The organism is Paenibacillus oceani, assembly GCF_014705615.1.
Classification (GTDB): Bacteria; Bacillota; Bacilli; order Paenibacillales; family NBRC-103111; genus Paenibacillus_AB; species Paenibacillus_AB oceani.
On the sequence record NZ_JACXJA010000001.1, the window covers coordinates 230,687 to 288,357 of the forward strand.

52 protein-coding genes and 1 riboswitch (1 of these 53 cut by a window edge) are annotated in these 57,671 nt (G+C 56.0%); of the genes, 12 read left to right on the plus strand and 40 right to left on the minus strand.

What is annotated here, in order from left to right; translation table 11 throughout:
• Window positions 1–199 precede the first annotated feature (199 nt).
• From IDH45_RS01035 to IDH45_RS01060, 6 genes are all read right to left on the minus strand, one after another.
• Window positions 200–2,518: an ATP-dependent DNA helicase gene (locus IDH45_RS01035; RefSeq protein ID WP_223836276.1), complete on the minus strand. Its 2,319-nt coding sequence runs from the start codon at window positions 2,516–2,518 to the stop codon at window positions 200–202.
• A 294-nt stretch (window positions 2,519–2,812) separates the two neighbouring features.
• On the minus strand, window positions 2,813–3,739 hold the full coding sequence (locus IDH45_RS01040) for a polysaccharide deacetylase family protein (protein ID WP_190923807.1): 927 nt from the start codon (window positions 3,737–3,739) through the stop codon (window positions 2,813–2,815).
• A 24-nt stretch (window positions 3,740–3,763) separates the two neighbouring features.
• Window positions 3,764–5,059: an MFS transporter gene (locus IDH45_RS01045; protein WP_190923808.1), complete on the minus strand. Its 1,296-nt coding sequence runs from the start codon at window positions 5,057–5,059 to the stop codon at window positions 3,764–3,766.
• 855 nt (window positions 5,060–5,914) lie between these two features.
• Window positions 5,915–6,790: an N-carbamoylputrescine amidase gene (gene aguB / locus IDH45_RS01050; protein WP_190923810.1), complete on the minus strand. Its 876-nt coding sequence runs from the start codon at window positions 6,788–6,790 to the stop codon at window positions 5,915–5,917.
• Between the two features lie 30 nt (window positions 6,791–6,820).
• A complete protein-coding gene (locus IDH45_RS01055; RefSeq protein WP_190923812.1) occupies window positions 6,821–7,855 on the minus strand; it encodes an agmatine deiminase family protein in 1,035 nt (344 codons plus the stop codon).
• A 335-nt stretch (window positions 7,856–8,190) separates the two neighbouring features.
• Window positions 8,191–8,730 (minus strand): NADPH-dependent FMN reductase, encoded by a 540-nt coding sequence (locus IDH45_RS01060; RefSeq protein WP_190923814.1) that lies wholly within the window; start codon window positions 8,728–8,730, stop codon window positions 8,191–8,193.
• Between the two features lie 238 nt (window positions 8,731–8,968).
• On the opposite strand from IDH45_RS01060, the gene IDH45_RS01065 reads away from it, so the two are divergent.
• Together IDH45_RS01065 and IDH45_RS01070 are read left to right on the plus strand one after the other, a co-directional pair.
• Window positions 8,969–9,586 carry a TetR/AcrR family transcriptional regulator gene (locus IDH45_RS01065; RefSeq protein ID WP_223836277.1) on the plus strand — a complete coding sequence of 206 codons (618 nt, stop codon included), beginning with the start codon at window positions 8,969–8,971 and terminating at the stop codon, window positions 9,584–9,586.
• A 138-nt stretch (window positions 9,587–9,724) separates the two neighbouring features.
• Window positions 9,725–10,984 (plus strand): Acg family FMN-binding oxidoreductase, encoded by a 1,260-nt coding sequence (locus tag IDH45_RS01070; RefSeq protein ID WP_190923817.1) that lies wholly within the window; start codon window positions 9,725–9,727, stop codon window positions 10,982–10,984.
• A gap of 823 nt (window positions 10,985–11,807) precedes the next feature.
• Here the strand turns inward: IDH45_RS01070 and IDH45_RS01075 are convergent.
• The 3 genes from IDH45_RS01075 to IDH45_RS01085 are packed head-to-tail and all read right to left on the minus strand — an operon-like array spanning window position 11,808 to window position 14,464.
• Window positions 11,808–12,788 (minus strand): zinc-binding dehydrogenase, encoded by a 981-nt coding sequence (locus IDH45_RS01075; RefSeq protein WP_190923819.1) that lies wholly within the window; start codon window positions 12,786–12,788, stop codon window positions 11,808–11,810.
• Between the two features lie 39 nt (window positions 12,789–12,827).
• On the minus strand, window positions 12,828–13,802 hold the full coding sequence (locus tag IDH45_RS01080) for a zinc-dependent alcohol dehydrogenase (RefSeq protein ID WP_190923820.1): 975 nt from the start codon (window positions 13,800–13,802) through the stop codon (window positions 12,828–12,830).
• Entirely contained in the window at window positions 13,799–14,464 is a 666-nt protein-coding gene (locus IDH45_RS01085) for an ABC transporter substrate-binding protein (RefSeq protein ID WP_190923822.1), read from the minus strand. The genes IDH45_RS01080 and IDH45_RS01085 overlap by 4 nt, the downstream gene beginning before the upstream one ends.
• Between IDH45_RS01085 and IDH45_RS01090 the strand changes: the two genes are divergently transcribed.
• Window positions 14,455–14,904, plus strand: a complete 450-nt coding sequence (locus IDH45_RS01090) for a helix-turn-helix transcriptional regulator (protein WP_190923823.1) — start codon at window positions 14,455–14,457, stop codon at window positions 14,902–14,904. The genes IDH45_RS01085 and IDH45_RS01090 overlap by 10 nt on opposite strands.
• 441 nt (window positions 14,905–15,345) lie before the next feature.
• On the opposite strand, the gene IDH45_RS01095 is transcribed toward IDH45_RS01090, so the two are convergent.
• The 4 genes from IDH45_RS01095 to IDH45_RS01110 form a co-directional block, all read right to left on the minus strand.
• On the minus strand, window positions 15,346–17,100 hold the full coding sequence (locus IDH45_RS01095; protein ID WP_190923826.1) for a hypothetical protein: 1,755 nt from the start codon (window positions 17,098–17,100) through the stop codon (window positions 15,346–15,348).
• A 301-nt stretch (window positions 17,101–17,401) separates the two neighbouring features.
• Window positions 17,402–17,884, minus strand: a complete 483-nt coding sequence (locus tag IDH45_RS01100; RefSeq protein ID WP_190923827.1) for a helix-turn-helix transcriptional regulator — start codon at window positions 17,882–17,884, stop codon at window positions 17,402–17,404.
• Window positions 17,885–17,996: 112 nt separating this feature from the next.
• Window positions 17,997–19,034, minus strand: a complete 1,038-nt coding sequence (locus IDH45_RS01105; RefSeq protein ID WP_190923829.1) for a fatty acid desaturase — start codon at window positions 19,032–19,034, stop codon at window positions 17,997–17,999.
• A 198-nt stretch (window positions 19,035–19,232) separates the two neighbouring features.
• On the minus strand, window positions 19,233–19,727 hold the full coding sequence (locus IDH45_RS01110; RefSeq protein ID WP_190923831.1) for a GyrI-like domain-containing protein: 495 nt from the start codon (window positions 19,725–19,727) through the stop codon (window positions 19,233–19,235).
• Window positions 19,728–20,127: 400 nt separating this feature from the next.
• Here IDH45_RS01110 and IDH45_RS01115 point away from each other — a divergent pair, with 400 nt between their 5' ends.
• Together IDH45_RS01115 and IDH45_RS01120 are read left to right on the plus strand one after the other, a co-directional pair.
• Complete coding sequence (locus tag IDH45_RS01115; RefSeq protein WP_190923833.1) at window positions 20,128–21,258, plus strand: ATP-binding protein; 1,131 nt, start codon at window positions 20,128–20,130, stop codon at window positions 21,256–21,258.
• A 335-nt stretch (window positions 21,259–21,593) separates the two neighbouring features.
• On the plus strand, window positions 21,594–23,063 hold the full coding sequence (locus tag IDH45_RS01120; protein ID WP_190923834.1) for a methyl-accepting chemotaxis protein: 1,470 nt from the start codon (window positions 21,594–21,596) through the stop codon (window positions 23,061–23,063).
• A 13-nt stretch (window positions 23,064–23,076) separates the two neighbouring features.
• Here IDH45_RS01120 and IDH45_RS01125 read toward each other — a convergent pair whose 3' ends face one another.
• From IDH45_RS01125 to IDH45_RS01135, 3 genes are read right to left on the minus strand one after another with little or no spacing between them, the layout of a single operon-like run.
• Complete coding sequence (locus tag IDH45_RS01125; protein WP_190923836.1) at window positions 23,077–23,709, minus strand: TVP38/TMEM64 family protein; 633 nt, start codon at window positions 23,707–23,709, stop codon at window positions 23,077–23,079.
• A gap of 9 nt (window positions 23,710–23,718) precedes the next feature.
• Complete coding sequence (locus IDH45_RS01130) at window positions 23,719–24,030, minus strand: MGMT family protein (protein ID WP_190923837.1); 312 nt, start codon at window positions 24,028–24,030, stop codon at window positions 23,719–23,721.
• Between the two features lie 45 nt (window positions 24,031–24,075).
• The gene (locus tag IDH45_RS01135) at window positions 24,076–24,354 is read right to left on the minus strand and encodes a hypothetical protein (protein WP_190923839.1); all 279 of its coding nucleotides are present in this window, start codon (window positions 24,352–24,354) and stop codon (window positions 24,076–24,078) included.
• 159 nt (window positions 24,355–24,513) lie between these two features.
• On the opposite strand from IDH45_RS01135, the gene IDH45_RS01140 reads away from it, so the two are divergent.
• Both IDH45_RS01140 and IDH45_RS01145 read left to right on the plus strand, forming a co-directional pair.
• Entirely contained in the window at window positions 24,514–25,464 is a 951-nt protein-coding gene (locus IDH45_RS01140; RefSeq protein ID WP_223836278.1) for a TRM11 family SAM-dependent methyltransferase, read from the plus strand.
• 95 nt (window positions 25,465–25,559) lie between these two features.
• Window positions 25,560–26,603: a DUF7309 domain-containing protein gene (locus IDH45_RS01145; RefSeq protein ID WP_190923840.1), complete on the plus strand. Its 1,044-nt coding sequence runs from the start codon at window positions 25,560–25,562 to the stop codon at window positions 26,601–26,603.
• A gap of 71 nt (window positions 26,604–26,674) precedes the next feature.
• Here IDH45_RS01145 and IDH45_RS01150 read toward each other — a convergent pair whose 3' ends face one another.
• The 13 genes from IDH45_RS01150 to IDH45_RS01210 form a co-directional block, all read right to left on the minus strand.
• Window positions 26,675–27,964, minus strand: coding sequence for a nucleobase:cation symporter-2 family protein (locus tag IDH45_RS01150; RefSeq protein ID WP_190923842.1), 1,290 nt, complete (start codon window positions 27,962–27,964; stop codon window positions 26,675–26,677).
• On the minus strand, window positions 27,965–28,573 hold the full coding sequence (locus IDH45_RS01155) for a xanthine phosphoribosyltransferase (RefSeq protein WP_190923844.1): 609 nt from the start codon (window positions 28,571–28,573) through the stop codon (window positions 27,965–27,967).
• 232 nt (window positions 28,574–28,805) lie between these two features.
• A riboswitch (purine riboswitch) is annotated at window positions 28,806–28,910 on the minus strand.
• A gap of 157 nt (window positions 28,911–29,067) precedes the next feature.
• On the minus strand, window positions 29,068–29,730 hold the full coding sequence (locus IDH45_RS01160; RefSeq protein ID WP_190923845.1) for a nitroreductase family protein: 663 nt from the start codon (window positions 29,728–29,730) through the stop codon (window positions 29,068–29,070).
• A gap of 275 nt (window positions 29,731–30,005) precedes the next feature.
• Window positions 30,006–30,458 (minus strand): Rrf2 family transcriptional regulator, encoded by a 453-nt coding sequence (locus IDH45_RS01165; protein ID WP_190923847.1) that lies wholly within the window; start codon window positions 30,456–30,458, stop codon window positions 30,006–30,008.
• Between the two features lie 185 nt (window positions 30,459–30,643).
• Window positions 30,644–31,210 (minus strand): beta-class carbonic anhydrase, encoded by a 567-nt coding sequence (locus IDH45_RS01170; protein ID WP_190923848.1) that lies wholly within the window; start codon window positions 31,208–31,210, stop codon window positions 30,644–30,646.
• A 243-nt stretch (window positions 31,211–31,453) separates the two neighbouring features.
• The gene (locus tag IDH45_RS01175; RefSeq protein ID WP_190923850.1) at window positions 31,454–32,632 is read right to left on the minus strand and encodes an MFS transporter; all 1,179 of its coding nucleotides are present in this window, start codon (window positions 32,630–32,632) and stop codon (window positions 31,454–31,456) included.
• Window positions 32,633–32,779: 147 nt separating this feature from the next.
• Window positions 32,780–33,457, minus strand: a complete 678-nt coding sequence (locus tag IDH45_RS01180; RefSeq protein WP_190923852.1) for a YdeI/OmpD-associated family protein — start codon at window positions 33,455–33,457, stop codon at window positions 32,780–32,782.
• 139 nt (window positions 33,458–33,596) lie between these two features.
• The gene (locus tag IDH45_RS01185; protein ID WP_190923853.1) at window positions 33,597–35,831 is read right to left on the minus strand and encodes a helix-turn-helix transcriptional regulator; all 2,235 of its coding nucleotides are present in this window, start codon (window positions 35,829–35,831) and stop codon (window positions 33,597–33,599) included.
• 105 nt (window positions 35,832–35,936) lie between these two features.
• The gene (locus IDH45_RS01190) at window positions 35,937–37,568 is read right to left on the minus strand and encodes an extracellular solute-binding protein (RefSeq protein ID WP_190923855.1); all 1,632 of its coding nucleotides are present in this window, start codon (window positions 37,566–37,568) and stop codon (window positions 35,937–35,939) included.
• 36 nt (window positions 37,569–37,604) lie between these two features.
• Complete coding sequence (locus IDH45_RS01195) at window positions 37,605–38,525, minus strand: carbohydrate ABC transporter permease (protein WP_190923856.1); 921 nt, start codon at window positions 38,523–38,525, stop codon at window positions 37,605–37,607.
• A gap of 16 nt (window positions 38,526–38,541) precedes the next feature.
• Complete coding sequence (locus IDH45_RS01200; protein WP_190923858.1) at window positions 38,542–39,477, minus strand: ABC transporter permease; 936 nt, start codon at window positions 39,475–39,477, stop codon at window positions 38,542–38,544.
• Window positions 39,478–39,685: 208 nt separating this feature from the next.
• Window positions 39,686–40,273, minus strand: coding sequence for an NADAR family protein (locus tag IDH45_RS01205; RefSeq protein ID WP_190923859.1), 588 nt, complete (start codon window positions 40,271–40,273; stop codon window positions 39,686–39,688).
• On the minus strand, window positions 40,270–41,163 hold the full coding sequence (locus IDH45_RS01210; protein ID WP_190923861.1) for an NUDIX hydrolase: 894 nt from the start codon (window positions 41,161–41,163) through the stop codon (window positions 40,270–40,272). Before IDH45_RS01210 ends, IDH45_RS01205 begins: the two co-directional genes overlap by 4 nt.
• A 205-nt stretch (window positions 41,164–41,368) precedes the next feature.
• Here IDH45_RS01210 and IDH45_RS01215 point away from each other — a divergent pair, with 205 nt between their 5' ends.
• A complete protein-coding gene (locus IDH45_RS01215) occupies window positions 41,369–41,749 on the plus strand; it encodes a GyrI-like domain-containing protein (protein ID WP_190923863.1) in 381 nt (126 codons plus the stop codon).
• Window positions 41,750–42,432: 683 nt separating this feature from the next.
• On the opposite strand, the gene IDH45_RS01220 is transcribed toward IDH45_RS01215, so the two are convergent.
• Window positions 42,433–42,789, minus strand: coding sequence for a nucleotide excision repair endonuclease (locus tag IDH45_RS01220; protein WP_190923864.1), 357 nt, complete (start codon window positions 42,787–42,789; stop codon window positions 42,433–42,435).
• Between the two features lie 236 nt (window positions 42,790–43,025).
• On the opposite strand from IDH45_RS01220, the gene IDH45_RS01225 reads away from it, so the two are divergent.
• Complete coding sequence (locus IDH45_RS01225) at window positions 43,026–44,378, plus strand: extracellular solute-binding protein (RefSeq protein WP_190923866.1); 1,353 nt, start codon at window positions 43,026–43,028, stop codon at window positions 44,376–44,378.
• A gap of 143 nt (window positions 44,379–44,521) precedes the next feature.
• Here the strand turns inward: IDH45_RS01225 and IDH45_RS01230 are convergent, their stop codons facing one another.
• The 9 genes from IDH45_RS01230 to IDH45_RS01270 all read right to left on the minus strand — a co-directional run bounded on the left by IDH45_RS01230 (window position 44,522) and on the right by IDH45_RS01270 (window position 53,256).
• Window positions 44,522–45,412 carry an amidohydrolase family protein gene (locus IDH45_RS01230; RefSeq protein WP_190923868.1) on the minus strand — a complete coding sequence of 297 codons (891 nt, stop codon included), beginning with the start codon at window positions 45,410–45,412 and terminating at the stop codon, window positions 44,522–44,524.
• An 81-nt stretch (window positions 45,413–45,493) separates the two neighbouring features.
• Window positions 45,494–46,744 carry an aspartate aminotransferase family protein gene (locus tag IDH45_RS01235; protein ID WP_190923870.1) on the minus strand — a complete coding sequence of 417 codons (1,251 nt, stop codon included), beginning with the start codon at window positions 46,742–46,744 and terminating at the stop codon, window positions 45,494–45,496.
• Window positions 46,696–47,379, minus strand: coding sequence for a hypothetical protein (locus IDH45_RS01240; RefSeq protein ID WP_190923871.1), 684 nt, complete (start codon window positions 47,377–47,379; stop codon window positions 46,696–46,698). Before IDH45_RS01240 ends, IDH45_RS01235 begins: the two co-directional genes overlap by 49 nt.
• Window positions 47,380–47,391: 12 nt before the next feature.
• Window positions 47,392–47,574 carry a hypothetical protein gene (locus IDH45_RS01245; protein WP_190923873.1) on the minus strand — a complete coding sequence of 61 codons (183 nt, stop codon included), beginning with the start codon at window positions 47,572–47,574 and terminating at the stop codon, window positions 47,392–47,394.
• Complete coding sequence (locus tag IDH45_RS01250; RefSeq protein ID WP_190923875.1) at window positions 47,571–48,464, minus strand: carbon-nitrogen hydrolase family protein; 894 nt, start codon at window positions 48,462–48,464, stop codon at window positions 47,571–47,573. Before IDH45_RS01250 ends, IDH45_RS01245 begins: the two co-directional genes overlap by 4 nt.
• Before the next feature lie 16 nt (window positions 48,465–48,480).
• A complete protein-coding gene (locus IDH45_RS01255; RefSeq protein WP_190923877.1) occupies window positions 48,481–49,821 on the minus strand; it encodes an ABC transporter substrate-binding protein in 1,341 nt (446 codons plus the stop codon).
• A 20-nt stretch (window positions 49,822–49,841) separates the two neighbouring features.
• Window positions 49,842–50,618 (minus strand): amidohydrolase family protein, encoded by a 777-nt coding sequence (locus tag IDH45_RS01260; protein ID WP_223836299.1) that lies wholly within the window; start codon window positions 50,616–50,618, stop codon window positions 49,842–49,844.
• Window positions 50,619–51,135: 517 nt separating this feature from the next.
• Window positions 51,136–51,477, minus strand: coding sequence for a zinc ribbon domain-containing protein YjdM (locus IDH45_RS01265; RefSeq protein ID WP_190923881.1), 342 nt, complete (start codon window positions 51,475–51,477; stop codon window positions 51,136–51,138).
• A 342-nt stretch (window positions 51,478–51,819) separates the two neighbouring features.
• Window positions 51,820–53,256, minus strand: a complete 1,437-nt coding sequence (locus tag IDH45_RS01270; RefSeq protein WP_190923883.1) for a M14 family zinc carboxypeptidase — start codon at window positions 53,254–53,256, stop codon at window positions 51,820–51,822.
• Window positions 53,257–53,455: 199 nt separating this feature from the next.
• Between IDH45_RS01270 and IDH45_RS01275 the strand changes: the two genes are divergently transcribed.
• On the plus strand, window positions 53,456–54,346 hold the full coding sequence (locus tag IDH45_RS01275; RefSeq protein WP_190923885.1) for a hypothetical protein: 891 nt from the start codon (window positions 53,456–53,458) through the stop codon (window positions 54,344–54,346).
• A 125-nt stretch (window positions 54,347–54,471) separates the two neighbouring features.
• Here IDH45_RS01275 and IDH45_RS01280 read toward each other — a convergent pair whose 3' ends face one another.
• Entirely contained in the window at window positions 54,472–56,040 is a 1,569-nt protein-coding gene (locus tag IDH45_RS01280) for a methyl-accepting chemotaxis protein (protein ID WP_190923887.1), read from the minus strand.
• Between the two features lie 448 nt (window positions 56,041–56,488).
• On the opposite strand from IDH45_RS01280, the gene IDH45_RS01285 reads away from it, so the two are divergent.
• Together IDH45_RS01285 and IDH45_RS01290 are read left to right on the plus strand one after the other, a co-directional pair.
• Window positions 56,489–56,869, plus strand: coding sequence for a GntR family transcriptional regulator (locus IDH45_RS01285; protein WP_190923999.1), 381 nt, complete (start codon window positions 56,489–56,491; stop codon window positions 56,867–56,869).
• A 1-nt stretch (window position 56,870) separates the two neighbouring features.
• Window positions 56,871–57,671: the 5' portion of an ABC transporter ATP-binding protein gene (locus tag IDH45_RS01290; RefSeq protein WP_190923889.1), read on the plus strand. Its footprint extends 51 nt past the window's final position; only the first 801 of its 852 coding nucleotides appear in the window; its start codon is at window positions 56,871–56,873; its stop codon lies beyond the right edge, outside the window.

Sequence of the window (57,671 nt, forward strand, 5' to 3'; positions counted from 1 at the left end):
TACAGACGGAACTCTATGTGATTCTTATTATACCCTCTTCTGTAAAATTGGGAAAAAACAATTTTCGACAATTGTGAATATTTTGTGTCCGAACCTGTTTTTCCTGCCGTTCTTCCCCCTTAGCGGGGTTATTTTCCAGGCATCTTTGGGCGGCATCGTTATGCCAGCGCTTTCCTTCTTGAGGGCGACCCTGACTTACCTATCGGCCGTCTCTCCCGTCCTCGCCGACCAGTTGAACCGGCTTCCACTCGTCCGGCAGCATCACGCGATACCCCGGCTGAAGGAACCGGTCGTCGACGAGCACGAGCGTTCCGCGGTCCGTCTCGGTGCGGATCAGCCGTCCTCCGGCTTGCAGCACTTTATTCATGCCCGGGAATTTGTACGCGTAGTCGAATCCGCTCTTCCCCGTCTCGTCGAAGTACCGTTTGATCAAATCGCGCTCCAGTCCGAGCTGAGGCAGTCCTACGCCGACGATCACAACCCCGGTCAGACGGTCGCCCGTCAGGTCGATCCCTTCGGAGAAAATGCCGCCCATGACAGCGAAGCCGGTAGTCGGCAGCTCGGCGTCCTCCCGGAACGCCCCCAGAAATGCGTCCCGCTCCTCCTCGGACATGCCGCCGCTCTGTACGAGTACCGGACCGGCCGGCTCGCGCTCGGCAAACCGGGCCACAACCTCATTCATATATTCATAGGACGGGAAAAATACAAGGTAATTGCCCGCCCGCTCCCTCGTAACCCGGTGCAACAGATCGGCGATCGGCGCGTAGGAGTGTTCCCGGTCGCGGTAGCGGGTAGACAGAGGCAGCAGCAGCACGTCCAGCTGTTCCTTATGGAACGGCGACGGGATCGCCATCGTGTAATCGTCAGCATCCCCGCCGAGCATGTCCCGGTAATACGCCAGCGGCGCAAGCGTCGCCGAGAACGAGACGTGCGAGCGGTACCCCTTTCCCATCTGCCGGAGCAGCCCCGACGGGTCGAGACAGAAAAGCTTCACCGTCACGTCGCTTCTCTCAAACAGCACATAAGTTACATATTTCTCGTCATAATAACCGTATGTTCGGATAAAAGACTGGACGGCGTAATACGTATCCGTCAGCAGCGGCCGGAGCTCCGCCGATGAGGGGCCCGCAAGCTCCGCCTCGGCAATCCCGGCAAACGACTCCAGCAGCGGGAGCAGCAGGAGCGGCGCCTCCTGAAAGACCACATGCTTCTGCTCGGCATGCTCCTTGCGAAGCCGGATGAACGCGTTGTTCACCGCTTTGGCCGCATCGTGGAGCGCCGGGCTGAGTCCTTTGGCCAGCCGCTTCAGCTCGAGAAAAGGCGCCTTCGTCAAAGCGGCGGAGTACATCTCTCTCCCCCGGTCCACCAGGTTATGAGCCTCGTCGACCAGCACCACAGTTCGTCTCCGCTGCTCCTCGAACAACCGCTTCAGCGCAATCCGGGGATCGTATACATAATTATAATCGCAGATGACCGCATCCGCGGCGTAGGCGGCATCCAGCGAATATTCGAACGGGCACACCCGGTGCTTGCGCGCATACGTCTCTACAACCTCCCGGGTGATTGCGCTCTGCTCCGACAGCAGATCCAGGATAGCCCCCTGTATCCGGTCGTAGTAACCGTCCGCGTATTCACAATGATCTTTATGGCAGATCGTCTCTTCCTTGAAACAGATCTTCTCCTTGGCCGTCAGCGTCACGCAGCGCATATGAAGCCCCCTGGAGCGCATGAACGCAAAGGCTTCCTCCGCAGCGGTCCGCGTCGTCGTCTTCGCCGTCACATAGAAAAAGCGCTGCAGCAGCCCTTCCCCGATCGCCTTGACGGAAGGAAACAGCGTGGAGATCGTTTTGCCCGTACCGGTCGGGGCTCTCGCGAACAACCTTTTCTTGTCCGCTATCGACTTGTATACCGCCGCAGCGAAGTTGCGCTGTCCTTGCCGGTAAGATGCGAACGGAAACGCCAGCTCCTTGATGGAGCGGTCTCTGCGGCGGGCGTGGTCCGTCTGCATGACGGCATAGGGGGCGTACGACTCCACGAGGCCCCGGACGAACGATTCCAGCTCTTCGAATCCAGCCGACCGTTCGAACCGTTTCTGCTCCTCCGTCTTCCGGTGGATGTAGGTCAGACGCACGCGCATGTGCCCGAGCTGCTCGGCTTTGGCATACAGATACGCATAACATAACGCCTGTGCCCAATGCACGGGGTGCGTATCCTCCCCGACCAGCTCCAGGTCGCGGGAGGTGGACTTGATCTCGTCGATCGTATACGTCCCGTCTTCCCCGCCAAGGAGCCCGTCGCAGCGCCCGTCCAGTTGAAATACCAGCCCGCCGTACGGGATCTCGCCCTGCACATACACTTCTTTACGGTCCGTTTCCTTGTAAGTCTGCTGAATGACCCGGTGCGCCTTCGTACCTTCCGTCAGCGGAGCTCCGGACTGGAAGCCCGCCTCGATGCTGCCCCCGAGATAGGCGTATTCCACAAGCGCCCGCACGGAAATGTAGACGATCTGCTCGGACATGTCCTCACCTGCCGCTCGATTGTTTAGGCGCCCCTGCAATCCGCAATAAAACATACGTTCGCCTTGGTTATGTCCATTATACCCCGTATGAGCTGCGAAATCGAGCCGGCTTTCACTTCTCCGATGTAGGCGCAAAAAGAAAAAGCCGCTTACGCAAGCAGCAAGGGCGGGTGCAGGCCGATTGGCCTCGTGCGGAGGAGAGGAGGTGCTGCCGACTGCGTCATGCAGCGTGTACAGCTGGCACCGGATGCAGCACGGGCGGCGGTACCCGTATCAGTCCGGGGAGTCGCCGCCTCATTTCTTGCGGCTCAACAATGACTTCAGCAGCGTCCCCGCGGAGCGGATTCGGGAATGCCGTCTGTGCTCCCGGACGTATCTATAGTTGGTCAATGTTACTTGGGCATCACGCAGGGCATGGGCAAAATCGGGATCGAACATCAGCTTGTACTCCCACACCCGCTTCGTCCACGATGGGATGATCGCTTGCAGCCGGTCGTCGTCCACTGCCGGGTGAATGTACGTCTCGCTCACGCCCTCCGGCAGATCGTACAGCTTGTCGATCAGCATCCGCTTGAACGATTCGTACGTCTCCCCTTCCTCGATAGGATACGAGTGCGACAGCAAATAGTCCGGCACGGCAACGCCGAGGACGTCGGCCAGCGCGACGGCGGGAGCGAGCATCCGCTCGGCGCGGGGAATCGAAGCGAGCAATTTGTCCTTGCTGTGGATGCGGCGGAACAAGCGAAACGGCAAGCCCCGTCTGGAGCATTGCAGCATCACCTGCGGAATATGGCTCCGCCCCGTGGCCATCCCGTACAGGCTGCCCATATGGTTGTCTACGTGAGTGATCGCAATGCCAGCCTGCTTCACGGCTTCGAACTGCGCCCGCATCTCGGCGACGACGTCCCGCGTAACCGCCTTCCGCTCGAACTCGACTACCGTCCGGTGCATGAAGCCGCTCTCGTCGTGAAGCGAAGGAAGACCGGTCAGGCTTTTCCAGCGCAGCCCATCGATCTCGCTCGTTAAGGTCAGATGGAGGCCGACTTGCGCGCGCCCCTTCCCTCTGTCTCTGCACCAGGCCGCTGCCGCTTCAAACGCCGGGGCGGGAGGCATGATCGTCGCCGAAGATACTTTGCCCTCCTCCAGCAGATGAATGATCGCCTGATTCGCGGCCGTGCTTTGGCCGAAGTCGTCGCAATTGATAATCAGATGTTTGCTCATTAGGTGCGGTACCCTCCCGTATAGCTACTGTTTCCCTAGTCCGCTACCGCTGCCCGGCAGTCTGGGTAGAAAAAAAGAGATGACCATCGAGACGGCCAGCAGACAAAGCGGAACAACGCTGATTAGATACCGGAAGGTCGACTCCGGATCGGGTCCCGGATTTTCGCCGCTCACGTAGCCGAAGATCATGCCCACGATCCAGAACGCCAGCGCCGAGATCAGTCCGCTGGAGCGGGTTATAAAACCGCCGACCGCCGTATACACGCCCTCCCTGCGGCTGCCCGTTTGCTCGTAATCCTGGTCGATAATTTGTCCCGTAACCACCGGAGGCGTGACGAGAAACCCGGCCAGACCGAAACCGACGACGATGCCCGCCGCGATGCCGGTGCCGAGTCCGGTCGCAAACCATAGCGGAATGACGGAGAGTCCGTAGGCGATCAGAGACAGACGCCATCCCCTCAGCCCCCCGAGCTTGCGGACGATCCAGTACCAGACCGCCACTAGCGGAATGACGGGCACGAATACGCTGGCCAGCAGCAGCGATACTTGCGGCTCCGGTACGTGCAGCACGTATTTGGCGTAAAACGGGATGGACGAGCCGAGCAGCCCGTTTACCGTCTGAGCGAAGGAATTGGCGATGTTGAATATCCAGAACTGCTTGTTCCGTAAAGTCGAGCGGAACGCTTCCATAATCGGCAAGGGCGGCTCGACGCTGGCTTGCTTGTTCTCCTGGGTCGTCACGACGAATCCGATCATAAATACGGCGAATACGGCGGCGAACACGACCGACATGTACCCGAATCCGATAGCCGCGAACAGAATGGGCGTCAACACCGACGCGATCAGGATAGCAGCGATCTGGTACCCTTGCTGGACCGCGGAAGCTTTCGCCCTAGCCCGGTCGCCCCGGAACAGCTCGGGGAAGAGCGCTCCGTAGTTCACCCAGATGATGGTCGACACGCCCTCAAACAAAACTAGCGCCACAACAAACCAGCCAAACAAACTAAAACCCGACAATCCGTCCGGCACCGCAAACACCATAATGAACGTAGCCATAAACAGCGGAATCGAGGAGACGATCCACGGCTTGCGCCGTCCCCACCGGGTTCTCGTTCGATCCGACAAATACCCGAACAGCGGCTGGTTGGCCGCGTCCCAGATCAGATAGATGACCCGGGCCAAAGTGGCGAGACCGACGCCAAGTCCGAGCTTTTCCACGTAAAAGTAGCTGTAGAACGAGCTGAAAGCCTGGGTCGGAATCATCATCGCGAACATGCCGAGCGCGTACGTCGTCGGGGAGTTCATCAGCTTTTTGAGCATTCGATCCGCTCCTTGGATACCGGATAGGGGGATGGCTTTGGGTTTGAATTGTTTTGATGGGCACTGGTAACCCCCGTCAAGCTTTTTGCTCCGTTGATCTGTTGATCTGTTGATCTGCTGCTCTGTTGATCTGTTTTTCTCTATCTGCGTTCTGTCCGCTCTGTTTTACTTGGTCTGGCTCTACCGTCCTCCCGAATTAATTTTTCATTATATTCTATGTAAACGCTATCAATTCTCAAGTTTAGCATAAATCCGTCGAATAGGGGTTCCGGGGTTCCGAGTTCCGGGCTTCCACGGGGTCAGGCGCCACCCTTATCCAGCTTCCGGCTCCCTAGCCAGCTACAGTAGAGCCCCCCTGCCAAAGAAGCAGGCTATTCCAAACCAATAAGAGCTGTTTGAACCTTCTATTTCTACCCTCGCCCTGATTTTCGACGAAATAGGAGCTTTTAGCAGCTCTTAAACCTCCGCTTTCAGCGGAAAACCGTGTATTTTGCGAAAATAAGAGTCCCGAATAGCTCCTATTTCTTCCATAGTCCCGAATTTCGCCGAAATAAGAGCCCCTAGCGCAGCTCTTAACCCCTTCTTTTTCCGCCGCCAAATGCTCCCCACTCGATTGCAATTTAGAGCCCCGAAAGTCTTTTTTGACAAAGTAAGATCTAATCCTGTGTCAGGGGAGGGGTCTGCCCGCTATTGGATGATCCCTTCCCCTATAGTTTACTACATTAGTGACAAAAAAGGATCAATTCCCCGTAATGCTTCACTCATGTTTCCGACAATAATAAAAAGTACCGCCGGTGCCGGATGACAGCGCCTTGGCGGTACTTCTACCGCACAATCTAGAGGAGCGCGGCTTCCTTAAATCGTAATATCTCCGTCATACGAAGCGATCATTTTGTACAGATCCGGCCTCCGGTCGCGGAAAATCCCCCATTCGATCCGCTGCGTCTCGAGCTGGTCCAGATCGAATTCGGCGACGAGCACCGTCTCCTCCGTCCGGCCCGCTTCCGCCACTTTGTTGCCTTGCGGGCCCGCGATAAACGAAGAGCCGTAAAACGTGATCGAAGAATCTTCGTCGCTTTCGACGCCAACCCGGTTCGATGCGATGACCGGCATCAGATTGGAAGCGGCATGGCCGCGCATGCACATTTGCCAGTGATCCTTCGAATCGATCGAGCCGTCCTGCGGCTCGGAACCGATCGCCGTCGGATAGAACAGCAGCTCGGCGCCCATAAGCGCCATGCACCGCGCCGCCTCCGGATACCACTGGTCCCAGCATACGCCTACCCCGATTTTGGCATAACGCGTATTCCATACCTTAAAGCCCGTATCGCCCGGATTAAAGTAAAACTTCTCCTCATAACCCGGACCGTCCGGAATATGGCTTTTGCGGTATTTGCCGAGCACCTTGCCGTCGGCGTCGATGACCGCGAGCGAGTTGTAGCGGGCGTAATTTTTTTTCTCGTAAAAGCTGATCGGCAGCACAACCTGAAGCTCCCGGGCCACCTCTTTGAAGTGGTTGATCGCCTTGTTTTGCTCCAGCTCGGTCGCGTAGACGTAATAGTCCGCTTTTTCCTTCTGACAGAAGTACGGCGTCTCGAACAGCTCCTGCAGCTGAATAATTTGCGCGCCTTGCGCGGCCGCTTGTCTCACCAGCGCATCGGCTTTGCTAATATTCTCTTCTATATCTGTAGAGCAGCTCATCTGGGTCGCAGCTACTTTAACGGTTCTCAATGGGAATCCTCCTTCTTATCCTAGCCTGATTTATTTGCGGGGGAGAACGGGCATCTGCTGCGTCGTGCAGTGAACGTTGCCGCCCTCGCGAATAATCGCCATGCCGTCGACCGTGCGGATGCGCCGCTCCGGGAATGCTGCCTGAAGCGTCTGCTCGGCGAGCCGGTCCGTCTCCGCCGCCTCTCCGCCGAATACCGGCAGGATGATGCCGCCGTTGACGAAGTAGAAGTTCAAATAACTGAGCGTCAGACGGCTTCCTTCGTACTCGGCCATCGGCGGCTGCTGGATCTGGATGATTTCGAACGGCCGGCCCTTCGCATCCACCGCTTCGCTCAGCAGCTTCAAGTTTTCCTGCGTAATCGCATAGTTGTCGTCCTCGGGATCGTCGCACACTTGAAGGATGATCGTGCCGGGGGCGGCGAAGCAGGCGATATTGTCCACATGCCCGTCCGTCTCGTCTCCGCTTAATCCACGTTTCAGCCAGATCACCTTATCCGCGTTCACGAACTTGCTCAAATAGTCCTCGATGTTCTTCTTTGACAAATCGGGGTTCCGGTTCGGATGGAGCAGACACTCCTCGGTCGTCAGAATCGTCCCCTCGCCGTCGGTATGGATCGAGCCGCCCTCCATCACCAGAGGCGCGTCAAACCGCCGGACGCCGTAGCGCTCCAAAATTTGCGGGGCTACCCCGTCGTCCAGATCCCACGGCGCGTATTTGCCGCCCCACGCGTTGAACTTCCAATTCACGCCGGCCACATCCCCTTCGGGATTAACGACGAAGGTCGGTCCGTTGTCGCGGAACCAGGCGTCATTATGCAGAATCGGCAGAAGCTCCACGTTCGGCTCGTCAAAATATCGTCCAACCCGCTCGGCATCGTCCGGATTCACTATAACGGTCACCGGCTCGAACTCGGCGATCGCCTTCACGATCTGCGCATAGCCGTCACAGACACGGTCGTATTGGTCCGGATACACCATCGACGCCTGCACCGGCCAGGAAATAAACGTGCGCTCATGCTCCGCCCATTCGGCAGGCATTTTATAAGTTAACGTATGTGGATACATGGGAATCAGCTCGCTTTATCGTATAGTCATCTCGGTCGGGTCAAGCCCATTTTTCTATAACATCATATACGAAAACGCCCCCGATCTCAACGCATTGCCGCTTGCAGGGGACCGGCATATTTTGTGAACGACAAGAAAGCTTCTAAAACGACTAAAAGAAGCCTTTGCCACGATGAATGACCGTGCGTAAGCGGCAGCGATTCTGGTACAGAACTCTTCATTCGCTTTTATAGCATCGCTTTGGAGCTTTACCACTTTAGCAAACTTAACCCTTCTGGCGCGCAACGAATAAAAAAGCCCGGCAGCAGGCTGCCGGACCGGTTCGTCCGCTCCTCTTAGCGAGGGAGACGGTTGTACCAAGCGATAAAGTTGTCGACGACGGAATCCAGAAACTTGACGGTCGGCTCATGAGTCAGGTTGCCCGCAGCGTCGATCTTCTCGTGCACCGCGCCGACATACACTTCATTTCCGGGAAGAAGCGGAGATTGGAGAGCGAACAAAGTGGAGCGCAGACTCATCTGAGCCTTAACGGTTCCGAGGTTGCCCATCGACGCGCCCATGATCCACGACGGTTTCCCGAGAAGGACGCGGTCAATGCGCGACATCCAGTCGATTGCGTTGCCAAGCACGCCGGGAATCGTGCCGTTGTATTCCGGTATGACCCAGAGAACGGCGTCCGCTTCCGCGACCTTGCTCTTGAAATCCCGAACGGCCGCGATCGGCTCGTTCTCAACATCCTGATCGTAAAACGGGAGCTCACGAAGGCTCAATATCTCAAGCTCGAAACGGTCCTGATACCGATCACGGACATATTCGGCCAGTTTCCGGTTATAAGATTCTTTGCGAATGCTTCCTACGATGGCTACTACTTTCATGATGCCAACCTCCAAACGATAGTTATAATATATTTTACTTAAAATAGTATAGTAACTTTAGATTGTGAAGTCAACTTGAGCAGGAGGATAGGCGGCAAAACTAATTCTAGCGAACTATAGTCTGGAAGTGTTCAGCTTGACAGATACCCACTATTTACCTATCATTAGAGCAATTACTCTAATCCGATATTGGGAGGGTCCGCCCCTGCCTCAGCCTTTATCCACGAAGCAGCGTATCTTGCAAAGCGCCCTTCAGCTCTTCAACCTGCACGGAACCGCTTCCGTCTCGACGAATCATATCGCGGAGCATGCCGGCGTCAGTCCCGGCAACTTGTATTATCATTATCACAACAAAGCGGACATTATCGAAAGTCTGCTGCGGCAAATGATGGAATACTGGGACCGGGTATGGGAGCCGCCCGGCGGCCGCCCTGTCCGCTGGAACGATCTGGAGGCCGTGCTTGAGCGCAACTTCTCCCTGCTGTGGGAGTACCGTTTTTTTCACCGGGAGCAGGTCGCCCTGCTGGGACAAGATGAATCGCTTCGCGAAACCTGTAGCGCGGTGTACCGCCGCCGAATAACGGAGCAGGCGCTGTTTTTCGAGCCGTTTTTCGAAGACGGCATCCTCCGGAAACCGGCCGATCCCGAAGAAATGCGGGAGGTGCAAACCGCCTGCTGGATTATTGTCAGCAACTGGCTGACCTTTCTGGAGCTGTCCGGCCAAGCCGTCGACCGCCCCCATATGCGGGAAGGCATCCGGCTCGTACAACGGCTCATGCAACCTTACTTCATTAAAGTGCGAGTTCAAAAAGTCCGGTTTTCAGCACCGAGAAGATGGGATGAAGCAAGGAAATGAGGAGCGGAGCGTAGTGGCAGCTACGTGAGCACCGGAAGTTCCGGCTGAATTCCATATTCGAAGTCGAGCAGGCTTCCTGTATCTGCTTCGTGATCAAAAGTGGACTTTTTGAACATCCTCTTAAAGGAGAGCTGCACGATGAAGACTCAGCGTCGATCGGGTAAGCAAGAAGTAGAAGAAGAAGCCAAGCCGGAAGCCGGGACCACGAAAGGCGTCAACCGCCGCACCTTCATCAAAGTGGCGGCAGCCGGGGCCGTTCTGCTGATGGGAGGCGGCGTATGGAGGATGTCCAGCCAAGGCGTATTCTCGGCAGGCAAGGGCCCGGCTTACGAGCCGTGGGACGACTGGGACTCCGAAGGGCAGGATGCGGAGCGGTCCATCGTGAGGGCCGCCATACTCGCCTCGTCTCCGCACAACTCACAGCCTTGGCTGTTCCGGATCGCTCCGGATCAGGTCGATCTGTTCGCCGACCCTTCGCGCAACTTGGGCGCCATGGACCCGCTGCTGCGCGAAATGCATATCGGCCTCGGCTGCGCGCTGGAAAATATGAGCATCACCGCCGCCGCGCACGGCTTGAAGGCGGAGATTGCCTATGTGCCCGACCCGGGCAACCCGGCGCATATCGCCTCCGTACGGCTAAGCCCGGGAACCGGGCTGTCGCGCGAATTGCACGAGTACATTCCGCGGCGGCATACGAACCGGGCCGCTTACGACGTCGGCCGCCAGGTTGGGGCCGATCAGCTGCGCGCGCTCTCCGAGAGCGGGGATAACGCAGCCCACCGGACGATCTGGCTGCAATCGGACGAGGACAAAACCCGGATCGGACAACTGATCGTCGACGCGACGGAAGCGATTACGCAAGATCCGGACCAGTCCCGGGACAGCAACCGGTGGTTCCGTCATAATTGGAAGCAGCTGCAGCAGTCGGCCGACGGCGTTACGATCGATGCGTCCGGCAATTCCGCCTTTGCCCGCACGCTCGGCAAAACGCTGCCGAACTTGTCGAACGAACAGTCCGACGCCTATTGGCTCACGTCCACCCAGCTGGTCCAGGTACCGACCGCATCCGCCTTCGGCATCATTCTCATTCCCGATCATCGCGACGTCGCCGGACTGCTCCACGCCGGCCGTTTATGGCAGCGGATGCACCTTAGGGCGGTGCGCGACGGCCTCGCCGTTCAGCCGCTCAATCAAATCCACGAGCGGGCCGACCGCGAGGAAGCGCTCGGGAGCGACGCCCGTTTCGGCCGGGCTCTGAAAGAGCTGACGGCGGGTTATCCAGCCTCAGCTCCGACTCCGGCTAACGCCGCCGTGTTTACGTTCCGGATCGGCTACGAGCTGGAGCCCGCGCTCAAAAGCCCGAGACGTCCGATCGGCGATGTGCTTCTGCCGACCTAAGCGGCTGCGGCTAACCGCACCCGTTTGCCCGCAAGGAGATGAAAGGGAGCAGCTTCCAGGTACGAAAAGCTGCTGCACGATAACCAAAGCCTATTCCCAGAGTGCGATTGCCTCTGCGCAGGCGATTGGTTTCCTTGCGGGCAGAGAACGCTCAGCTTCGCTGAAGACGTATTCTTTCTATTACCTATAAAAGCGGTTTGTACCCCTTATTGGGCAACTTCTGCCTCGCTGTTGGGAAATAGCGGCGTTGCAGCTCTTATTCTGACTGCTCTGAGGCCATTTGCCGGATTTGGGGGAGTTTAGCGGCTGCAAACCGCTCTTATTTCCGCCTCGGCCCCGATTTTCTGCAAAATAAGGGGTGCTAATCGCTCTTAAGGTCCGGCTGACCGCCAGAATGAGGGTAGGTACCGCGGAAGGACGTCAAGCCGCCTCCAAATCCCCGGCTTTAGTCGGCTCTGATTGGCTGGCTTAGTAGATCAGCTTCGGCTTCAACCGGCCCGCACGGGTCCAACCGCTTCAACTGTTAGGACTCCCCTCATTAGCAACGCAAAAAGAAGCTCATCATCCGCTCCCCCTGTTCGAAGGAAACAAATGACGAACTCCTGTTCTCCGGCTCCCGCACCGGGCGAAGCTTCCGTCGCGCAGTGCTCGGCGTCGCTTGACAAGGGAACCGCTCCGGTTCACCGCACTCACCTTCACCAGCTCGTATACACTGTATTCACCTTCACCGGCTCGTTTCACCGCATTCAGGTTCATCCGCTCGTATTCACCGCATTCACGTTCATCCGCTCGCGTTCACCAGCTCACGTTCGCCGCTTCGCTGTCACCAGTTCAGCACGATGCCGAGCGCGCCGGATTTGCTTTGCTGAATGAATTGCCAAGCTTCCGCCGCCCGATCCGCCGGATACCGGTGCGTGATCAGCGGCGACGTGTGCAGCCAGCCGTCCGCGATCGCCTGAATCGTCTCTTCCATCCGCTTGCCCGTCCAGCCCGAGGGCGTATGCAGCGTAATCTCCTGCCCGCGCAGCTTCTGGATGTCCACAAGCCCCTTCTCGCCCAAAAAACCGGCCGATACGAGATGACTGTCCCGCTTCATGGAAGGCTGGAGCGCGTAAAACGTATCCATGTCGCCGACCGAATCGACGACGACCGCCACCTTCCGGCCCTCCAGCGCCGACACGGCATCCGTTCGCCGCGTATGGACACCGCGGATCTGCGGCGGCAGATGGGCGAGCCTGTCGTCGTGCCTGCCCAGCACGAACACTTCCGCCCCCCGGTGCAGCAGCGTCTGCGCCGCCCACTGCCCGACCAGACCGTCGCCGATCACAACCGCCACATCGCCGGGCGTAACGGCCGGGCGCATCCCGCAGTTATACCCAACCTGCGTGAGCACGAGACCACAATAAGCTTCGGGTGAAGCCCCTTGCGGCAGCTTCCAGATTTGACCCGCCGGCGTAACGGCCGGATGGATATGGCCCCCATAAGGCTCGAACATGCCCGATACTTTGCTGAGCGCCGCGAATACCCGCTCGCCGGGTACGATGCCTTGTACAGCCGAGCCGACCTGCCGGACGATGCCGACCTTCTGGTAACCGGCCACGATCGGGAACGGCCACGGGTCGCCGGGCTTGTAAGGCGTCTCGCCCCGGATTCGTTCCCCCCGAAAGTACGACGACTCCGTGCCGGTGCTGATCCACGAACACTCCACGTCGATGACTACATCGTGATCACCCGGCTCCGGTACTTGCACTTCGTTATATGCGGCCTTTCCCTTGTCCGTAAACACAACGGCATACGCTCTCATGAAATCCCTCCGGTAATCGGGGATGACGGTCGCGCCGCTTTAGTTCCCCGGGATAAAACAGATTTTGATCGCTTCCTGGCGTTTCAGCATGCCCACGCCCTCCGCGTATTGCTCCAGCGGCAGCTCGCAGCTGATCAACGGACCGAAATCGAGCTGGCCCTTCACGATTAAATCAAGCGAATACTCGGCCGCCTCCCGGAAATGTCCCGGATACCCGATCACGCTTAACCCCTGGTGTCTCAGCGGGTAATCGTCCCGCTGTACGGCGAACAGCGCCACGGCCTTGTTCGTGCGGTCCATAATGTTCCGCACCGCCTGCGGATAACCGACGCAGTCGATCGCGAGGTCCAGCGCACCGGCGGAGCCGCGCTTGCCGATCTCCTCCGAATCCGGCTCGCAGCAGAGCGTCGCCCCGAGACTCCGCGCGATATCTCTCCTTTGCGGGCTGGGATCGATCCCGACTACCTCGCTGGCTCCTTCGGCAAGCAGCATCTGCACGGCGATCAGCCCCGCAGGGCCGAGACCGTTGACGCCGCACCGGCGGCCGCGGATGCCCTCGTACTGCTTCATTTTCATAACACTGGCCGCGACGCACATCGCCAGCTCCAGCGATATCGCTTTGCGGAACGGGAGCTCCTCGGGCAAAGCGAGCAGATTGTCTTCCTTCATCAGGACATATTCGGCATAACAGCCGGGCTGATGATGGCCCGCATCCCGCCAAGCCGCCACCTTCTGACCCGGAGCGAGCGTCGTCCCCGGACCGGCCGCAGCCACGACGCCTGTCATCTCATGACCGGGCTGGCCGGGCGAGTAAGGAAAGCGTACCTCTTTCTCGTGCGCAAACATCGGCTTGCCGTAATAAATATGCAAATCCCATTGCGGGCAAGTCGCCACCTCTTTGACTTGGACGAGCACTTGACCGGGCCCCGGCTCCGGGATCGGCATCTCGACGATCGCAGCTTGCTCGGAGCTCATAATTTGCAGTACCTTCATCGTATTCGATTGGGTCTTCACTGTGGTTCACCGCCGTTTTTATTGTGGGTAAGGCTCCATCTAATCATAAGAAAAGCGTGGAGCAAGGTCTTTAGCGGATATGTACCAAATGGCGAGTGCACCCATCGTCGAAAAGACGGCCGTTTGGTACTCCGCAGGGGACATGTTTGCACAATATTGACTTGGCATCCGTTCGGGGACGCGAACAGCGATTTCCAGCCGTCCGTCGCTATAGTCGCTTTGTGCGTTTTCGCATCGACATACGGAACTCCCATCTGCATTTGCAGACGATTCAGCGCACCAGGCGGACGCAGGCCGATATAATTCACGCCGGCTTCGGTTCGCGTCAGCTTTTTGCCGAGCTCGATCGCTTCGTCCCAAGTCATATTGTCCTTCGGGTAGGGAACGCCGAACTTGTCAAATATATCTTTGTTGTACATAAGCGCGAAGGCGAGCGTATTGTAGGGCAAATAGTAGATTTGGCCTTGATCCGAATACGACTTGATGCTGTCCACGAGCTTGGTGTCGAATTTGTTGAAATCGAAGCCGTGCTTTTTGGCAAGCGACTGCAGGTCCGTCGGCACTTTAAGCGGGGTCAGCAGATGGATGTTGGTCAGCCCTTCCCATATAATGTCCGGGACGTCGCCCGCCGCGAGCAGCTCTTCGATCGTACATGGCGGCATCGCTGCTGGACCGTATGATGGCAGGGGAACGAATCGAACCGCAAGTATGGTCCATACCGCCGCTGGAGGTGGTCACGCGTTTATCCACCGATGTGATCGCGGTCGGCGACCCTTATGTATCGGCGGCCATTCAGTACATCCGCGAGCATGCCTACGAGGATCTGAAAGTGGAGGACGTCCTGCGAGCGGTCCCGCTGTCGCGCCGGGCTTTGGACCACCGTTTTGTGCAGGCTTTGGGCCGCACCCTTCATGAAGAAATCGTCGAAGTCCGGATGCGGCTCCTGATGCGTCTGCTGACCGAGACGGACTGGACCTTGGCGGTAATCGCCGAACGGTTAAGTTTCAAGCATTCGGAATACATGGGCGTCGCCTTCAAAAAATGTACCGGCTTATCGCCCGGCGCCTACAGGGAGAAGCATTCGTCCATGAAGCAGGGCTAGCCGACCCGGCTCCGGGCCGCTTGCAGGCGGGAGGTCCCCCGGTGACTGCCGTAAACGGTTCAGCCGGCAGCGTATGGGCTCTATTACGAGATAAGAGTCTCTGCCACCCTCTATTTTCGGCAAATTGGAAAAAACGATGCGATTAAAGGCGGTTTGCACCACTTATTTCAACCAACTGACCCTGTCTGCAACCTCTTGCCGATTTTAAGAGCTTCAAACCGCTCTTATTTCCCCACTCAAGCGGGTTTCAGACAAAATAAAGGGTACAAACCACCTCTACCCAGCCCCACCCTGCCGCAAAAAAGCCCGAATCCCCGCGCCCGCTGAAAAGCCGTTTTCAGCGGCCCCGGATATCCGAGCCCTCCAGCGGCGCCCACGCGTCACGCGTCTGCCTTCTAATCGCGGGGATGCATCCGCCTTCCGGTGAAGCGGCCGTCCGCTCTACAGCTTCACTCTCGCTTCGCCCGCCGGCGTTCGGTATACGCGGCCCGCCTCCAAGCTTCCCGCTCCCGCAGAGGCGTCGTCCGCATATCCCGGCGCATGAACCGTCAATCCGTATACGACGGACGCATTCGCGTAATCGGACAATAGCGGGGCGGAACCGATCGCGCTGGCAAACCCTTCGATCCGCGCATTATGCTGCTTGTTTCGGAATTTGCAGTATACCGTAGTTTTGGCAGCAATCGCCGGCGTCAGCACCAGACCCGAGGTTACGATATCCGTGTAGATTCCGATTTCCGTATCGCGCACCTTGAGATCGTCCGATTTGCTGGCGGTTACGGCGTTCGTACACGTGCCGATCTGCCGGATGCCCACGAATTCGCTGTTCAGCGTAGAGAACACATCGTCGGTTATCGTATCGGCTTCGAAAAAACGGGTGAACGAGACCAGGCTGGTACAATCGCCGATAAACGTCCCGCCGTCGATTACAACATTGGACCAATCACCCATGAACAGAGAACCGATAGCGCCGTATTCCGGGTCGTTATGCAGCGAGAAGCTGCCGATGCGCACGTTGGAGCCGCGGTCGGATACGAACGCGCCGTGAGGACGATTGTACTTGACCGACTTTCCGCAATTGCGGGCCGCCACTTGCTGAACGACGTGCTGCATCTTCGCGCCGGGATGCGGATAGCCGGCGGTATTGCCGAACAGCCCGATCACCGTCTCGCACCGCTCCGCCACGACACTGTGGACGACGACTCCGGTGTCCTCCTGATTCGTTCCGCCCGCCAGACAGAGCGCCATATAACAGTCGATCGCGATAATCCCGCCGATGACGGCTTTCCTGCCGCCGTACAGGGACAGGTTGACGCCGGCTTCGCACGTAACCGCCCTTCCCCCTTTGCGGGATTTATCGTGCAACGCATTTTTGACCGTGATGCTGCCCGCATGCCATTCCGTATGATTTCTCCGCAAATACAGCCCGCCCTGGGCCGGAATAAAACTGCAATCGACCTTCAGCTCGGGGATATGCACGTTTTTGGCCCCGGGTACGCCGGTTACCGCCGCATCATAGGTCGTTTGCGCAATCACTTTCAACCAATTGGGTCCGCCGAATGTCGAGTTGTTCCACAGCGTAATCGACTCGCTGATCCCGTAGGCTTCGCCCGCCCAGTCCAGCACGACGGTTCCGCCGCCCTGCTTCTTCAATTGCAGCGCCATGGCCTGAAGCTGCGGGTACGAATCGGTAGCACCGTTGTCGCCTTTTGCGCCGTATCGGGTGGCAAGCAGCCCGCCCGTCTTGCGGAGCACCGCGATATTGCCATTCGCCAAAACATGGTCGCCGAAGCCGTCCGGCGTTCCCGAGAAATCAGCCGGCTCCACGATGTCGTAATACGCTCCGCCCAGCGGTCCGAGCGGTGTCGCCTCCCACCCTGCATAATAGGAGACGGTGGATGCGATCTTCCCTGCAGGGATGTCGGCCAGCTTCATCTCCGCCACATGGTCGAAGCTGTACAGCGGCGAGCAGCAGCCCTCCTGATCCGGACCATATACGGCATTCGTCACGGTATGGCCCGGGTAGGCCATCGCCGCCGCTCCCGCATGACCGGTAGCTTCCCCGAACCAGAGACCCGCTGCGGCGGCGGCCCCCGCAACCGATAAGGATGCCAATACTTCCCTCCTGCTTAAAGCGCGTCGTCCCTTACTTCCATCACCCGCCCGTGCAAAGTCTTCCGTCGATTTCGTCGTCATCCTCGCTCCACTCCCCGCTGGCTATTGAATGGACTGCCCCAATTCCCTTCCTTTGCCGCTCCAACCGCTTGCCCGGCCCGGCGGCCCCTCGCTTTCCTCATCCGGCGAGTCCTGCTCCCGATTACACCTTAATCATACTGAACCGCCCGGCAGGCTGTCGTTAGATGATCTGAACCTATCATCGCTTTCAGGCTCTATAAGAAACCGCTTTCTTATTATCGCTTCACCTCCTTCGTTGCACAAAACTGACCTGCGGAGCGAAACTGCGTGCAACAAAAAAAGCCTGAAGTACCCAGGCTCTCTACTTGGCGCCGGCGCGCCCGCGATTCAGTTCTTCTCTCCACTGGCTGGGACTGCACCCGAACTTCTGTTTGAACAGTCGGGAAAAGTAATGCAGGCTGTTGAACCCCGTCGATTCCGCAATTTGCTGGATGCCCATCTCGGTATTCGCCAAATAACTGACAGCGGCGCTCAGCCGCAGCTTGTTCAAATAATGCATCGGCGTAACGCCCGCCTCGTTCTTGAACGCCCGGACGAGATAGGACGGATTGAAGTGCACCCGTTTGGCCAGCAGCGTCAAGTCGAGCGGGTCGTAGTAGTTCGTCTCCATATACCGGATCAGCCATTGAATCGACTGCCGCGTGGCCGGGTCCTGCTCACCGCCTGCGTCCAACCCCTCGCGGAAATAGCGGCGGATCAAAAGCAGCGTTTTGCGGATGTCGAGCAGCGCGATTTCTTCGTCGAAGGGTACGTCCTTTTTATGACGCAGCGTTTGGACGGTCAAGCCGGAGCCAGAAGCCGGCCCCGCAACGGGAAAAGACGGGCGTCCGCTGCAAGCAGCTCGCCCGTCTCCGTATCGATCCCTTCATCTCCAAGCGCCGGTGCGGCGGAGACCGTTATACCTTCTGCACCTTCGTTGTCCGTCTTGGCTTGCGCTTCGCCAGAAGCGGCTTGATCTCTTGAAAGCTTAAAAATTGTTGGGTTTGCTCGTTCCATACCCGGTGGCGAAGCGATCGTAAGCTCGTCGTTAGCGTAATGGTCTGCACATCCTGCAAGCGCGGATTCAGATTATGCACTGATTCCAAGTGATAATTAGGCACGCGCGGACTGAGATGGTGGATGTGATGGAATCCGATGTTGCCGGTAATCCAGCGCAGCACGGTAGGCAGCTTGTAGTAGGAGCTTCCCTGCATCGCCGCTTTTACATAATCCCAGTTCTCATCCCGTTCGTAATAGGTGTCTTCAAACTGGTGCTGCACATAAAACAACCAGATGCCCGCCATGCCCGACAAAAAGAAAATCGGCCCCTGTACGAGCAAGTACGCCTGCCAGCCGACGAGCCAGATAAGCAGACCCGCGATTCCTACAATACTAGCATTGGTTATATACGTATTCATCCGCTCTTTGACCCCGGCGCGTTTCCGGTTAAAGCGGTAGTCGATCAGGAAAATATAGATAGGTCCGATGACAAACATAATAAACGGATTGCGATACAGCCTATAAAACAGTCGGACCGGCCACGAGGATTCTACATATTCTTCGACCGTCATCGTCCAGATATCCCCGACTCCCCGCTTGCTCAGATTTCCGCTGGAAGCATGATGGACGGAGTGGGTATGACGCCATTGATGGAACGGACAGAAGGTCATAATGCCTGTGATCGTCCCGACGATTTCGTTCGCCATCTTGTTTTTGAAAAACGATTTATGACAGCAATCATGAAAAATGATAAACACCCGGACCAGAAAGCCGCCTGCGGGGATCACCAGGGCAAGGGTAAGCCAATACGAAACCGATAAACTCAGATAAGCCAATATCCATAGAAGAACGAACGGCCCAATCGTATTAATAATCTGCCGCACACTAACGTTGATTTGCGGTCTTTCATAGGGCGCAATTTCTTTGCGCCAGCCGTACTGTTCCTCTTGCTGCATGTGTAATAACTTCCTCTCCTCGACCCCGGTATACCCGAACTTATTTTGTCCTAATCCTATTATTACGCTCAGATGGGTCATAAGTTTCAGTTTTTTAGAAATAAACCCGCAGATTCTTCTTCCTTTAATGTAAAAATCCCCCATTTTCGCATTGACGCGTGTCCGGAGGATTGCATTTGGGTTGAACGATGCTCATTATCAAGCAGGACGAACGGCAATATACAAATGAACGACTGCGTGTTGAGGATCGAACTGCCGGGTGTCGTACAGCTCGAAGTCTCCCGTATACGCCCGTTGAACCGGAGAATCCTGGAAATAAGCCCACACTTCCTGCCATGCTTCCAGCACGACCTCAAAGACGGGGCCTCTACGCGATTCGAAGACGAGATAGTCGGCTTCCGGCACTACGACTCGCTCCATACCGGGATCGGACGCAGGCGCTTCCTCGCTCCCGCCGCATGGATGGCCGATCACAACCGTGTATGCACCGTTAACGTCGCTTTCGTAGTCGGTGTAGACGGCATAGAGCAAGTGCGGATTGTCTCCTCCCGGGAGAACCGGACCGGGGTTCTGAAAGTAACGGTTCCATAGCTGAGGCAGCAGGCCGTCCGGCCCCTTCTCGCGGGCATTGGTCGTACGTGCGGCAATTCCTGTGATCGTAATCGACGGTTTATGCTGGGCTTGTTTGTTCATCCGTATACTCATCCTTTTTCTTAGGCGTATCCCTAGTAGTAAGTCTGGCTAAAGTATTCCAATAAAAGTATCGGCTTTACCTTTTAGGCAGCCCCTTTGCGATTACGGGATACAGAATCAGCTCTGACTTGGTACCAGAATACAACAGGAACTATGACAACAGCCTGTCAAGATTTATACAAGCTGGACGGGGAAGTGCGGCCCGAACCTCGTTCGATAGCCTCCCCTGCCCTTCTCCTATAGGCCAGGCGCAAGCCGGATTCACTACGGGATCGCGTTACAGAGATCAGACTAGTTTCCGCTTTCGGGGCTTGGCTGTTATTTACATCCTGGCTTCCCTATTTTATTATTTATCCAATTACGTAATTACGTAGTTAAATAATTATTAGGCGGTGGTTGTATGTCACGAGATTATGGAGCCGAATTGGATGCCGTAAAAGCCGGGCTGAGCGAGCTTCAGCAGCTCGTCAGGCAATGGGTCCAGGCAAACCCCGGCAAGGCGTCCCCACAAACAGACGTTGCGGAGACCGGCATGACGGTTTCGGCGCAGTTGCAAGAACGGCCGGGCGAAGCGGGAGGCATCTTTTATTCCGGCCAATACCGCGGGGAGAAATGGGGATACCGCTGGGAACCCCGGGAGAGACGGGTCAGCGAGCTGCTCGGCCTGGACGGCGACAAAGTGGCCAAGGTGCTGTCCGCACTCGGGCATAAGCAGCGCCTGGACATTCTCCGGTCCGTGCTGACCGAGCCGCTTACGGGCGCCGAGCTTGTCGAGCGGTTGAACATGGGCACGACAGGTCAGTTGTACCATCACATCAAAGCACTGCTCGGCGCAAATCTGCTTGTGCAGGAAGAACGCGGAGGACGTTATTCGCTCCCCGGTCATCGGGCTCTGCCGCTCCTCTTGCTGCTCTCCGCCGCTTCCGACCTGCTCGATACGAGCGATTACATGGAACTGGCCGAGGCGCGGAGCAACGCCGGCGCGTATCTAGGCGCAGCTTCCGAGGAATACGATCCTCACCTCCTGCTCCTGGCCGTGGTGGACAATACGATTCTGGAGCATAAGGCCGGATCTTGCACGGAAGCGAACATCTTCCTGCATGGCGACGGCAGCATCACCGTAGCCGACGACGGCCGGGGCATCCCGGTTCAGGCGCTTCCGGGCACCGACACGCCGGGTGTCCAGGCTGTTCTGACCCGGATTGTCCAGCGCAGCGACGGAGCTTCCTTTTTTGCGCCGGGCGGGGAGAAAGGCATTAGCATCTCGGTCGTCAACGCGCTCTCCGAGAAGCTCACCGTCGGGATTCGCCGGGAAGGCAAGTCGTTCCGCCAGGACTACAAGCACGGCATCCCTCAGACCGGCCTCATAACCATAGGAACGACGAAGGAGACCGGAACCAGCGTCACGTTTCTGCCCGATCCGGACATTTTCCGCGCCTCCTTCTCTCCGGCAAGGCTGAGCGGCCTGGCAGACGAAATATCGGCTGCATACCCGGGGCTGGCCGTCCGGTTTTATAACGAGGCGGAGTAACCCGGACGACCGTTCCGCCTCCGTTCTCCGCTGCAACCCCGCCGGGTCCGTACCCGGGGCTTGCCGCTTTTACTAAATAGGCTTTCCCGCAGGCCGCAGCGCAAACCTCGGGAAAGCCTTTTCCTGTCGAACAGGCAGGCGTTTTATTCCCTTCGCGCTGCGCCTCCTCCCGCATTTATGCATCCGGACTGCAACGACTAGGTCTATGGTTGCGTATTTCATCAGGAATGGTATTATTTTCACATGCCCTTATACCTAGTAACGATGTCAGATCCTACTTTACAAGACGCACCATGAGCTCTGGCTTCGTACGAATAGTCGGAAGGTGGATGTCGGTGAATCATAAGGAAACTCTGCACCGCAGAAACAAACTGTTAGTGGCGATTCTTTGGGGGATGCTCGTTCTGGGGATTGCCGTCGACGTCTTAACGGGCGCGCCCGCAAGCTCCGTCATCGTGCTGATCATCGTCGGTTCGGTGACCTGCGGGGCCGCGACGATTCTGACCTTTAAACGGTGGCTGGCCGATTACGTGATGTATTTTATAGCCGCGATCGTAACCGTCTTGACGCTGCTTCTCATCTGGACCGGGCCGATTATTACGACGTACTTCCTCGTATTCGTCAACCTGGCCATTATGACGCTGTATACGAACTTCCGGGCGATCGCGTTTTCCGCCCTGCTGGGCTTCGGGCTGACGATCTATTTATTCGTGAGTCCCTATAAGGACGAGATGTTCGGGATCAACGATCCGGTTACGATTACGATGTACTTGGCCTTAATCGTCATCCCGCTGCTCGTATCCGCCAAATTCGGCGAACGGCTGCAGGCCGAGGCCGCCGCCCAGCAGCAGAAGGCGATCGACGAGCAGGCGCATTCGCAGGCGCTGATCGATCAGTTGTCCGCTTCCCTGACTTTATTGAACGACTTCAGCTCGAAGCTCAAGCTGAACGTGACGTCGACCAGCACCATATCCAATCAGGTAACCGCCGCGTTCTCGGAAATTACGGCCAGCACGGACACGCAGACGAACAGCATCTCCGCCATCAGCGAATCCGTCCAGATTATCGAGCAGGCGGTCGCCTCCCTCGCCGGCCGGTCCACAGAGATGCGGGAGCTGTCCGCAAGTTCCGTCACGCTGACGGCAAGCGGCGCCGCCGAAGCTCAATCGCTGGAACAAAAGATGGATCAAGTCCACGAGACATTCAACCGGGCCGTCTCCCTGATGCACGAGCTGAACGAGCAAAACAGCCGGATCAGCGATATCGTCACGACGATTCATCAAATCTCGGCGCAGACGAATCTGCTCGCGCTGAACGCCGCTATCGAGGCCGCCCGGGCGGGAGAGCACGGCAAAGGCTTCGCGGTCGTATCGGGTGAAATCCGGAAGCTGGCGGATACATCCAGACAGTCGACCGAGCAGATCGTAGACATCCTGGAGACGATCCGGACGAAGACCGATCAGGCTTCGGGGCAAATTATGCTCGGTCAGCGGACCGTCATCGAAAGCGCCGATGCCGCCAAGCAGGTCGCCGAAGCGATGCGGCGGCTGTCCGGCAACTCGAACAAGGTGGAAGAGCAATCCGCTCAGGTGGAGCAGTCGGCCGACGATCTGCATCACCAATATGTCAAAATAACCGGGGAAATCGTAACGATTGCGGGGCTGACCGAAGAACATACAGCCTCGATCAAGGAGATGGCGGCCAGTATGAATACGCAGGACAGCCGGATTCAGGAGATCGTCGAGAGCTTCCTGCAACTGGATCAGTTGGCTACGGAACTGAACAAAATGACGGAGCGGCGCTGACGGAACGATTCCCTTACAGCTGCTCGCCCACCTGCTCCTTCCGCTTGTGCCACAGACGATACAGACCTAACGTAACCGCAAGAAAGACGGCGTATACTCCGATCGCTGCCGCGATATTGCCGGGATCGGACATCAGGCTGTCGCCCACCAGGGCGAACAGCAGCATCGCCGGAATTTTGCCGACCGAGGAGGCCGTAACGTACACCGCAACCGATACCCGGCTTAGTGCCGAGTAGATGTTAATAGCGAAGGACGGAACGAAAGGAAGGAGCCGGGCGAACAGGATCGCGAGAAACGCATTCCGTTCAAAAAGCAGCGTCACTTTCTCGATCCCGCTGTACCGGCGGAGCATCCGCATCCCCCACTCCTGGTAGCCGTACCGGACAAAAACGAACATCAGGACGGAGGCCGTGGCCGAGCCGACCCAAGTAATCCCGGCTCCTGTAATCGGGCCGAAGGCGGCCCCGATCACGCCTCCGACGATCGGGTACGGAATAACCGGAAATAAAGCCATCACCGTCGCCATAATCATTACGAGCACGACCTGATCCGACTGACGGAACCAATCCATGATGTTCTCCCCGTACCGGTATATCCCGAATGCGGCTCCTATGTAGACGATCGCCAAGATCAGCTTCTTGACCATACCTGACTCCTATACCGGGTCCGGCTCGTACCGGAAGCGGGTAAGATCGATCCGCCCCTGGTCGTCGATGTCCACGCCTTCGCTTTCCAGATGGAGCGTCTGAACCAGGCGCCCTTCATCCGGAAGCGCAATTTCCCCCTTGGCGTTTACGACCCGGTGCCATGGCAGCCGGTGGGACTTGCTGAGCGAATGCAGAATGCGCACCACTTGCCTTGCGCTTCTAGGGCTTCCGGCGAGCCCGGCGATTTGCCCGTAAGTCATGACGCGCCCTTCCGGGATGCTTTTAATAATGTCCACGACCCGCTGTGTGTAAGGTTCCATCCGTTTCCCCCCAAGAAAAGAGCAGACCTGGCGGTCCTCCTCCTCTTAATCGTCGTAATCGGCAAGCCCCTGCTCGATCAGATAGTCCATCTCCGCATCGAGGATTGCCTCTACTTTCAACTCGTCCAGCTTCACATCGGGCCGGCTCAGCACATAATCGACCAGCTCGTCGCCGTCGATATCGACCTCGCCCTTCGCATTCGCCTTGGCCCCGCTCATGAACGCCTGTTCGTGCTTCAGGACGAGCTGAATCCGCTTCGGGTCGAGCTTCGTGCGGTTCGCGATGTATTGCACCAATTCTTGTTGATTTACTTCTGCAGTCAATGGGTTCAGCTCCTAATTCGACAAGTTACTGCCATTGTACCATACTGCCGCCATCTGCCGCTCCTTGGTGCGAAGCTGCTTACGGCAGTTCCGCCGCTTTGCTTTTCCGGGTCGATCGGAGTATGGTGAAGATACTCTATAGTAAAGGTCGGTCGTCCCTTGCATACCCCGCTGTTTGTATATACGTTTGCTTGTCACGAAGATGAATTCCCCTTGTGCGCTTTGGAGAAACGGACCGTATTCGGCGCAGATGCCTCCGCCGGCTCGCATCTCTTATGCAGCCCTGTGGCGTTCGAGCCGAGCCGAAGCCCGTTCGTCAAAGAACGGATCGACGTGCTGTATCAGGGGGACAGCGTCTCCGCGATTGCCCGGCAGCTGCCCGGCCTGCAACTGAGCGGATCTACGTTCAAAGTGATCTTCGTCAAGAAGAACGACCTCGAACCGCCGCACAACATCGAATATGCCGGACAACGCGCTATCGAGCGGGAGCTGGGTGCCTCGATCGCCGGTACAGCCGACGTCCATAAGCCGGACCACACATTCGGGGTGGTGACGGTGGGCGGCAGATGGTACTTCGGCCGTTATCGGAAGGCGGAGCCCGTCTGGCTGCACCATATGAAAAAACCTCATAGCTACTCCATCGCCCTCCCGACCCGAATCGCCAGAGCGATCGTCAATATCGCCGTCCCGGACCCCCAGGCCGCTATCCGAGCGATCGATCCGTGCTGCGGGATCGGAACCGTACTGGTCGAAGCGCTCTCGATGGGCATCGCCATCACCGGTCGCGACATCAACCCGCTCGCTGTCCGCGGCGCCAGGGCGAACATCGCTTCCTTCGGCCTGACCGGAGAGGTCGCCCTGGGCTCAATCGCCGATATCGAGGCAAGCTACGATGCCGCGATTGTCGATATGCCTTACAACCGGGTGACGAGGATTTCGCCGGAGGAGCAGCTGTCCATCCTGCATCATACCCGCCGCATCGCGAATAAAGCGGTGATCGTAACCACCGGCGACATCGACGAGCAGGTGACCGGCGCCGGGTTCGCAATCCGGGATCGCTGCGCCGTGCGGAAAGGAGCCTTTTCCAGGCACATCCTGATCTGCACATGAACGCCTCGTTCGACGGCGGGACGGATGACTCCCGGAGCATCTTGCTTCTACATCCGCTGTTTTGCATAATGGAAATAGAATGGAGTTGAGGATACATGAACGACGAACCAATCGCTCTGGAAGAATGGCGGCAGCTGTTCGAAGCGGCTATACAGTTCAAGAAACAAGCAAGCTGGGAATGGATGGAGGACAAAGATTACTTTGCCGTCACGGACCCGTATACGGGGGAGATCGGGTACTGCGTCACTTTAGGCGCGGGAGGAATGGATTACGGTCTGAATGTGTATCTGGGCCAGACCGCACCTTTGTTTCTTCAGGAAATTCGCAGCGACTTCGATACATTTAAGGGAGACAGCAAGGAAGTCATGTTCAGCGCGAGAGCGATCTATGTCAATTTCGAGGATCGAACCAAACTGGACAAGAAGGATCTGAGTCTGATCCGCGAGCTCGGCTATAAATTCCGTGGCTCTAACGAGTGGCCGCAATTCCGCAACTATTCGCCGGGCTTCGTCCCTTGGAGCTTGACTCGGGAAGAGGTCCGCTTCTTGACTGTCGCACTGGAACAAGCGTATGAGGTGGCGGACCGGTTCCGGCAAAATGACAAGCTTTACTTCGGGCACGACGAAGCGGATGAAGGCATAGGGGAGAAACGTCTGCACCGGGTTCCTCGTCAAACCCCAGAAGGCATCTTCTGGCAGGACGAATGGCTTCCTTGGCGTGCCGAAGGAAGCCTGATCGGGCCTTACACGTTTCCGGACGAGCTGGCTCTCCGACAGTGCAATAAAATAAAACAGTCCCGCGAAGTCTGGCAAACCGACTTCGATTATGCGAAGGTAACGATCGGCGGGCGGGGAGAACGCCCATTCTATCCGCGCTTATGTATATGGGTGGACGGGAAAACGTCGATGATTATCAGCGCCCAGCTTGCGGAGCAGGCAGACTGCCGGGAGGAATATGTGAGACAGCTGATCGAGCTGTTGAAGACGATGAACCGCAAACCCGCCCGAATCGAGGTCGGTTCCGTCAAAGCCTATTATGCCTTAAAAATCAGCGCGGAGCAGCTTAGCATCCCGCTTCGGTTCCATTCGCGACTGGACGCTCTGCTGGACGCCAAGGAAGCGATTAACGAAAGCTTCTAAGCCGCCCGCTGGCAGACACACGACAAAAAAACGTTCCCGCACTTACGTGATCAGGAACGTTTTTTATTGGTTCAGGGATGACTTTCGGCGACAGCCGGCTCCTCATTAGGCTTCGTAATAAACAGATTTAGGCCGATCGCCGTCAGTGAGCCGGTGACGATCCCGTTTTGCAGCAGCATTTTAGCGAAATCCGGCAGTTGATCGAACATTTGCGGCAGCACCGCGGACCCTAGACCGACGGCAATGCTGCATGCGGCGATCAGCAGGTTCCTCTCTTGGCGGAGATCGACCTCCGACAAGATCGAGATGCCGGAAGCGGCCACCGAGCCGAACATGACGATCATCGCGCCGCCAAGCACGGCGTTCGGGATCACCGTCGTCAGTGCGGCCAGCTTCGGCAGCAGCCCGAGCAGCACCATAATGCCGCCCGCGGCGAAGATGACGTCCCGGGATTTGACGCGGGTGAGCGCGATCAAGCCGACATTTTGCGAGAACGCCGTATAAGGAAAAGCATTAAAGAAACCGCCGAGCATGATGGCGAGACCTTCGGACCGAAGACCGTTCACGATCTGCTTCTGCTCGACTTTCTGGTCCGTCGCCTTCCCGACTGCCAAATAAACGCCGGTCGACTCGACCATGCTGACAATATTAACGAGTATCATCGTGAAGATCGCCGTTAGGCTGATCTCCGGCATGCCGAAGTAAAAAGGCTGGGCGATGCTGACCCACGAAGCGTCCGTCACTGACGAGAATTGGACGATGCCCATAAAATAACCGGCCACCGTTCCGACCGCCAGTCCAACGAGTACCGAGATGGCCCGGATAAACCCTTTGGCAAACCGGTTCACGAGCAGGATCACGATTAACGTAACGAGCGCAAGCAGCAGATTGCGCGGCATACCGAAGTCCGGGCTCCCTTGGCCGCCCGCCGCATTGTTCATTGCAACCGGAATAAGCGATAACCCGATAATCGTGACGACCGATCCGGTCACAACCGTCGGGAAAAACCGCAGCAGCTTCCCATACAGAGGCGCGGCCAGCACGACGAACAAGCCTGACAAAATAATCGCCCCGTACGCGGTGGCCAAATTCGAGGTAGAGGCGATCGCGATGATCGGACCTACGGCGGTGAAGGTGCAGCCGAGCACAACCGGCAGGCGGCTGCCGAAATATTTGGAGCCCATCACCTGCAAAATCGTGGCGATTCCGCACGTAAACAAATCAGCCGCGATCAAATAAGCCATCTGCTCGCTGCTCAGCTTCAGCGCTCCCCCTACAATAAGCGGAACGATAACCGCGCCCGCGTACATGGCGAGCACGTGCTGAAACCCTAGTGTAATCACTCGCTGCTTGCTTAGCATCTACACCTTCTCCTTGATCCGGGACACGGAAGGCTCGTCTTCTATGAAGTTAATTTCACCCGGCGACATCGACGATATGCGGGCCAGCGAATGAACGCGCACGCCTCTTTGCTCCAGCAAGCCGCGGCCTTCCTGGAAGCTCTTCTCAATGACGCAGCCTACTCCCACAAGTTCCGCTCCGGCCTGCTCCACGATATCGACCAGCCCCAGTAGGGCGGCTCCCGTCGCGAGAAAATCGTCTACAATGATGACTTTATCGCCCGGGCCCAAATATTTTTGCGAGAGACTGACCTGGTAAGTCTCCTGACGGGTGAATGAATGAACGGGCGCCGAATACACCTGCTCGGAGAGCGTCACCGCCTTTTTCTTTTTCGCGTATAAAAAAGGAACGCCCAGCGCGATGCCGGCCGCCATCGCAAACTGAATGCCGCTCGCCTCGATGGTGAGCACCTTGGTCACAGGCCGGCCGGCGAAGATGCGCGCGAACTCCTGCCCGATCTCCAGCGCGAGCTGCGTGTCTACCTGATGGTTCAGAAAGGAATCGACCTTAAGCACCGTGTCGGACAAGATGAGCCCGTCTTGGCGTATTCGTTCTTGAAGTACTTTCATTTCGCAACCGACGCTCCTTTAAGAGGTTGTTCAAAAAGTCCACTTTGATCACGAAACCGATCAGGAAGCCTGCTCGACATCGAACCGGACTTTTGGAACACGTACTTGAATGGTTTAACGATAAAAAGGGACAAACTTCTTGAGCGGTTCCTCAAGCGAAGCTTGTCCCTACGGGTTGATTCCCTTATGGTGTACGCGAACAGGGCCTGTACCGCCGAATGAACGGTTACGGGCGCACTCGCTCTCCACTCATAGTCGGACAATTACGATGGTTATCCGGTAGAAACTTATTGGGCCATATTCCCAACATTATAGGAGTCATTTCAATTCTATGTTGTATCATACACACTCCACTTCTCCGATTCAAGAGGGAAATATTGATTTTTCGACAATATTCGAGAATTTCCGGCATGTAGCCGTTCACAAGCAGCAAAGACCCCCGCAACCCGCCAGCAGCGGGAGCGAAGGTCTTCGTATCGGAAGGAGGCTGGCGGTTATTCCGCTGGCATCTCGTTGTAGAACGCGACTTCCTGGAGCGGCAGACGGGTGGTCGGGTGGCCGGGGCTCGCCGCCTTCCCGATCGCTACCAGCATAACCGGAGCGTATCGATCAGCGATGGCGAACGCCTCGACCAGCTTCGCCTTGTCATAACCGCCCATCGGTACCGTATCGTAGCCTTTGGCCCGGGCGACAAGCATAAGCTGCATCGCGACCAACCCTCCGTCCGTATAGACGATTTGGCGGGCGACTTCCGGGGGAAGCTTCGAGTACATGCCGACCGTGCGTTCGATAAACGATTTGGCGGTGTCAGCCGGCATATAACCTGCTTCTACGGCCTGGGTGTAAATGGTTTCGGCTTTCTTATAGCTCTCGACATCGCCCAATATGGCGATCACCGCCGAAGCGTCTACGACCTGCTGCTGATTGTAAGCGATCGGCAGCAGCTTCTGCTTGAGCTCCGGCGTATCGATCACCAGAAACCGCCATGGCTGCAGGTTCGACGAAGATGGTGCGAGGACGGCTTGCCCCAGAATCTCGTTCATCTCCTCGCGGGAAATCCGTACCGACGGGTCATACGCACGTACCGAACGACGCTCCCGGATTACGTTAATAAAAGGCTGCTGCTCCGTCGCTTGAATCGTTTGAGCCTGTGTCATTATAATTCCTCCTTAGTTGATAGGGATTTCTGTACCAAGAAAAGCTACCTCTTACGCAGCGTCATTCATCGTGGTAAGTGCTTCGTTTAGAAGCTTTTCTTATACTGAGTATAATTAGGCACAGTTAAAAGCAAAGAAAGGAGCTTGCCGCACCGGAACCGCTTTTGTTCTGTGTTCATTCTCGCACAGTATCACTCGAAAAAGATCAACTGTTACTGATATTGCACAGTATAGTACCAGACAGCCGGTTCTGTCAACTCCTGATCTTTCCTTGCTCATACGGATGTGTCTGCGTTCAGTCTTTTCGCCAGATCGGCAATGGTGTACCGGCCCAACACTTCGCGCATGCTCCGGTCCATCTCGCCCGTAATCTCGTTGTAGATCGCCTTCATCTCTACCCCGAACGGATGCGTTCCGGCCGACTCCTTGATCCCATAGCACAGCGGACTGCTGACTTGAAATGCTTGGTATACTTCCTCAAGCGTAATCGACTCCGGCTCCTTCTTCAGCCGGTAACCGCCGTCCCGGCCTTCCCGCGTATCGAGAAATCCTTCCTTCGCGAGAACGGCCAAAATTTTGCGCAGCAAAGTCGCTTCCGACTTCAGGTACTGGGCGATTTCTACGCTTGGACACGTCTGGATGTTTTCTTTGGACAAAATGATCAGAGCTTGAACCGCAAGACCAAACCATTTGGGATGATAATTGCCCGTACATTTCTCCAATTCCATCTTATCCTCTCCCCTCGTGTCCCATTGTATGCGCCAGCCATACTTTCCTGCATTGTACCGTGATCCGGCGGTATGGGCAAGAGGCAAACCTTGCTGCGTCCCGCAAACCGGATTCCGCCAAAGGTGGACGGCAGGCCGCCGCCACCCGTGCGACGCCCCTACTTGCTGTCCTCTTCCTCGGCTCATTACTCTTCACGGTAGTCCTGCACGATCACTTCCACTTCTCCCGTCTCGGGATGCATCACAAATCCGTGAACCGGGATCGCTTTCGGAAAAAGCGGATGTCTCCGGATCATCTTTACGCTGTGCATGACGCCATCCTCGGCCCGGTCGAAGCCCCGCAAAAACTTCTCCATCCGGATGCCGGATTTCTCAAGCGTATCGAGCACCAAGGGATCGATACCTTGCTCGACGAATTTGGAAACCATCCGTCCTGTGTCGATCTCTGTCATCCCGCAGCCATGATGACCGATGACGAGCACTTCGCGGGCTTCCAGTTCATAGACGGCGACCAGCAGGCTGCGCATGGCGCTGCCGAACGGCTGGGTCAGAATCGCTCCGGCATTTTTGATAAATTTCGCATCCCCGTTTTTGAAGCCGAGCGCTTTCGGGAGCAGCTCGCTAAGGCGCGTATCCATACAGGTCAGCACCGCTACTTTTTTATCCGGGTATTTGTCGGTCAAGTAGTCTTCGTAACCTTTCTCTTCTACGAATTTCTTATTGTATTCCAATAGGCTTGTAACGATCGACATCCGTATCCTCCTCACATGCTGCTTGCGGCATCCCGTCCGGACAGGCAGACCCGTTCGGCCTGCCGCATCCCCTCCGAACCGGAACACCTTCATTGCAATCTAGCATTTATTCTATATGCACCTAGCAAAATCTACAACACCCCTCGCTGCAAATGCATGCCACACTACCGGTTAGATCGACGGCAAAAAAGAGCTGTCCGGAGCTTGCCGCTCCCGATGACAGCTCCTTGCGAGACGGACCGTCTACTCGACGACCTTCCTCGATGCCGATACGAAATAAACGAAAAACAAGCTGCACACCACCGCAATAAAGCCGTATCCGCCGAAAATATCGAACTTGGACGACAAATAGCCAAAGCCCAAGCCGATCCCCACATGGACCACATTCTCTCCAAGCGACTGGAACGAGCCGATCGTCGCCCTCATGGACGAATCCGTCCGGTGGTGCAAATATCCCGCAGCGAGCGGCTCCATCACGCCGGCAAACAAACAGATGACGGACATCGCCGCCAAGCTCCCCCAGTCCTTATACAGCGATAAGTACGCGAAACCGGCGGCAAGCACGGCGGTCACAGCCGACATCAGCACTCTGTGGCTGAACCGGCGTGTCAGCCTATAGGCCAGAACGTTGCCCGGCAGCCTCAGCAGAAACATCCCCGCCGAGAACAAGCCGAAGTAGACAACCGGAACATGCAGCCGCTCCAAATATATTTGCCAAAATTCGTCGAGATAGCCGATCGCAGCCCCCGTCACCATACCGGACAGCAAAACCAGGCGCACCCCCGGACGATGCCGGAAAAACTGAAGCGAAGCGGTCACATAAACGCGCACCGGAATCGGCTCTTCTCCCGTTTCTTCGCCGCTCCTTGCAGGTTCTTGCAGCAGCAGCGATATCGCGAGAGCGCCGCACATCGCCGTGAAGGAGATCCAGTAATTGAGCTCAAACCCGAATCGGCTCGCCAACACGCTGCCGCATAATGCGGCAAGGATGGTAGCGGCGATATCGAGCGCATTGAGCCGGCCGATGTACTTCTCAAATTCGCGCTCCTTGCCCTCGTGCAGCAACGAGTCGTAGAGCATGGCGTGCTCCGCCCCGCTGCCGGCCGATCTTGCAAGGGCCGCAAGGAATACGACAAGCACAAAGTGCCAGAACGCCGTCGCATACACCAGCAGCAAAAACTCAACGCATCCCAGAAGAGCGCCCAGCACAAGCATCGGCTTGCGGCCCCGCCGGTCGGCGATAATGCCTGTCGGAACCTCGGTCAGGACGACGGTAACGGCAAACAAAATCTCGGTATAGACGACCATCTGGATGGTCATGCCTCTCTCTTCCCAGAACAATCTCTCGATCACATAAGCAGGGATGAGGCTGGAACAGAAGCGGATGACGTACAATTTCCACACATTGGACCGATCGTCCATACAGCGGGCTCCTCTCTAATAACCGGTTTGGGTCCATCCTCAATCCGGTTTAGGGAGGCGCTCGCGGGCAACAGGTTCCTAACGATTAGCAGGGAGGTCGGGCATAGGTCATCGTTGCGATCTCCTTTCAAAAAGTATCCTCATCCATTAATTCGGGTGGTCTTTGCGGTACAGCTCGCGGCTTTTGTAGCCGGCCCCCATGATCATCTTCATCTCGTCCCGCCGCTTCGCGATCGTCTCCTCTTGCTTGGCGCTGTACACGTAACGGGCCCAGTCTTTGCGGTACCCCGGGGTCAGCGACGAATAAAACGTAAGCAGCTCGGGGGAATCGCTTAAATCTTGTTCGATATTCGGGATGAGCGCGATATAATCGTCCACCTTCTGACTCGGCTTCGCAGCAGTCTGCGCCTTGCCCTGGGCTTCCTCCTTGAATCCGACGACTGTAAACACATCGTCCAAACCGACCATTCGCGCAAATTTGACCGAGCTTGTCCCGATATAGCCGTCCTCGTCGCTGCCCAGCCCTTCAAGCAGGTCGTCGCGGTGGATGAAGGTCGGATACACTTTGTTCCCTTTTTTCGGATACGCAGCGAACAGATAACCGCCTTTGCGAAGATTCGCCTGCCGGATTACGCGGTTTACCAGTTCCTTCAGAGATTCCATATCCAGCACGAAAGCGAAAATAAGGTCATACGCCCGATCCTCGGGAAGCTCCGTATCGTAACCGGTCAGCTCCGCAAAGTAGTCCGATCCTTCCGGCTGATTCAAGATGACGGCGTACTCGTATTTATGAAGGTTTAGCTTGTCTACGATCGATTTGGTCATGATGGTTCTCCCGTTTCCTTTTGTGGTTGGATACTACACCAAGTATAGCAGGCCCCTTGTCCAATTTCTAAATAAATGCGGCTCCCGCGCAAGAAAGCCCCGATCCCGCCTGAGACGGAACCGGGGCTCGTGTGGAGTTTCATAAGCAAAGCAGCATATATTCATCCGGCTTGATGCCCTCGTAACGGACGAACGCCCGCTTGAAGGAGTAGACATTCTCGTAACCAACGAGTTGGGCGACATGCCCGACCTCGCTTTTTTTCTCCCGCAGCAGCTCCTTGGCAAGCTCCATTCGGAGCCGGCACAAGTAATCGTAGAAATTAATGCCGGTCACTTCCTTGAACATCTTCGACACGCCGGAAACCGACAGATGGAACTCTTCCGCCAGCCTCTTCAGTGACATGTCGGCGCTCGTATAGTGCCGGTTGACGTATTGCAGCAGATCGTTGCCCCGCTCCATCGCCGAAGGCGTGTTCGAATACCGAATCCGTTCGCATATCAGGGTGCCGACCTCGTACACGTAACCCCACAGCGCATCGGGGTTATGCTCCCTAAGCTTGCTGGCGAACTGCCGCGCAACCAGCTCGGCATCGATATTCAGCTCGTTCAGCACCCGGAGCATCGTCTCCATCAGCGACGAGATCAGCTTGGCGATGCACGCTTCCGACAGCTGCCGGCTCTCGTTCTCTTCCCGGATCTCGTCTACAATTTGCATCCACGTATCCAGATTGCCAATCTTCAGATTGTTGATCAGCTGCACTTCCCAGTCCGTCGGATAGTAATATTCGATCGCGGGCAAGGAGCTGACACCGCCACTCTCATTTCCTTTGGAGAACAGCAGGTAATGCAGCTTCTCGCTGGCTACATAGTACGACTTGCTGATCCCGAGCAGCCCTTGCTCGACCGTCCCCCACAGCACCTCGGGCTTGCTGCCGCAATTCGCCCGAATGTCTTCCATCACCTCGGCCGCGATTTCGCGGATGGCGCTCTCATCGCTGAACGGCGACTCCGCGGAGACGATGATCGCTTTCTCTGCATTCGTGACCTCGAACAGCTGATAGTCGATCCGGCGGGCGCTCATGCTTTTTTCTACGGCCATGAAGGCGATGATTTCAATCTTGCGGATCGTCTCCATATCGAAACTCTCGTATATCGGACGGAAATCGATCAGCATCGTGCAGAAGTACGTCCGCTCTGTATAGCGAAGCCCAATCTGCATCAGCCGGTCCGCCTGCTGCTCCTCCTTGAAGTATCCCTTCAGCAGCCGGAGCAGCATGTTGGACCTGGCGGCGCTTTTGTAATCCTGCACCGCTTGCTGCAGCGATTCGTTCTCGTTCAGCAGCCGGTCGATGGACGTCTCGATCAGGTTATACTCCGATACCAGGCCGCCTCCTTGCCGGATCGGATCGATCCCCGCCCGATTCGACAGCTTGTGGAGCAGGATGCCCAGCGGCCGGTAGCTGAGCTTCGCGAGTAGATACGCCGACATCGTGCCGATGACGATCGAGACGACAGCCGCCATCAGCGAAGCGAGCATATTGTCGATTCCGATCATCCGCTCGCGGGGATAAGTGATTTTGTATTCCCACTCGCTCACCTGCGACGAGAGCGTAAACGTATCGAACGACTCTCCGCGCCGGTCGGCTCTTCCGATCCCGCCGCCATATTCGAATACCGGCGTTCCGTTTGCCGTTACCGACAAGCCGGTCGGCCCCGTCCCCCCGATGTATTCGCGGAAAAAGGACGCCATGTACGAGCTGTCGATAAACAGCACCAGCACGGCCCTCGGCTCGTTGACCACTTCCAGGCTTTGCAGCACGGGAACTACCGTCCTCATCTCCCCCCACAGCTTCATCTCCGTTTGGGGCAGCAGCTTGAAGATGTGATACTGCGAAGCAGCGTTCCACAACAAGCGGCGTCCATCGCCTTCGAACGAAGCCACCTTGGTGAAAAAATAATCCGAATCGTAAAATCCCCAAGGAGAGACCACGATCCGCTTCGCGGGATACACGACAGAGGCGAAAGACAAAACGCCCGATCCGTAAGCGGCGTTCTGGAGATCTTTGCGGATCTCCAGATCTTTCAGCAGATCGATCTCGTTGTCGTAAACGTCAGCGTCCAGCATGAGCTTCTTCGCCCATTCCTCACCGGCATATACTTCGCCGAGCCCTTTGAGCAGCTTCAGCTTGCTGTCCGCGCCGTCCGCGATCCGCTTCGCGTCCTCCTGGTACTTGTCGTGCATCCGGCGTTGTTCCTCCGTCGAGCCTTTGTACACATTGATCGCGCAAAAAATAAGGATCGGAATAATCAAGATCGCGGTGTAGGATAAAAACGTTTTGCGAAACGTGCCGCCGCCGAGCCGAATGCGGGCCATAGCTTCTCACCTGCCTTGGGATCGGTTGTAGTCAGTGCTGTTTAGGACGAATCGGTTCCCCGAACGGGGACTGGCCGCAGACTATACTCAGAAGGCCGGACCGGATCAGTTGAAACTGTTGTACCGGTTATGCAGTTGCTGGTCGATTTCGATCAGCCGGTCGAGGCCGAGCTTTTTCAGTTCCGCCATATACGTGTCCCATTGGTCCAGCGATTTCTGACCAAGCGCCAGCTTTGTCGCCAGCTCGCTCGAATAAGTCGTCAGGTTGGTCAATATTTTCGTCTTCTCCTCGAGCTGCTTGTCGTCGGGGATCGCCAAATAATTTTGGTTCATATTCACGAAATAAGGCTTATACTTCAACATTTTCAACTGGTAGTCCGCTTTGTAAGACGGTATTTGTTTCAGCTCGAATTCAAGATTGGCAAATTGCACCCGAGGGAAGACCGTATCTCCGAACAGCGAACTCCCGTTCACTTTTAAGACTTTGGCCTTTTCTTCGTCCGAGCCGGTGTTGATATACATCTTCGAGCCGTCGGTATCCTTTTTGTACGTTTCTCCTTCAATGCCCCAATACAACAAGTCGGCATACTTCTCGGAGTAGATCATATCGAAAAATCGGATGGCCGCCTCCGGGTTTTTCGCGTCTTTTGTGATCGCGTATTTTTGCCAGACGAGATGCGGCGGTTCCAGTACAGCGGCCGGAGTTATGCCGTCCATCGCCTTAAGCGGCATAAGAGGTAAATATTCGCTGCCTTTTGCCTGCTGCTCTCTTGACATAATCATGCCGTATTCGTGCGAGGAAGCCACTTTGTTTTCCGTGACCTTTTGCAAGATCTGCTCGCCCTTCGCGCCGATCAGGCTCGTATCCAGAATGCCCGCCTTCACCAGCTGCTGAATGTATGCGAAATACTCTTTGATCCCCGGCTGGTACCAAGGGGAGACGACCTTTTTGTTCTCGACGTCCACAGCCGTAATGTCGGTACCAAGGCCGAACCATTGGGCGATCGCTCCCGAGAACGTGGATGGATCGTAGACGAGCACCTCGTCCGCCTGCCCGTTGCCGTTGGCATCCCGGTCGCGGAACGCCTTCAGCGTGTCCATATACTCCTTCGCGGTCGTCGGCGCCTTAAGGTTCAGCTTATCCAGCCAGTCTTTGCGGACCGTCATCGTCAGCGCAACCGGCGCGAGCTCCTTTTCCTTATACGTCTTGATATGCAAGTTGCTGAACCAGTACATTTTGCCGTCAGGGGACGTCGTCGTTTTTTTCGCAAACGGAAACAGCTTCGTGTACATATTCTTGATATTACCGGTGCTGTATTTGTCGATCAGCTCATTCAGATCGACGATGATGCCCTGCTTCGCCAAATTGAGCAGGGTCGTATTATCAAGCGCGGATACGTTTACAATATCGGGCAGCTTGCTTCCGGACGCCATCCTGGTCTTGATCACAACGTTGTACTGCTCGTTCGGAACGAGCTCGTATTCCGGCTGCAGGTTCGCTTCATCCAGTATCTTCTGCACTTCTTTCCACACCGGATACTTCTCCCGGTCTTCGAAGCGGATATATTTATTCGAACCGGACGGCCCGAGCATGCGCAGCTTCACCGGTTCATTTGCGTTTGCGCCGCTGCCGGCTTCGCCGGAATTGGCGTCCTTGTCGTTGCAGGCGGCCAGCGGGATCATCGTTAATGCGGCGGCTACCGTCATGGCGATCCATTTTCTTTTGGTCGGAATCATGGGCAATCCTCCATCGCTTGTTATCGTTTTTGAACCCTACTCCTTCAACGAGCCGAGCATGGCTCCCTTGACGAAATACTTCTGAAAGAACGGATAAGTAAATAAGACCGGAAGCGTCGTAAACACAATAATCGAATATTTCAGCTGCAGGTTCGTCAGCATGTTGTTGGCGGCGGTTTGCGCATCTTCCATCGAGAGCATCTTCAGGTCCACCGTCTGCTGGACGACGACACGGTACAAATACATTTGCAGCGGATGCAGCTTTTCGTTCGGCAAATACACGAGGGCGTCAAACCAGTTATTCCAGATGCCCACGATCGTATAGATCGCAATAACGGCAATAATCGGTTTTGAAACCGGTATCATTATTTTGAAAAGCAATTGCAGATGGGAAGCTCCGTCGACAAACGCCGATTCCTTGAGCGATTCCGGGATCGTCTGGAAATAAGTCCGGACGAGAATGATGTTCCAAATGCTTACGGCCCCGGGGACGATAATCGCCCACATCGTGTTGTACAAGCCGAGCTTGCTGACCAGCAAGTAGGCGGGAATCAGACCTCCGCCGAAATACATCGGGATAATCAAAAACCGGACGACCCACTTCCGCCCCGCCAGGTTGCGCACCGTCAGCGGATAAGCGCCCAGCACAGCCATCAGACAGTTCAATACGGTACCGCAAGAGACATACACGAACGTGTTGAAATAGGCGCGCCACATTTTCGCATCGCTGACAATCAGCTCGTAGGACCCGAGGAAAAATCCTTTCGGATACCAAAAGACGTTCATAGCCGCCACTTCCGACGGAGAGCTGATCGACATGATCACGACGAAGTAGAACGGATACAACGTCGCCAGACAAACAAGCAAGGCCATGATATAAAACAGCACGTCTACCGCCCGCGAGCCTTGCCGTATGGCATTTCCGGTTTGCCGGTAACGCGCTAGTGCAGGAATCATCTTGTTTGCGGCCCCCTTACCATAAGGCATAATCGCTATACTTGCGACTTAAAGCGTTTGCAGAATAAAGCAGCGTGAAATTCAGGATGCCTGTAAACAAACCGATGGCCGCCCCCGAGCTGAAATTGCCGCCCAGCAAACCATCACGATACAAAAAAGTGCCGATCACGTCCGCCGTTTCATATAAGGACGGGTTGTAGATTAACATTATAAATTCGGTGTTGGCGGAGAACAAGCTCCCGATCGCGAAAATCAGCAGGATAAAGATGGTCGGGCGGATCGACGGAAGCGTAATCCGGATCATCTGCTGGAACCGGTTCGCCCCGTCCAGCTTGGCGGCTTCGTACAGATGCGGATCGATGGACGACATCGCGGCCAAGTACAGAATGCTGCTCCAGCCGAACGATTTCCAGATCGTCGAGATCGTATAGATCGCGGCAAAATATCTCGGTTCGGTATTAAACGCGATCGCCGTTCCGCCAAACCATTGAATGAACGAGTTCACGATCCCCGCCGGGTCGATAAACGATAACACCATCCCCGCCACGACGACATTCGAGATAAAGTGCGGCAAGTAGCTGGACGTCTGGACGAACTTTTTGAACAGGCCGTTCCGCAGCTCGTTAAGCAGCAAAGCGAACAGGATCGGCACCCAAAACCCGAAAATAAAGTAAAAAAAGCTGAGAATAAACGTGTTGCGCATCAGTCGCGTGAAATAAGGACCGGTAAAAAAATCGATAAAATGTTTGAACCCGACCCAATCGACGCTCCCGTCAAACGACAAAAACGGGCGGCCGGGAAAATAATTTTGAAACGCGATAATAATCCCGTACATCGGAATGTAGGAGAAAATAAAAATATGAAGCAAAACGGGCAGCATGATCAAATACAAATGTACATTGTCTCGCCTTCGTACGCGCTTCAGCATTAACGGCTCATCTCTGGCGTTCATTGGTCTCCCCTTTGCTTGTCGGATTTGCGACGGCCGTTCGCATGCCATCATCATAATGTCCGCCTCCGGCCCGGGACAACAAACAAAATTTGATGGGCCTCGCAATATTTGTGAGGCGTTGAAAACGCTTGCGGGAAGCGGGATTCCGGAGAAATGCAAAACTCCGCCGGCTTGTCTGCCGAGCGGAGCTTATGCGTCGTATCGGGTCTCAAATGCGATTTCCTTCCGATTCATTCTCTTGCCCTTCTGCCTTCATCAATTCGTCCCGCACCTCGGTCAATACAAAGCCGAGCAGGTTTTGGCCCCGCCATTTCATCGGATTGTCCGCATCCGGGTTTGATTGTCCCATCCCGATCCCCCAGATCCGGTCGCGCGGACTCGCTTCCACCAAGATGCGTTTGTTCGATTCTTTCAAATACGCGGCCAGCTCCGGGTTTTGCGAGAACTTGGCCAGGTTGCCGCGCTTGACGATCTCGTATCGCCCGTTCTCCCAAACGTCCTTATCGAAGCTTTTTACGGCGCGGCCGTACGCTTTCATTTCTTTGGGATGCTTGGCTTGCAGAATGGCGGCCAGCATCTCTTCGTCCCCGAACATGCGTGCTTTCTCCGCCATCATGTACTGCTCGGAGCAGGAATACTCCGTCCCTTCCACCACGAACGGACACATCCACCACTGGCTGAAGCAGCTCTGGTTCACGCTCCCGTCTGCCAGCGGCGTGTGGCCCCAAAAAAACAAAAATTTGAACTTCCGGCCCGCCTGCCAGGCGTTCCGCAAGCTCTCTATATCGTATATCACTGGAAACCCTCCCGATTTCTCCGGTACAACCGCGATGGGCGGTGCCCGGCGTTCTCCGTATAATGATCCGTCTCTTCGACGAGGTGTGCGATTTTGCGGCGAAATGCAGCCTTCAGCAGCTCCTTGCCCAGGATCACCTCGTATACTTGCTGCAGCTCCGTCAAGGTGAACAGCTTGGGCATCAGATGCAGCGCGAGATCCGTGTATGAAATCTTGCCACGCAGACGTTCGATCGCATAGACCAAAATCTTCGCATGGTCGAAGGCCAGCCCGTCGTTGGAAATGACGGTAAACGAACTCGCCGGCGACATCTCTATGTTCGTCGAGGTGCGCTCCACTACAGCGGTCAGCTCCCCGTGCCGGGAAGTCAGCTTCAGCTCATGCTGCACCGTTCGGACATATCCGGCTTCGGTCAGCTCCTTCTGCTCCCGCAGAAGCCGGTAGGACACCTTGAACCATGCCGCGTTATCGGCGTCATCCCCCGCTTCCACTTGGACTTGGCCGCTGTCGATCAGCGCCATATAGGAGCAGCTCATCACCCATGTCCGCGGATCGCGTCCGAGGTCGCTGAACGTATACAGCTGCTCCAGGTACACGTTGTCCACGCCGGTCTCCTCGCGCAGCTCCCGCTGAGCCGTCTGCTCTGTGGTCTCATTAGGCCGCACGAACCCGCCCGGCAGCGCCCATTTGCCTAGGAACGGATGTCCTCCCCGCTGGATGAGCAGCACTCTCAGCTCTTTCTCCGGCAGCTTCCGGTAATTGTCCTCGTCCGTATCCGTAACAGTGAAGATCGTCATGTCGGCGGCCACGGACGGGCGCTCGTAATCCCCGGCCCGATACTGCTCCAAAAACTGCTTCTCCGTTAACCCGTCACGGTCCAGCGAGTCCACGTTCCTCCACCCCGATCGTATCCAATTGATAATATCTAATTGTTACTAACAAAATATAGCACTTGAGGAGCTTTGTCAAGCGGCATGCATTTACAACGACATGCGATTAGGATTATATTGGAAGAAAAGCGGCGTTAGGAGGTTTTGTATGGCTGCCTTCAGCGAATTTGTAGATTCCCGGACATGCAAGGTGGGAAAAATTACAATGGTTGGATTTCAAGGAGAAAGTATGGATGACGAGAAGCAATTGTTCGCCCGGCTTCACGCCCGAATGAATGAACTTCCGGCACGAATAAAGGATCACCCTTATCTGGTCGTATCGGGGAAATTCCCGGTTCCGCTAGTTGCAGTTGAAGTCTCGGACTCCGCCCATGTGCCCGAAGGGATGACCGCTCTCACGCTTCCGGAAGGGGAGTATGTCGCCTTTGCCTTCCCAAGGCAGCAGGTCGGCGATTTTTGGTCTAACGTATGCACAAGCGAAAACCAGGCCAAGTACAAGATCGACCTTTCCAAGCCCAGATTCGAGATGTTCACTTCGGCTCTGCAGGATGCGGGACGAGTGGAATGGTACATTCCGACCAAGTGATTGGCCGTTGCGAGAGGGAGGTTAGAGTCCGTGGGAGTAGGGTTGGCGCGATCGGCAGCATCTGAGTGGGTCATGGAGCACGCCAGCAAGGGAGCCGGGAACTCATTCATTCCGGTTACCATCGCGAAGCGGTGTTCTGGATCGTTGCAACCTTTGAGCGCTGTCACAAAGTGTTGGCCGCAGACGCTCCGCCTGCCGCAGGACGCGCTCCTAACACATAATAAGAGTCTCTGGCCCCCTTTATTTTCGGCCTTTTCGAAAAACCGAAGCGAATAAGGCGGTTTGCACCCCTTATTTCAGCCAACTGATTGGGTCTGTACCCTTTTTGCCAATTTTAAAAGCTCCAAACCGCTCTTATTACGCTGTCCAAGCGGAAATCGGACAAAATAAAAGCTTTAAACCACTCTTATTCGGTTCCTACCTGTCTATAAGCAGGGCAAAGGCCGAACCGACACAATGAACGACCTGCGGCACTTGCTGGCGCTAAAAGAAAAGCTACCAAACGACCAAACGAAGCCTTTTCCACGTCGAATGGACCTGCGTAAACGGAGCTTTTCTTAGCTCATAATTTCCCGGTTCGTTTCGCTTTGACGCTTCAACGAACCTAACCACTCTAGATCATTCAAAAAAGCAGCGAGCCTGGCCCCCATGGCCGTGCCCGTTGCTTTGTCGTCGCCTGCCATTCATCTGAAAAACACTTTATCTTCATTATACTTGGCCTTGAGCTCGTTAATGATATAGGTCTCGTAGATTTCCCGGTCTACCGGACTTTCCTGTACGCATACCTCGATTTTAGTGACTTCATTGCGATGGTCCTTGATGACGGACACCGTATCCTCGAAATGTTTTTTGATCCGCGGTCTCAGCTTGCGCGCCTTGCCGACGAACAGCAGCTCGTCCTTCTCGTTGTAAAACATAAAAATGCCGCCCTTATCCCTCGGAATCAGGTGGAAATCGGTAAAGCCGTAAATGTGACTAAGCTGGGGGTCCGTCTGCTTCAAAATGGTCACGTCCGGCGCCGGAATCGTTATTTGGATCACAATCGTTCACTTCTCCTTTCGTCTAAGTCTATATACTATCATAACGGTTCATGGAACACACATTGAATTTGTTGCTCCCCAGCGGCGCCATTCTGCTACCGAAAAGAAAAGCTCTCCGCACCCGCGAGAGATATGGCCGAGCTGCGCCAATCTGCGGTATAATTATGGATATGTAAGGTACCTGTACCAATCCAGTACCTGTAAGTCCAGGCCGAAAGGAGATACATCCCACAAGTATGCGCAGAGCCAGCGATTTTCTATACGTCCGGTTGTATAAAACGTTAAAAGAACAAATTTTGACCGGGTTGATCAAACCGGGAGAGTACCTATTGCCGGAAAACGAACTATGCAAATATTACGGGCTGAGCCGGAATTCGGTTCGAAAAGCGCTGGAGGAACTCCATAAGGAAGGGCTGGTCCTGAAACGGGTCGGGCTAGGCACGATGGTGCCCCCCGATCTGTCCATTCAGCACGGCGACAGGAAAATTATCCGCATCGCCGCTCCCTTTCCGGCCTATTTCGTAGATAACGGGCTGTATGTCTTATGCGACGCCTTCCGGCAGAAGTATCCCCATGTGGATATTCACGTGTTAAGCTTGCCCGCTGACACCTTCGCCGAGTCGCTGCTGCAATCCGACCGGATGGGCTTCTGTCCGGATATCGTGCTGATCGGGGAAAGCCAGCTCGGCATTGTCGAGAACCAGAGCCTATTCGCAGACCTGGGCTCCGTAGCCGGCGCTGCGCTGGAGGAGATGTATCCCAAGCTCCGCCAATCGTTATGCCCGGACAAAACCGTGCCGGCCGTTCCGATCACGTTCTCGCCAACGTGTCTCGCTTACAATCCGGATTTGTTTACGGATGCGGGCATCCCCCTCCCGGGTCCCCATTGGAACGTCGACGATTTCACCAGCGCCGCCGAACGCGTCACCTCGATTACCGACGGCCGGATCGACCGCTTCGGATTTAGTTTGTTCCCGTCGCTCAGCCGATGGCTCGTCTTCGCCCTGCAGAACGGGATGCAGCCCAAGTCCGGGGACAACCGGCCCATCATCGCCCAAACGCTCGACAGCCTGCAGGATTGGCTGCACCGCAAACGGATTGCCACGGTGTATACGGACAGCAAAAACCTGATTAACCCGTTCATCTACGGCAAATCGGGGATGACTTTAACGACCTTGTTCGAGATGTCCACCTGGACGGAGCGCGGAATCGGGTTCAAGCCGGAAATCGCCCCGCTGCCGTTCGGCAATACGAAATCGACGCTCTTGCAAGCCAACCTGCTGCTGGTGCCCCGTGCATGCGCCGATCCCGGCTTATCGCTGGAATTTGTAAGTATGGCGCTGCAAGCCGATGTGCAGCGGACGATGTGCGAGAGCACCCCCTTCCTGTCCGTCTTGCAACCGGTTAATACGAGCGTCAAATCGGCAGCTTATTTGCATGCGATCAACGTTGGGGACCGCCTGATGGACAACAACTACTTCCTTCATGAGTTGCTCGATCAACAGATGGATCCGGCCGAACTCATGGCGGAAATGAGCTTGTTCTGGCTCGGTCTGGAGGATGGCGGGACGATTGCCGAGCACTTCTGACCGGCGAACGGTGCGGGGGCTCGAGAGGCGCTGCTGGCTTCCCGCTTCCCCAGCCTACGCCCGTCCGCGACTCTCGCATCAGCAAAGCCCCCTGTCGCAGCAATCGCGGCAGGGGGCTTCTCTAAGCTTACGCTGTAAAACGTTCACTGCCCGGCATCGTGGCCGAACAAGAGAGCGGCGGCGTTGCTCCGGCACAAAGCGGTGCGTTGATCCGCCCCGATGTCCGCTGCGGCCAGTTGCAGGGCGGTCGCCTCCGGTACCTGGACCGGAGCGCAGGAGCCGTAACCGAGACGACTCGCGAAGCCGCTGCGGCACAAGGAGGCGACTGCGCTAACAGGGCCGTTCGTAAACCACAGGTCGAGCATCACCCGATCCGTAGGGTGCCCCTCGTTCAGATGCTCGCTGACGCTGTCCCATTCCCGGGCCCGCAATCCGCTGAGGATAACCGGCAGATCTCCGGTCAGGCGGAGAAACTCCGCAATCTCGTGAAACTTCACCGGTACCAGAGGAATCCTCGGATGAACGAGCCGTTCGTCCTCCAGTCTCGCGCACAGATGGACCGGCAGGCCCTGCTCCTTCACCCGTTCCAGCAGCTCCAATGCCTGCGGCGACGTCAAGCTGTACCCGTGATAGCCGGGCACAAGCCGGATTCCCCGCGCGCCTTGCTTGACGGCCCATTCGAGCTCCTGGTCCCATCCCGGCTCTGCAGGGTTCAGGATGGCGACCGGCCAGATCCGCTCGTCCTTGGCTGCTTCCCGGAACAGCTCCTCATTGCCCGACCTCGTATCGAAGCCGAATATGGAAGCGATATGGCTGACACACATCCCGCTTAACCCGAGCCGGTCCGCCATCGCGCTCAAATCTTCGGCGGCCGCCCGAATCTGCAGCCGCGTCGGCCATTGACCCATAAATACGGTCAAATCGATGGCCTTCTCCTTTTGAAAAGGCGCGAGCAGGCGCATCGCCGGATGAACCGCCTCTTCACCGTGCGCCGCCTGATTTTTATCGAATGTTGATTCTGCACCAACTGCCATGATCCTACCTCCGCTTGAAGTGAAGTTGTTGTATCGATGGATAGATTCGCCATCTGCCACCTGTTATCCGCCATCCCCCGGTTACCCGGCAGCCGTCTCGATATATTCGTCACAGGCGCGTTCCAGCCGGACCAGCGCTTCGGCGATATCTTCATCCCGATGACTGAAATTGACGTAGGAGACGTTATAGAGCGATATGCCATGCTTGTAGGCGAGCCGGAAAAAAAGCGGCAGCACTTCACTTCCCGGCTTACCTCCGGTCGTGCCGAAGGCCGGGCACGGCCAAAAGCCGCGTACGGTCGCAGGAATGCCTTTGCGCTCGAACAGCCGGTTTAATGCGCCCCACACCGCCTCCCCCTGCTTCCACAAAAATCCGGGTACATCGCTGCGGCGATACGTGTCCATGCACGCTTTGGCAGCCGCGAGCGACAAGGTCTCGCCTCCGAATGTGGAGGAGATCACGACCTTCCCCGGAGCACAGCAGGCCATCACGTCTTTGCGCCCGGCATAGACGGACAGCGGCATTCCATTGGCGATCCCTTTGCTGAATACGGCCAGATCGGGCGTTACGCCGAAATATTGCTGCGCTCCGCCGATCGCAATCCGGAAGCCCGTAACGATCTCGTCGAAAATAAGCAGCGTGCCGTGCTTGTCAGCAAGCGCACGGACAGCCGGATAATACGTATGGCCGGCTTCCATCGAGCTGTAGTCCGCGGCGATGACGATCGCGGCGATCTGGCCGCTGAACTCATCCATCAGCCGCTCCAAGACGGCTATATCGTTCCAGCCGCAGGCATGATGGAGACTGCTTACCGCCAAAGGTACGCCCGGCAGCACTTGAGCGGTCCGTCCGGGCAATGCCGCACCTCCAATCGCATTACTGTTCAGCCATCCGTTGTAGCCGATCTGCACGATATGATCACGGCCGGTGTACGCACGCGCGATTTTGATGCATGCCGCGATCGCTTCCCCGCCCGTCTTCAGAAACCGCGCCTGCTCCGCGCAAGGGATCAGCTCGCAAGCCATCTCGGCCACCTCGCATTCGAGCGTGTGGGGATGACCGTATATAATCCCGTTGTCGAGCTGCCGGCGTATCGCCTCATCGACGGCCGGATAGCCGTATCCGAGCGTCACCGGCCCGAGTCCGTTACGGAAATCGATATAGTCGCGGCCGTCGGCATCCCATACCCGGCAGCCTTTCCCCCGCACGATAACGCCGGGCTCCTCCGGGGCGTATACCGGAGATTTTGAACCTGTGCTTGATCCCCAAGGGATCGATTGTTTCAGCCGTTCCGTCCAGCCTTGAGAAAGCGTAGTTTGTATATCCTGCATCGTATGTTTCCCTCCATCCATTTCGCGGATAACCGCCCTTCGTCTCTTCTGTTGCTCCCGTACCGGCTCAAACCGGCAGGCCCGCACCATCCACCCAAGCCGCGCCGTTCCACCATATCGGTTTCCCGGTCGGACTCAGCGTCGTGTCCAGATACACATAACCCGTGTCGTTCGCCGACAACACCGGCCTGGCGGCTGTACTCCCTTTGCGGTGCCCGATCGTCCCGGTCCCGCTGTCCTGTATGCCGCCTCCCGCTTGCAGCAACTGATGGAATCGGTTTCATAGTCGAAGAGACATGGATATGCGAATACAGACCGTCGATGAAAATATTTCTCTGCGGATTTTTCGGGTAAATCACGAACCCGATCCCGATCGTAGCCCCTTGCGCTACGGAACCGTGCTGTTGAATCGAGATATTGCGGAATACGGCGTTCGACACGCTTCCGGCGTTAATCCCGTATTGGGCAAACGTTTTGCATGTAATATCCGAGCATATAAAGCCGTCGATCGCATCGGTCAGCGGATTTGACGCTATGGAAACTCCCCCGTTAGCCGTCACGGAAGGATCGCCGATCAGGATACCGTTCAGGATGCCGACGTTTTTTTGCGTCAGCGATCCTTTGAAGCTGAACACATACCCGTTCCCCTAGTCGGTTACACAGTAGCTGGCACAGGCAGCAGCAGCCGATCCCAGCCGATCTGACAGAAGCTCGGCCGATGCTTTCGTTCCGCAGCCCGCCGCAAGAGCGGCTCCTGTCATCCCGATGGCCGCGAGCATCGCTCTTCGACTAACCGTTTTATGGAGATGACCGTTTCGACTCTCTGTCATGGCGCGCTCCCCTCCTCTCGTCGCATGACGATTCTTCCGTAAGCTTCCGGCTTTCGGTTATCGAACAACGCCTTCTGATAGTCCACGACATCGTTGTAGCAGAAGGAATGGGCTCTCCGCTTGTCGTCCAGATCGACGTCTGCGGTTGCAATCGACTCTTCCCGGCCAGCATCGGCCAGAATGATGCCATCGTCGCCCACAATATTGGAACGGCCGACAAATCGGCCCGGGGCCCAATGATTCCGCTCCGACTTGTCGCTGTAGGAGGAAGAGACGAACAGGCAGCCGTTGTCGATCGCCCGCGATTTCAGCTGCACCTCCCACATCACCTCTCCCCATCCGCTCTGAAAATGCGGCCAGAAAAGAATCTCCGCGCCCATCAGAGCCGTACACCTCGCGCTTTCCACAAAGCTGTTGTCATGGCAAATGATCGCGCCCACCGTTCCGATATCGAGCGTGAACACCCGGAACTCGGTCCCCGACTGCACGCCGTACGCCATCTCCGGATAAGTCGGGTGGACCTTGTGGTAGACTCCGGCGACAAGACCTCCCCGATCGAGAAAGACACAGCTGTTGTATACAGCGCCGCGGTCGTTCAGATAAACCGAGGCGACCACATGCATGCCGTACCGGGCGCATACGGCGGACAGCTCGCCAAACATCGCATTGTCCAGCGTTTCGGCGTGCCGCTCCAGCTTGCCTGCGTCCAGCGGAATGCCTGCATGGGTAAACGTCTCGGGAAGCAGCACGATATCGGAGCCCCGCTCGCCCGCCTGGTGCAGCAGCCCCAGCATCCGCTCGATGTTCTCCCGTCTGCCTGCCTCGATCAACTGATCGCGGTACACGGTCAATTTGGGCTGTATGGTGCTAATTCGCACGTTTCTACTCATCGATTTGCACCGCCTCTTATTTGCTCAACTGTGCCGCTATATCTTTATCGTGGGCTTCCGCAGCGTCGCGCAGCGCAGTATTGATGTCCTTGGCGCCGGTTACGATATCCGCGAAAAGCTGCTGCTGGTACTTCAAATCGAGCGATTGGAATTTCGTCACCTCGGTCGGAGAGGCCAGCTTGGGCCAGATGATGTCTTTGTTTTTGCCTGCCAGCTCGGGAACGTCCGCGCCATACTGCTTTAGGAAATTGGAGTTGTTTTTCATGATGGGAAGGTAGCCTTGCTTAGCGTAGTAGGTTTGAAATTCCTCGGATGCGAGTGAAGCGATGACTTGGAAGGCGATGTCCTTGTTCTCGCTCATATTCGTGACGTACATGTAGTTCGGGTACGTCTGGGGACCGGTGCCGGGGGCGTCCTTGCGTTCGGGAAGCCGGATCATGTCCCAGTTCAGCTCTTTCGGAAATTTGTACAGCTGCCAGGTGTTATCCAACCCGACGTACATGGCGGACGTCCCTTTCACGAACGAGTCGACCATTTGCGCGATGCTGGGGGTGGTCGTCCAGTTGTTGCCCGGTATTTGAAAGAACCTGGTGAGGAATTCCGTCTCTTTCTTATAGGCATCATTCGTATATTGCGCCTTGAACGTCTTCGGGTCCTGCCCCGGCACCGATTTCTGATTCAGCAGCATCATATGCCAATAGGTGGCGGTTAATCCCCGGTAAGAGACGCCGGCTTCGGTGCGCGACAACTTCTTGACCGCTTCTTGCAGTTCGTCCCAGGTCGTGCTGCTTGTCGGAAGAGGCACGCCGAATCGGCTGAACAGATCTTTGTTGTAGAAGAGGACCAGCGTATTGGCCGTAAAAGGAATGCCGTAAACGCCGCCGTCTGCGAACCGCCTCTGGATCTCGACGGCCGACGGCTCGATCGCGTTCAGGTCGAAGCCGTACTTCTTGATATACGGCGACAGCTCGAGCTGCAAGCCGTTCTCCAGCACCGAGCCCGGGGTTGATCCGCTGGGAGCGGTAATAATATCGAATTTCTCCCCGGCAGCCAGATAGGTGGCAGTCGTCCTCGCCGCTCCGGCTACGACCATGGTCGGCAAATACTTCAACTTGACGTGCGGGAACTTTTTCTCGATAAACGTCCCGAAATGCGTCTTCATGAATTCTTCGGTAAATCCGCTCATCGTTCCGTGGAGCGTCAGCTCTACCGGCTCGCGGGGAGGCTCTGCAGGCTTACTTGTCCCGTTATCGTCTTGTTGTCCGTTCGGTGCTCCTGTACCGCCGCCGGCGGAGCATCCTGCTGCAAACACGATCAGAGATGTCATGGCAACCAGCGTCCGTTTCCCCATCTTCATTCGGTGTTCCTCCCCTTCGATTAGGTACTGATCATCCTTGCCGAATAAAGCTCGCCATGGATCGATTCTCCGAGCAGCCTAGCCATATTGTGACCCATGACCAAATCAAGCTCTTCCCGCGAGAGTCCCGCTCCCAGCACTTTGCCGATGTTGCTGGCCAGGCAGGCGCCGTACAAATCCGACCCGAAAATAACCCGCTCCGCTCCCAGTCTGCGTACCGCGATATTCACTTCCGCTCCGCCGATCGGAGATCCCGAAGTGTCCGTGTAGACGTTCGGGTAAGGCGCGATCCGATTGACGGCGCTCTCCACCTGCCCCGCCATATGAGCCATAAGAATCCGCGCCTCCGGATACCGGCGGGCCAAGTTCGCGACATGCTCAGCCGTAGATTCGTAAGGCAATTGACCGACCGTCTTGCGCCAGGCGTGGATGAGGATGGGCACCCGGTAGGCGATAGCCTGCTCGATGAACGGATACACCAGCGGATCGTCGCACAGCGTAGCCACCCACAGCTTGAGGCCGATCATCCGCTGGTCCTCGATGCGGCGGCGGAAATCCTCCAGTGCTGGCCGGCCGTTCCGGGGATTGACATAACAGTAGCCGGCCACCCGTTCCGGATAGCGCTGCATAACGGCATACAGCTCATCGTTGGATGTACTCACCTTGTCGAAGGACGGGTAGTATCCCATACCGACGACCGTGGAGCAGACGAACAGCTTCACACCGAGCCGGTCTCCTTCCTCCAGCGTACCTGCGGCCAAGTTCGGTCCGTGCAGATGCACGTGCGCGTCAATCATGTTCAATGCGTGACTCCTCCTTTTTTCTCCTCGTTGCTTCTCGGACCGATAATGGTATAAGAACCGTACATGTTCCACCTTGGCTAATAATCAGCCGTACATGATGTATTGTATTCGAATAATTATGGTATATGTACCTTTCCTGTACCATTATTTATGTTCAGTATAGCTGTTGCGGTAAGCGGTTTCAACCTTTATTTTTTGAAAATATCGGAAGCTGCTTCGCCGAAAGCCGAATACGTACGTCTCTATAACATAATAAGAGGCTTTGGCATGTTCTATTTACGGCATAGAGGGATGATCGAGAGGAATAAAGGCGGTTTGGGCCCCTTATTTCTGCCAAATGATGGAGGGTGTACCCTATTCGCGGATATTAACGGTTCCAAACCACCCTTATTTCCCCATCCAAGCGGCTTCTCGGCAAAATAGAGGGTACAAACCGCTCTTACTCGGCAAAAAGCCCCGAATCCACTCAAGTGGAGCCGGGACTTTCTTCGATTTTGTGCTCGATCGCGCCTTATATCTTTTTAACAAATTCCGATTTCAGCTTCATCGCGCCGAAACCGTCGATTTTGCAATCGATGTCGTGGTCTTCATCAATCAGCCGGATATTTTTGACTCGCGTGCCTATTTTGATTACCGACGAGCTTCCTTTTACTTTCAGATCCTTGATGACGGTTACCGAATCCCCGTCGTTCAGGATGTTCCCGTTCGCATCTCTAACCACTTTCACTTCCTCGCTGTTTTCGCCCTCCGCTTCCAATGTCCACTCATGGCTGCATTCCGGGCAGATCAGCAACGTTCCGTCCTCATACGTGTATTGGGAATTGCATTTCGGGCAGTTCGGCAAAGCTGACATGGCTCATATCCCCCATTCTTCTAGTTATGCAGGCAATCGTTAAGCCTACCGCGGATATACCCGCAGACTCCCTACCAATATACTTGATATTCGGCAGCGATTCTACTAAAAGCAGCTTTTCCGGAAAATATGGCCGCTCCTCCCAAAGATGACAAGGAGTAGTCAGCTCCGGTGCTTTATACTAACAACCTTGAACGATAAACTTAACGTAAAGAGCTGTTCCGTCATCGTTCATTTCGATCGGCTATGGTCTGCCAGGCCAAATGGAAACCGGCGAATCGGCACCGACCCGGACAACTTTGACTTTGAACGACAGTAAGTGTCACCTGGACGTTCCCGGGCTTACTCGTGCTGCTTGATCCATGCGTCACCCAGCCAGGTCCGGATCAGCAGCCAGTCGTTCCAGCGCTCCAGCGCATCCACCTCCTGCGGATCGAGCTGCGCCAGTATGGCCGACTCGTCCGATTGGGGGGACGGATACAACGGAGTTTGATCCGTCAGCTTAATACGTTCTTTGTACGTCTCGCTATGTCCTTGGAGATAAGAGCCCGCATCCAGCTGAATCCATTTCGGCCCGAGCCATGTGGGTACCCGATACCAGTTCCCCAGCCGTGCCTCTGCTGTCACTTTGGCTGGGCCCAGCTTCGCGCCGACCGGGTATCCTTCCTTCGGCCGACTGTACAGCTGTACTTCCTTGAGCAGTTGGAGCTTCTCCTCGACGTTCTCCACCGGGTATCGTTCGCGCCACAGCTTGTACCCTTCCGACGCCAGATACAGCCCTACGTTCTTATTGTCTTCCCATATGTCCGCGAACGTCCACAGAGGCAGCTCCGTCTCCGCATGATACGCACCGATCTCCGCCGTAAAGCCGGGACGCCCGAATCGCATAATAAACCAATCGGTGAATCCTCCGCCGGAAGGATTTTTCTCGGGCTTCATCAAGCCGTATCCGGTCATCGCGCTGATCGTATCGGCCATGTTCGTGTCTCGTGCCAGATGTTCGGACAACGTATTGAAATGCCAGTACAACACTTCGCCGGACGAATGATACGACAGGGCGATTTCCGGGTCGGTCTCGCTGACGAATCGAATCATGGCCGCCGCCTCCGCCGTCTCGGCCGGGGCCGTCCCTTTATAGTTTTTGTAGCCGGGGTAGGCCGGAGAATTCCGAATGCCGTCCCACATCGCCGGATACTGCCTGTTCACATCGATTCCTTGGGCGTTAGCCTTCCAGCGTGCGAAGTTAACGCTATGGCCGTTCATGACCGCCAGACTGGCATGCCAGTAGTCGGGAAAAGCGTTCAGTCCTTCCTGCTGCAGCGCCACACCGTCCGGGTTCACCATCGGCACCAACCAGATCGAGCAGCGGTCGAGTATATCCCGTACGTCATAGCCGTCGTAGCTCACATGGTTCTCGTACGCATAAGCGTAACGGTCGATCAGATACAAGATGAGATTGGTCCCCATCCATTCCCTGGCATGCTGGGCTCCGTCGATCAGGACCTGTGCCTCTCCTTTGCCTAACCGGACCGCCCGGATCTCACGTCCGAACAAAGTATGGCCGATCGTTCTCACTTCGATCAGATCCGGATAAGCTTCGGCCAGCCTATCGATATGTTGGATCGTCAAGGCATACGTGATCTTCTCATAAGGATTCACTATATTCTTGCTAGTCTTGTCCGATTCCGGGACGGCTGCGTGCACCGTTCCCAGCATCATAGCCGCGCCTAGAAGGACTGCCAGCATCGCAGTCAACCTTCCGCTTCTTCTCGTTCTCACCCGGCTGCTCTCTCCTATTTCATCGAATGTAGTTCTAGTATGATGAGAAAAATTACCTAATGGGTTTATTTATTTTAATAGATTATCGACAAAATTACTATATACCTGTCATAAACTTAGGTATATTGTCATATTTTGATAGATCATGTAGAATGGTTCGATAGCACCATATACCGATACATAGAGGAGAGATTACAGGATGGCAGGAACGTGGAAACGAATAACCGTAATGGCATCACTAGTTTTGATCGTATCGCTTATCGCGTCGCTGACGGCGTTTGCAGCAGCCGATAAACGGTTCGATGCAAAAAACGGCAACTATGTCACGATATCCAGCTATGTAGAGACACAGAAAATAAAAGACGTCGGTTACGGCGAGACGATGTATGTCGTATCCGCACCTGTGACGATCACCTTTCACGGCGAGCTGTCCGACGAAGCGTCCATCGCCAAGTGGGTTGATGACGAAAGCCTGGAATACGTAGAGATCAAAGACAACAAAGCCGTGCTGACGGAAGCTGTCGATTACGGCGTGTTCCCTGTATTCAAGGGAGAAGCCCGGGGAGACAATGACGCTATTATTTTGAAAGTGGTAGCCGGCACGGAGGAAGCGAGCAAGCCTGAGCCGGCGCCGGCACCGGAAACCGCTGCGCAGTCGGCAACCGCGAACCCGACAGCCTCCAAAGTGCTGGTGAACGGCAAGGAAGTATCTTTCGAAGCTTACAACATCAACGACAACAACTACTTCAAGCTGCGGGACTTGGCAATGGCCGTTAACGGTACCGAGAAAAACTTCGAAGTGAGCTGGGATGCCGTCCAGAACGCGATCGCGCTCACCACCCAGAAAGGCTACACGCCGGACGGAAGCGAGTTAGCTGCTTCCGGCGAGAAAGCAAGCAAGCAAGTAACGCAAACGACCGCAAAGGTGACGCTCGACGGCAAAGGCGTCCAAATTACCGCGTACCACATCGACGGCAACAATTACTTCAAGCTGAGAGACGTCGCCAAATTGATGAATATCGGCATCACTTGGGACGCCGCAGCCGGGTCGATCGGCATCGATACGAAAGCGGCTTACGCGGATGAGTAATCGTGACGGTTAGGCGGCTTACCGCCCGCTAATCGCCCGGCGCGGCAGCTTCACCCGGACATCCGACAAGCTCCGTCCAGCGGTCTGCTGAGCGGAGCTTGTGCTTTTTGCCGGCGCCTATCGGGTCATACCTGAAAGGCCGATACCGAACGATTCAGTTCTTCAGCCAGACCGGCCAACGACTGAGCTGACCCGGCCGTCTCCTGGGATGCTGCGGCCGACTGCTCGCAGGAGGCGGCGATCATCTCCACCGATTCCCGGATCGTGGCCGACTGGGCCGTCTGCTCCTCGGTAGCGGCCGCAATCTCCATGATCCGGGAAGACGTCTGCTTGACCATACCGACGATGCCGTCGAACGCCTCCCCGGTTTTGTCCGTGTCCTCCACCGCTTTACTCGTCGCTCTCACGCTGTCCTTCATATTGCTCTGCATCCCTTTAATAATCGCCGATATTTCCTTGGTAGCGTTGCCGCTGCGTTCCGCCAGCTTGCGCACCTCATCGGCTACGACGGCGAACCCTCGTCCCTGATCCCCCGCCCTGGCTGCTTCAATCGCTGCATTCAGAGCAAGCAGGTTCGTCTGCTCGGCGATCTCATCGATGACGGCGACGATCTCCCCTACCTTCTCGGAATCTTTCTCCAGCACCTCGATTTGCTCGTTCAACCGGGTAATGCCCCTAATGGTGTTGCCGATAATCGTTCCGCCCTCTTGGGCCATGGTGGACATTTTCTCGGAAAAATCTGCGGCATCCACCGCGTTTTTGGATATCGATTCCATGCTGAGATTCAGTTCCCGGAACAGCTCGTTAATTTGCTGGGCGAACTGCGCCTGGCTCTGCGTGCCGCTCGCCACCTCTTCCGTAGTCGCGGATATTTGCACGGCGGCCGCGCCGACATGCTGGGCGGACGAGATAATATTGCGGACAAATTCCTGATAGCTGTCCAGCATCTTGTTGAACGAGCGCGACAGCTCCCCGATCTCATCCTTGCTCGCATCCGGCAGTCTGGAGGTGAGATCTCCTTCATTGTTAGCCAGCTCCTGCAATTTACTGACGATCGTCTGCAGCGGCTTAAGCTTCACAAACAGTAGTCCGATCGAGGTCATCATCGCGGCGACGGCCAATACGATGGCTGCTATCGTTATGTACAGAAACGTATGGAATCCGTCCTCGGCAGCCTGGAGCTCCTGCTCGGCACGGGTGTTCATCAAAGTCTGGAACCTGGAGATCGGTTCGGCGATGATCTGCTTATTCCGCTCGTACGCGTCGTCGAACATGAGCTGCCGGGCCTGGTCGAAGTTTCCGGCTTCCACAGCCCGGAAGGCGGCCTCCTCGGTCTGAACCAGCGCGTCCGACTTCATCTTCGCCTGCGTAAGAAGATCCAGCTCCTGCGGAGGCGCATTCATTGCTTTCAAGCGTTCGACGACGCGGTCTCTCGACTTCGTCTCGTTCACTTCGCGCCAGTAGTTGTTGTAGAATGTTTTATTGCCGAACTGTACATACTTTCGCGCCTCGTCCGTCAAATAATTGGAGGCCCGCTCCAGGTCGAAGCCGAGCTGTTTGAATTCCGCCTGGCGGGAGACGGCCTTCTGAACGTCAAGGTAATGGCTGCGGAGCATAAGAACCGAGAAGATCAAGACGATTGCCAGCCCGGCAAAAACAACACCGAGCACCTTCAGAAGAACAGAAATTCTCATAGAATGTACCTCCCGTTAGTTGTATTGCACTTGATGATCAAACAAGCTCCCTTAAGCGAGACCGCATCCCCTCCCGGTACAAAAAGAACCCTTCTCCATAGAAGGGTTCTCCGGCATACAACATTCTACTGGGAACCCGGCTGTTTTTGCAGCATTGCGTTGCACCGATGGATGTACGTTCCTGCCAGCTTGGCAAGCTTCCATTCTCAGTAGAATAAGGTCAGTATAAGTTGAAATATGTCGTTTCATGTCTAATTATAGATCGATATACCTAGAGTGTAAATAAGTACATCAAAGATTTATAAAGACCCCGCCGATTGACGCAGCGTGCAAGCTTCAATCACAATCCTGCAGCTCCTTCATTTCGCTCTATTGACTTCATCATCCCATCTGTGTATTCTGTGTATGTAATAGATACACAGTTGAGAGCGGGTGAACCGTTACGAAAATTATTATTTCCAACGTATCCGATCCTCCCATTTATCAGCAGATCAAGGGGCAAATTAAGGATGCCATCCTTCGCGGGGAATTAAGCGAAGGCGAGCTGCTGCCGTCGATTCGGGCGCTGGCGAACGATCTGCATGTAAGCGTCTTGACAACCCGAAGGGTGTACGATGAGCTGGAGGCCGAAGGCTTCGTAACGACGCGGGCCGGCAAGGGCTCTTACGTCTCCCAGGGCAACCTGGAGCTGCTGCGCGAATCCAAGCGGCATATGGTGGAAGTGAAGCTGACGGAAGCGTGGCAGCTGGCGCGTTCTTTGGGAATCCGCAGAAGCGAAATGTACCGGATGATGGATTTATTATTTGAGGAGGAAGAGGGCGAGGCGTGAGATGAACCCTGTCATGGAAGTAGAAGGGCTGAACAAAAACTTAGGCGGATTCGAACTGCGGGATGTCAGCTTCTCGCTGCCGGAGGGCTGCATTACCGGGTTTATCGGCGTGAACGGGGCCGGGAAAACGACGACCATCAAATCGATTCTGGGGCTGATCCCGAACGATTCCGGCGAAGTCCGGATGTTCGGCAAAACGATGGAGAAGCACGCGCGGGAGCTGAAAAACCGGATCGGAATCGTATTTGATGAAGGGTACTTTTATGAGGATCTGACGATGGCGGAGATGAAAAGCGTCCTCGCTCCCGCTTACTCCACCTGGGATAACGCCGCCTTTAGCCGGCACATGGAACGCTTCGGGCTGCACCCTGCCCATAAAATATCGACGCTGTCCAAAGGGAATCGCATGAAGTTCGCGATCGCCCTCGCGCTGTCGCACCACGCCGATCTGCTCATCATGGACGAGCCGACGAGCGGTCTTGATCCTCTGGTCCGCAGCGAGATTATGGAGATTATGCTGGAATACATGAAGGAAGACGGCAAAAGCGTGTTTTTCTCGACCCACATCACGTCCGACCTCGACAAAATCGCGGATATGCTGATCCTGATCGATAAGGGCCGCCTTATTTTCAACGAGGACAAAGACCTGCTGCTGGATACGCACGGCTTCGTGAAAGGGGACCGGGCGGACCTGAGCGAGCATACCCGGAAGCTGTTTCTGACGCTGCGCGAGACCCGTTACGGATTTGAAGGGCTCACCGCTCATAAGCAAGCGGTTAAGGAGCAAATGAACAAGGCGCTT

Coding starts and splice junctions, on each gene's coding strand:
- IDH45_RS01035 (WP_223836276.1), bottom strand. CDS start 2,518: ATGTCCGAGCAGATCGTCTACATTTCCGTGCGGGCGCTTGTGGAATAC.
- IDH45_RS01040 (WP_190923807.1), bottom strand. CDS start 3,739: ATGAGCAAACATCTGATTATCAATTGCGACGACTTCGGCCAAAGCACG.
- IDH45_RS01045 (WP_190923808.1), bottom strand. CDS start 5,059: ATGCTCAAAAAGCTGATGAACTCCCCGACGACGTACGCGCTCGGCATG.
- IDH45_RS01055 (WP_190923812.1), bottom strand. CDS start 7,855: ATGTATCCACATACGTTAACTTATAAAATGCCTGCCGAATGGGCGGAG.
- IDH45_RS01060 (WP_190923814.1), bottom strand. CDS start 8,730: ATGAAAGTAGTAGCCATCGTAGGAAGCATTCGCAAAGAATCTTATAAC.
- IDH45_RS01070 (WP_190923817.1), top strand. CDS start 9,725: ATGAAGACTCAGCGTCGATCGGGTAAGCAAGAAGTAGAAGAAGAAGCC.
- IDH45_RS01075 (WP_190923819.1), bottom strand. CDS start 12,788: ATGAGAGCGTATGCCGTTGTGTTTACGGACAAGGGAAAGGCCGCATAT.
- IDH45_RS01090 (WP_190923823.1), top strand. CDS start 14,455: ATGGCGGCATCGCTGCTGGACCGTATGATGGCAGGGGAACGAATCGAA.
- IDH45_RS01085 (WP_190923822.1), bottom strand. CDS start 14,464: ATGCCGCCATGTACGATCGAAGAGCTGCTCGCGGCGGGCGACGTCCCG.
- IDH45_RS01095 (WP_190923826.1), bottom strand. CDS start 17,100: ATGACGACGAAATCGACGGAAGACTTTGCACGGGCGGGTGATGGAAGT.
- IDH45_RS01105 (WP_190923829.1), bottom strand. CDS start 19,034: ATGCAGCAAGAGGAACAGTACGGCTGGCGCAAAGAAATTGCGCCCTAT.
- IDH45_RS01110 (WP_190923831.1), bottom strand. CDS start 19,727: ATGAACAAACAAGCCCAGCATAAACCGTCGATTACGATCACAGGAATT.
- IDH45_RS01115 (WP_190923833.1), top strand. CDS start 20,128: ATGTCACGAGATTATGGAGCCGAATTGGATGCCGTAAAAGCCGGGCTG.
- IDH45_RS01125 (WP_190923836.1), bottom strand. CDS start 23,709: ATGGTCAAGAAGCTGATCTTGGCGATCGTCTACATAGGAGCCGCATTC.
- IDH45_RS01130 (WP_190923837.1), bottom strand. CDS start 24,030: ATGGAACCTTACACACAGCGGGTCGTGGACATTATTAAAAGCATCCCG.
- IDH45_RS01145 (WP_190923840.1), top strand. CDS start 25,560: ATGAACGACGAACCAATCGCTCTGGAAGAATGGCGGCAGCTGTTCGAA.
- IDH45_RS01150 (WP_190923842.1), bottom strand. CDS start 27,964: ATGCTAAGCAAGCAGCGAGTGATTACACTAGGGTTTCAGCACGTGCTC.
- IDH45_RS01155 (WP_190923844.1), bottom strand. CDS start 28,573: ATGAAAGTACTTCAAGAACGAATACGCCAAGACGGGCTCATCTTGTCC.
- IDH45_RS01160 (WP_190923845.1), bottom strand. CDS start 29,730: ATGACACAGGCTCAAACGATTCAAGCGACGGAGCAGCAGCCTTTTATT.
- IDH45_RS01165 (WP_190923847.1), bottom strand. CDS start 30,458: ATGGAATTGGAGAAATGTACGGGCAATTATCATCCCAAATGGTTTGGT.
- IDH45_RS01170 (WP_190923848.1), bottom strand. CDS start 31,210: ATGTCGATCGTTACAAGCCTATTGGAATACAATAAGAAATTCGTAGAA.
- IDH45_RS01175 (WP_190923850.1), bottom strand. CDS start 32,632: ATGGACGATCGGTCCAATGTGTGGAAATTGTACGTCATCCGCTTCTGT.
- IDH45_RS01180 (WP_190923852.1), bottom strand. CDS start 33,457: ATGACCAAATCGATCGTAGACAAGCTAAACCTTCATAAATACGAGTAC.
- IDH45_RS01185 (WP_190923853.1), bottom strand. CDS start 35,831: ATGGCCCGCATTCGGCTCGGCGGCGGCACGTTTCGCAAAACGTTTTTA.
- IDH45_RS01190 (WP_190923855.1), bottom strand. CDS start 37,568: ATGATTCCGACCAAAAGAAAATGGATCGCCATGACGGTAGCCGCCGCA.
- IDH45_RS01195 (WP_190923856.1), bottom strand. CDS start 38,525: ATGATTCCTGCACTAGCGCGTTACCGGCAAACCGGAAATGCCATACGG.
- IDH45_RS01200 (WP_190923858.1), bottom strand. CDS start 39,477: ATGAACGCCAGAGATGAGCCGTTAATGCTGAAGCGCGTACGAAGGCGA.
- IDH45_RS01215 (WP_190923863.1), top strand. CDS start 41,369: ATGGTTGGATTTCAAGGAGAAAGTATGGATGACGAGAAGCAATTGTTC.
- IDH45_RS01225 (WP_190923866.1), top strand. CDS start 43,026: ATGCGCAGAGCCAGCGATTTTCTATACGTCCGGTTGTATAAAACGTTA.
- IDH45_RS01230 (WP_190923868.1), bottom strand. CDS start 45,412: ATGGCAGTTGGTGCAGAATCAACATTCGATAAAAATCAGGCGGCGCAC.
- IDH45_RS01235 (WP_190923870.1), bottom strand. CDS start 46,744: ATGCAGGATATACAAACTACGCTTTCTCAAGGCTGGACGGAACGGCTG.
- IDH45_RS01245 (WP_190923873.1), bottom strand. CDS start 47,574: ATGACAGAGAGTCGAAACGGTCATCTCCATAAAACGGTTAGTCGAAGA.
- IDH45_RS01250 (WP_190923875.1), bottom strand. CDS start 48,464: ATGAGTAGAAACGTGCGAATTAGCACCATACAGCCCAAATTGACCGTG.
- IDH45_RS01255 (WP_190923877.1), bottom strand. CDS start 49,821: ATGAAGATGGGGAAACGGACGCTGGTTGCCATGACATCTCTGATCGTG.
- IDH45_RS01260 (WP_223836299.1), bottom strand. CDS start 50,618: ATGATTGACGCGCACGTGCATCTGCACGGACCGAACTTGGCCGCAGGT.
- IDH45_RS01265 (WP_190923881.1), bottom strand. CDS start 51,477: ATGTCAGCTTTGCCGAACTGCCCGAAATGCAATTCCCAATACACGTAT.
- IDH45_RS01275 (WP_190923885.1), top strand. CDS start 53,456: ATGGCAGGAACGTGGAAACGAATAACCGTAATGGCATCACTAGTTTTG.
- IDH45_RS01280 (WP_190923887.1), bottom strand. CDS start 56,040: ATGAGAATTTCTGTTCTTCTGAAGGTGCTCGGTGTTGTTTTTGCCGGG.